Consider the following 56108-nt stretch of genomic DNA (forward strand, 5'->3'; position numbering starts at 1 on the left):
ACGCGGGCGCTGCTGGCGTTGGGCGCGGCGCGCGTCATCTCCATCGAGCGCGACCGGCGCTGCATCGACGCGCTCGCCGAGATCGCGGCGCATTATCCCGGCCGCCTGGAGGTGATCGAGGGCGACGCGCTGAAGGTGGACGTGCGCCCGCTGATCGGCGACGGTCCGGCGCGGGTGGTGGCGAACCTGCCCTACAACATCGCCACCGTGCTGCTGGTGGGCTGGCTCTCGGCCGAGCCCTGGCCGCCGTGGTTCTCCTCGCTCACCCTCATGTTCCAGAAGGAGGTGGCCGAGCGGATCGTCGCCGCGCCGGGCTCCAAGGCCTATGGCCGGCTCGCCGTGCTGGCCGGCTGGCGCGCCGAGGCGCGCATCGCCTTCGACGTCGCGCCTTCCGCCTTCGTGCCGCCGCCGAAGGTGACATCCTCGGTGGTGCACCTCGTGCCGCGGGCGGCGCCTTTGCCCTGCGCGCTCGCGGTGCTGGAGAAGGTGACCGAGGCCGCCTTCGGCCAGCGCCGCAAGATGCTGCGCCAGAGCCTGAGGAGCCTCGGCTGCGATCCCCTGCCCTTGCTGGAGGCGGCCGGCGTCGCCGAGACCGCGCGGGCGGAGGAGATCGGCGTCGAAGGCTTCGTCGCCCTCGCCAACGCGTTCGCCGCGGCGCGGGCCGCCAAGGCACCCGCCGTCCCGGCCGGCGCCTGAGGCGGCCGGCGCAGACGACGCCGGCGCGAGCGGCGAAGCCGCCCCACGATCATGTCCCGGCTCGATCGCCGTGGCCCGCACGGGGCCCGTCGCAGCTTACCCCGCGCCGCAGGCGCCCGCATTGCCAAGCCCCTGTCGGCATGCAAGCCTCTGCGCCGAAACTGAGGCGATTGCCCTTAGAATCAGAAAGTTAGCCGGAGAAACCCCATGCGCTACCTGCCCCTCGCGGCGCACGCCTTGGCGGCGGCGCTGCTCCTCGCCACCCCCGCTCTTGCGCAAGCGCCGTCGGCGCCGAAGATCCAGGATCGCCGGGACGCGACACCCGCGCTGCTGCCGCAGCCCATCACCGCCGCCTGCTCGCAGGCGCGGCTGTGCGCGCTCAAGAAATTCTACGAGGTGCCGAACTTCCGCATCGGCGGCACATACGACCTTGCCGCCCCGCAGGCCTGGGAGAATGGCGGCGCGGGCGGCACGACGCTGGAATCCCTCGGCGCCGGCCCGCTGCGCACCGCCTATATCGCGCTCGGCACGCCGAAGCGCAACGCCGCCGGCGAGATCACCAACGCGGTGATCATCAACGCCTTCTATTCCGGCGACGCCACCGACATGTACGCCCAGTGGGTGGAGGGCACGGGCCTGTCCGGCGGACCGGCGATCGGGGCGAACCGCGCCATCGACACCAACGAATATTATGTGGTCATCCTCGACGCCCTGGGTCTGTGGGGCACCTCCAAGCCCTCGGAGGGGCTCGGCCAGAAGTTCCCGCAATACAGCTATCAGGACCTCGTCCAGTCCAACTACCGCATGCTGCGCGACCACCTGAAGGTGGCGCGCGCGGCGCTGGTGACCGGCGTCTCCATGGGCGCCACCCAGACCTATGTCTGGGGCGTGATGCACCCCGACTTCATGAACGGGCTCATGCCGGTGGGCGGCACCACCCAGTCGGACGGCGGCGACCCGGTGGGCAACTGGACCTTCCAGCTCATGTCCGCGGCCATCGAGAGCGACCCGCAATGGCGCGCCACCGGCGGCAATTACTATAGCCTGCCCAAGGACAAGCACCCGAACCAGGGGGTCGCCTTCGGCTGGTCGGTGCTGCTGCTCACCGGCTTCGACTTCGACTTCCGCTCGCAGCAGGACTGGGCGAAGGTGCAGCCGGACATCTTCTATTGGAAGCCGCCGACGCCGCAGGCCGGCGCCTCGGTGAACGCCCGCGCGCTGCTGTTCGACGCGGTGGACCTGCTGTGGCGCAACCGCGCCGGCGAGCAGTACAACATCAACAAGGACCTCGGGCGCATCAAGGCGCGCACCATGGTCATGCACATCGAGAACGACCAGTGGCTCACCTTCGACCGCGCCAAGCGCGCGGTGGAGAAGGTGCCCGGCGCCGACTTCGTGCACGAGACCAGCCCGGTCGCCCATTACGGCGTGTTCTCGATCCTCAAGAACAAGCAGTTCGATCCCGTTGTGGCGAACTTCCTCGGCGACGTGGCGCGCCTCACCCGCAACCAGGGCCTGGTCGCGAAGACCTACCGCACGCCCTCGGTCGCCGCCGACATCACCCCCGACAAGTCGTTCTGGAACACCTTCGTCACCTATCCCTTCCCGGTGAAGAAGACCAAGGTGAAGGACAGCCGCGGCGTGGAGTGGGACATCGGCTACATGGACGAATATGCCGGCACCGATCCGAACCCGGATGTGCTGGTGATCGTCCACGGCAAGGGCGCCTTCGGCGGCCATTACGGCAACGTCATGCGCATCGCGCTGGAGCGCGGGCTCAGGGTGATCGTGCCCGACCTGCCGCATTACGGCATGTCCGGCCCCGGCAATCTCGACAAGAGCCCGGCCCGCACCATGCAGGAGATGCGCGAGGTGGTGCACGGCCTCGTGGTGGACCAGCTCAAGGTGGGCAAGGCCGCCTATCTGGGCCACTCCATGGGCGGGCAACTGGTGCTCGGCTATGCCCTCACCTGGCCGGATGCGGTCTCCAAGCTCATCCTCGAAGCTCCCGCGGGCCTTGAGGAATATCCCCGCGAGATCACGGTCGCTCCGGGCAAGAAGCTGGACCTCTTCAATCCCGAATTCGCCCATGACTTCGACAAGTGGAAGGCCACCTGGGACCAGACCGGCCTTCGGGAGCGGGAGAAGAACCAGACCGCCCAGCAGATCGACGACTTCTTCCACTTCCGCCGGCGCGATCCGGTCACCGGCGCGGTCACGCCCTCGAAGTCCGGCTATTTCCTGCGCGACAGCGAATATGCCCGGCTCCACACCGCCCAGCGCATCGGCATGATCAAGGGCGATCCGCGCGAATTGCAGCAGTGGGTCGACCTCTTCATCTTCGACATCTACACCATGGCCATCGAGCTGCAGGAGAAGGACCCGAACAGCCTCTACAAGCGGCTCACCGACATCAAGGTGCCGATCTTCCTCGCCTTCGGCGCCAGGGAGCCGTTCATCCCCGGCTATGCCTTCAACGGGCTGAACGACCTCTCGCGCCAGGCCATCATGCCCTTCATGCGGCGCATGAGCGCGGCCGGGCGCGAGGTGGCGGTGAAGGTCTATCCCGACACCGCGCACTTCATCCACACCGACGATCCGGTCGCGTTCGCCGAGGATGCGGTGGACTTCGTGAAGACCGGCCGGGTGGAGACCACGACGCCCGCCATGGTCGATCTCATCATCAACGGGGCGGCCAGCACGCCCAAGGCCGCCGCTCCGGCGGCGGCGGCAACCCCCCAGGGGCTGAACAAATAGGAGGGTCGGCGCCGGGGGGCAGAGGGAATGGCCGCCGCCCGCCCCGCGGGCGAGATTGCCTGCTGTGCAGGATTTTCCCCTGGACCCCGGCTCGGCGCCCCGGTCGCATGGAGCGCGAGCGGAATGCGAGCCGGGGCCCACCGCAAGGCTGCGCCGCCGGCGGCAATATGCTGCAATGTCCGGAAGGCGCTGCCGATGCGGTGCCTCGTCCCCAGCCCGACCCGCAACGGAACGCCACCATGCAGACGCTCGACGTGAACGGCATCCACCTCGCCTTCCGCGAATGGGGCGAAGGCGCGGTGACCGTGCTGTTCGTCCACGGCAACCTCGCCAGCAAGGACTGGATCGAACTCGCCGCGCCCCACTTCCCGCGCGGCGTGCGCACCATCGCCGTGGACTGGCGCGGCTGCGGGGACAGCGACAAGCCGGCCCCGCGCGCCGATTTCTCCAATTATTCGGTGCGCCAGCACGCGGACGACATGCTCGCCGCCCTCGACGCGCTGAAGGTGGACTTCTGCCACCTCGCCACCCATTCCACCGGCGGCATCATCTCGACGCGGATGATCCTCGAGCAGCCGGACCGGTTCGGGCGCGTGCTCTCGCTCTCGCCGGTGGGGCCGCAGGGCATCGACTTCCCGCCGGAAAAGTCCGCCTTCTTCGGCCAGATGAAGGCGGACAAGGCGCTGGCCCGCCAGGTCATGGCGGCCACCGCGCCGAGCCTGTTCGTGCCCGAGACCCTGCCGCCGGCACCGGGCCCGGCGGTGTTCCTGCCCGAGGTGACGGCGGGCGCGGGGGCCCGCGCCGCATTGTTCGAGCGCATCGTCGACCAGGTGCTCCAGGTGTCGGACGGCATCTGGTTCGGCACGCCGGACACCCTCACCAAGGAGGCGCGGAGCGGCGAGCTGAGGGGCCTGATGGACAAGATCACCCATCCCCATCTGGTGGTGTGGGGCATGCGCGACAGCGTCATCGCCGAGGCGGACATGAGGGAGATGGCGGCGGTGATGCCCAGCTGCCGCTTCGTCGCGGTGCCGGGCATCGGCCATTCCATGAACATCGAGGCGCCGGAGCTCTATGCCGGCTATTTCGGCGCCTGGTTCGGCGGGCTGGAAGTATAAGGGCCGCACGCCCCCGACCACCCCAGCCGGCGGAGCCGGGGGGCGGAGGCGGTGCAAGAAGAGGCGGCGGCGCGCCGGCGCCTCAGGCTTCCTTGAAGCCGTAGTCGGGGATCCCCTGCTCGTTGCCGTAATATTTGTAGGGCAGGAACTTGCCGGACATGGTGATCCGCACCCGGTCGCCCTTGGGGTTGGGCTCGCGCACCATGTCCATGTTGAAGTCGATGGCCGACATGATGCCGTCGCCGAACTCCTCCTCGATCAGCGCCTTCCAGGCCGGCCCGTTCACCATCACCAGCTCGTAGAAGCGATAGATCAGGGGGTCCGTGGGCGGCATGGGCGTGCCGGCGCCGCGCATGGGCACCTCGTTCAGCATCCTCTCCTCGGCCTCGGAGAGGCCGAACAGCTCTGCGGCCTTCTTCGCCAGCGGCTTCACCAGCTTCATCTGGCCGAGCAGCGCCCCCACCACGAGCACCTCGGACATGCCGCCGATCTCCGAGCAGATGTACTTCCAGGTCCAGCCCTTCTCGCGCTTGATGTCGAGGATCTTCTCGGTGAGCTGTTCGCGCTTCATCGTCGTCACTCCACGTTTTTCGTTGGATCACCTTGGACGGGGTGCGGGGGGTCCCGGCGGCTAGTCGCGACCGCCGGCGAGGGAAGGGAACGGGATGGTGTTGGCCGGCGCCGCAGCCGCGCCCGGCCCCTTGCCCGCCGGCCGCTCGGGAGCGGCCGGGTCGAGCGCGACCGCCGGGCGCACCAGCGGCGGGCGCTTCCGGTCGTAGCCCGCCGGCATCTCGGCTCGGAAGGTCTTGGAACGCGCCACCAGGAAGTCCACCAGGTGGTTGCGCACCGCGTAATAGCCCTTCTCGCGGTGGATGGTGTCGCGGGCGCGCACCGCCGGCAGCGGATTGTCCACCACCTCGGCGATCATCGCCTCCGGCCCGTTGGTCATGAGCACGATCTTGTCGGCGAGGTAGATCGCCTCGTCCACGTCGTGGGTGATCATGAACACGGTCTGGCCGGTGGACTTGCAGATGCGCCGCACCTCATCCTGCAGCGTGCCCCGCGTCAGCGCGTCGAGCGCGGAGAAGGGCTCGTCCATGAGCAGGATCTTCGGCTCGATGGAGAGCGCGCGGGCGATGCCCACGCGCTGGCGCATGCCGCCGGACAGCTCCGCCGGCTTCTTCAGCTCGTTGCCCTTGAGGCCCACGAGGTCGATGAAGCGCTTGGCGCGGGCCTCGATCTCCGCGCGCGAGGCCTTGCGCCAGCGCGAGGAGACGGCATAGGCCACATTGCCGATCACGCTGCGCCAGGGCAGAAGCGCGTGGCCCTGGAAGATCACGGCGCGGTCGAGGCTCGGCCCCTCGATGGCCTGCCCGTCCACCACCACCACGCCGTCGGAGGGCTGCTCCAGCCCGGCGAGAATGTTGAGAACGCTCGTCTTGCCGCAGCCGGAATGGCCGATGACGCAGACGAACTCGCCGCGCGCCACGTGGAGCCAGAGGTCCTCGAAAATGGTGGTGGCCCCGCCCCCCGGCGCCGGGTAGCGCCGGGCGATGCCCTCGATGGAGATGAACTTCTCGTTCATGCGGTCCTGCGTGGTTTCCATGGCGCTCACTCCGGGAACGTCACGCGCCGCTGCAGGCGCGCGAGGACCAGGTCCAGCACCATGCCGACCACGCCGATAAGCAGGATGCCCACGATCACGTTCGCGATGGACAGGTTGTTCCACTCGTTCCAGACGAAGTAGCCGATGCCGGTGCCGCCCACGAGCATCTCCGCCGCGACGATCACCAGCCAGGCGATGCCGATGGAGATGCGCATGCCGGTGAGGATGGTGGGCGCCGCCGCCGGCAGGATCACCGTGAAGGCGCGCCGCCACGGCCCCACCTCCAAAGTGCGGGCGACGTTGAGCCATTCCTTGCGCACCGCCCCCACGCCGAAGGCGGTGTTGATCAGCATCGGCCAGACCGAGCAGATGAAGATCACGAAGATCGCCGAGAGCGAGGAATCCTTGATGGTGTAGAGGGCGAGCGGCATCCACGCCAAAGGCGAGATGGGCTTGAGCACCTGGATGAACGGGTCGAGCGCGCGGTAGGCGAGCGGCGACATGCCGATCAGGAAGCCGATCGGCACCGCCACCGCCACCGCCAGCGCGTAGCCGATCGCCACGCGCCCGATGGAGTAAAGCAGCTGGAGGCCCAGCCCCTTGTCGTTGGGTCCGTTGTCGTAGAACGGGCGCTTTAGGTTGTCCCAGAGCTTTTGCGCCACGTCGAGCGGCCCCGGCATGGCGGACTGGGACCCCGCGGTGGTGATGCCCATGAGCTTGGCATATTCCGGATCGAGCGCCGGCCCGGTGGGTGCGCTCGGGGTGACGGCGATCTGCCAGAGGCCGCAGAAGGCGATGAACAGCACCACCGAAAGGATGCCGGCCCGCAGGCCGAGACTCCTGGTCATGGCTCAGGCCCGCTTGATGGCGAAGGAGGCGACATAATCCTCGGGCTTGGCGGGATCGAACAGCTTGCCCATCACCGAGAAGCTCTTGGAGGTGGTGGCGGGCGCCGTGAGGCCCATCTCCTTCATCACCTTGGCGGCGTCGGTGGCGAGGAACACCTGGTTGGCGATGGTCTTGTAGTCCACGTCGCCCTTGATCTGGCCCCACCGCTTCATCTGGGTGAGCATCCACACCGCGAACGAATCCCACGGGAAGGGGTCGAAATCGACCCGCTTGGGGTCATCCTTGATCTGGCCGAGGCCGTCGGCGTATTTGCCCACCAGCACCTGCTCCAGCACGATCGGCGGGGCATTGAGATAGGCCGCCGGCGCGATCGCCTCGGCGATCGCCTTGCGGTTCTCGGCCTTGGAGGCATAGCCCGTGGCGTCGACGATGGCGCGCAGCAGCGCCGCATAGGTGTTGGGCATGGTGGAGATGAATTCCTTGCTGGCCGCGAACGAGCAGCAGGGATGGCCGTCCCACATGGTCTTCGACAAAGAATGGATGAAGCCGACGCCGTCGAACACGGCGCGCTGGGCGACATTGTCCGGGGCGAGGAAGCCGTCGATGTTCTCGGCTCTGAGGTTCGCCACCATCTCCGGCGGCGGCACCACGCGCAGCTGCACGTCGGTATCGGGATCGATGCCGTTCTCCGCCAGGAGATAGCGCAACAGGTAATTGTGCATGGAGAAGTCGTAGGGGATGGCGAACTTCAGCCCCTTCCACGACTTCACGTCCATCTTGTCCTTGTGCTTGATGCCCAGCGTGAAGGACTGGCCGTTGATGTTCTCGATCGCCGCCGCCACGAACGGGATCGGGTTGGAGCCGAGCCCCTGGGAGATGGCGAGCGGCATGGGCGCCAGCATGTGGGCGGCGTCGTATTCCTTGTTGATGGTCTTGTCGCGCACCACCGCCCAGCCGGCGGTCTTCACCACCTCCACGTTCAGCCCGTGCTTCTTATAGAAGCCCATGGGGTGGGCCATGATGATGGGGGTGGCGCAGGTGATCGGGATGAAGCCCACCTTGAGGTCGGTCTTCTCCGGCGTGCCGGTCTGGGCGAACACCTCGGTGGCGGTGCCGAGCGGGAAGAAGGTGGAAACCGCCGCGGCGGCGGTGGAGGCGCCCACCGCCTTCAGGAAGGCGCGGCGCTGGGCATCCTGGGGAAACAGCGCGCGCATGACGCCGGAGGCGACGATCTCGCGGTAGCGCGTCTCCTCGTCGAGGCCCGCGGCCCGCTCGGCCGCGGCGTGCGCCTCCGGCGTGGCGTGGCGCCCGCACAGGCATCGGCCGAGCTTCGACTTCAGCGAAAACGGGTTCGAGAACATCGACATCAGGGTCTCCTGCGCGGTTTCAAGGTCAGCGGTGGACTTGGGAAGGCAACGCGCGTGCCATTGGGGAAACGGTCATGCGGCGCTCCCCTGCGCGAGCGGGGCGGCGAGCGCGCGGCGCGCCAGCATGTGGCTCTTGGGATCGTTCACCGAGCACACGGCGAGGAGCCGGTCGGCCGCGAAATAGCGCACGCAGAAGCGCCCGGCGGCGACGTCGCCCTCGCATTCGGTGCGGTCGAAGCCGTCCAGAAGACCGGCGATCTGAAGCTTGGTGTCGTACTGGTCGGACCAGAACCAGGGCACCGGATCGTAGACCACCGCGCCGCCGAGCATGGCCTTTGCCGCAGCCTTGGCCTGATCGATGGCGTTCTGCACGGATTCCAGGCGGACCCGCCGCCCGTAGAGCGCGCTCGGAAACGAGCAGACGTCCCCGGCGGCGAAGATGAAGGGGTCGGAGGTGCGGGCGGACGCGTCCACCTTGATGCCGTTTTCGATGGCGAGGCCCGCCTGCGCGGCGAGCTCCGCGTTCGGCACCGCGCCCACCGCCGAGAGCACCAGATCGGCGGGCAGCACCTCGCCCGAGGCGAGTTCGACGCCCTCCACCCGCGCGCGGCCGCGGATGGCCGCGACGCCGGTCGCGGTGCGCACGCGCACGCCGTGCGCCTCCTGCAGATCGGTCGCAAAGCGCGAGATGACGTCGCAGGCGACGCGCGCCAGCACCCGCGGCTGGCCCTCCACCACGCTCACGTCGAGCCCCATCTTGCGCGCCTTGGCCGCGACCTCGAGGCCGATATAGCCGCCGCCGACGATGACCAGCTTCGCCCCCGGCTGCGCCACCGCCCGGAAGCGCGCCACATCGTCGATGGAGCGGATGGAGAACACGCCGGGAAGGTCCGCCCCCGGCACCGGCAGCGCGCGGGCGCGGGTGCCGGTGGCGATCAGCGCCCGCTCATAAGGGATGCGAATGCCGTCATCGGTCTCGACGGCCTTCTCGACGGGCAGCAGGCGCACGGCGCGGGTGCCGAGACGCACGTCGGCGCCGGCGTCGCGATAGAAATTGGGCGCCTTCAGCTCCAGGCGCTCGGCGCTCATCTCGCCGGCGAGGAACGCCTTGGAGAGTGGCGGGCGCTGGTAGGGCAGATGGGCCTCGTCGCCGATCACGACGATCGCGCCGCCATAGCCCTCGGCGCGGAGCGAGACGATGGCCTGGGCGGCCGCCTGGCCGCCACCGACGATGACGAAGGGCGCGCTCATGCCGCGGTCTCCTTCATCGCTTCGAGCTTCGCCTCGACGAAGTGCAGCCGGTCCTGGCCAAAGTACAGGGCGTCGCCGATGACGTAGGTGGGCGAGCCGAACACGCCCTTGCCGATCGCCTCGGCGGTGTAGGCCTCCACCAACGCGGCGGCGTCCGGCGCGGCGGCGCGCTCGGCGAGGGCGGTCGCGTCCAGCCCCGCTGCGGCGGCGAGGTCGAAGAGCACCTGCGGGTCGGCGATCTGGAGGTCGCGCGCCCACACCGCGGACAGGCAGGCGCCGATGAGGTCGGCGGGGTCCTCCCCGGCCGCGATGGCGGCGGCGATCAGCCGGCACGCGGGCAAGGTGTCGGCGGGCCAGAATTTCGGCTCGGTGTTGATGGGCAGGCCGGCGGCCTGCGCCCAGCGCACGATGTCCTGCTTGCGGTAGGCGTTGCGCTGGGCCGACTGCTTCGCCGGGGCGGTGGAGCCGCCGGCGGCGAACACCTTCAGGATGTCCACGGGCCGCCATTGGATGGCGGCGCCGTGGGCGCGGGCGATCCCGCGCGCTCGCGCGTGCCCCAGATAGGCATAGCCGGACTGGGGGCTGAAATAGCAGGTGATCTCGGGCACGGCGCGGCTCCTCCTGTTGCGCTCAGGTCGCCGCCGGATGCCCCTCCTCGATGGGAAGGCGCGGGTCGCGCGACCACTCGTTCCAGGAGCCAAAGTACATCTTCACGTCCTTCACGCCCGCCTCTTTCAAGGCGAGGAAGGTGTTGGAGGCGCGCGCGCCCTTGAAGCAGTAGAGATAGACCGGCGTCTCGGCGGTGATGCCGACGCTCGCGCACTCGGCCATGATCTCCGCCGACGACTTGAAGCGCGGCCCTTCGGCGGTGGGCTTCATCATGCGGTACCACTCGATCCACTTGGCGCCGGGGATGCGGCCCTTGCGCGGGCAGAAGTCCTTGCCGTAGGGCGAGGAGCTCTCGCCGATCCACTCGTCCACGTCGCGCACGTCGAGCTTGGCGATGGCCGGGTCGGAGACCGCCTCCAGCATCGCCCCGGCATCGATGATGACCTCGCCCGCCGCCTCGTCCACCGGGAAGGCGGCAGCGGCCGGGGCGGGCGCCTCGGTGGAGACCGGCAGGCCGGCGGCGGTCCAGGCGGCATAGCCGCCGTGCAGCACCTTCACCTTCGGATAGCCGAGGAAGGTGAGCAGGAAATAGCCGCGGCAGGACTGGCCGAAGCCGGTGTCCATGGACTGCTCGTAGATCACCGCGGTCTCGTCGCCGGACAGGCCGGCCTTGCCGAACGCGTCGGCAAACTTCGCCTTCAGTTCGGCGAAGCCTTCGGGGGTCGAGGTGGCGAGGAAGGTGAAGATCTCGTGCAGGTTCACCGCGCCGGGAATGTGGCCGGCGGCATAGGCGTCGGGCGAACGGGTGTCGATGACCACGGTGGGCGCGGCGGCCATCAGGGTAGAAAGCTCGGGCGGCGAAATGAGAACGGTCATGGTGATCCCCTCTCGGAAGACGGACGCGGCGTGGAAGGCATTGTTTTCCGGGGACTTTGCGTCCCGCTCTTGGCTGTTGGCTCAGGCCGGCAGCTGGTCCAGCATCAGGCGCAATTGCTTGGTGGCGGGCGTGACGATGGCGACGAAATAGGATTCCCGAAGCCGCCGCTGGCAGCGGTGGGCGGCCACGTAGCCGCGCGCGCCGCAATGGAGCATGGCGGCGTTCGCCGCGGCCACGCAGGCATCCCCCGCCGCGAGCCGCGCCGCCACCACGCGGCGGAAATACCCGGTCGAGGGATCTTCAGGGGTCGCGCACAGCTCCATCACTTCGGCTTCCAGGGCCTTGATTTCACCCGCGAGATCGCCGGGCTGCATGGGCAGATAGCGGTTCACGTGGCCGAGCTGGCCCTCCACCTCCCCCATCAGGGCGAGGCAATCGCGCATCAGGCCGAACGCCATGCCGGCCTGCAGCAGGATGAAGCCGGCGCGCATCTTCTTGACGAGCGGCATGGCCTCGTGGGCGAGCACCAGATCGTCGGGGATGAACAGATCGCGCACCTGCACGGCGTAAGTGCCGGTGCCGTCCATGGCCAGGAACGGCTCGCAGGGCTTCAGCGTCACCGCGGGGTCGGCGCAGTCGATGAGCGCCATCACCGGGTTGCCCTCGCGCCCCTCGAGCGCGAACACGGCGCCGAAATAATGGTCCGGGCCGAGGTTCGAGACCCAGGGCAGCAGCCCCTTCACCTTGTAGCCGCCCGCCACGCGGGTGCCGCGCAGCTTCAGCGTCTCGATGCCGAAGAACGCCTTCATGGGGTTGGAGAGGCCGGTGCCGCCGAGCACGTCGCCGGCCACCACCTTGGGCAGCAGGCGCGCGCGCAGCGCAGCGTTGTCGGACATCATGAGGTACCAGGCGAGCGTGTTCTGGCACCAGGCCATGAAGCCGGTGGCGACACAGGTCTGCGAGACCACCGACATGGCTTCGATCGCATCGGTGAGCGCGCCGTCCGCGCGGGCGTGCAGGCCGAACGCGCCGACGCCGGCGAGCTTGCGCAGGATGTCGGCGGGATAGGCGCCCTCGTCGATGGCGCGCGCCGCGGGCGCGAGGTCGGCGGCGCAGATCCGGGCCACCGCGGCGAGCACCTGCGCGGGCGCGGTCTCAGCCAAGGTTGCGGAGGGGGCGAGGGTCGCAGCGAGCATGAGTCTCTCCAGGGAATTCAGGCGGCGCCCGGCATGGGGCCGGGCGCGGGGGCTGCGACGTCCGGCATCGGGCCGGACGGCGGGAGGGCGGGGGCGCCCGGATCGGCCGGGTGCCCGACGCCGTCAGGCCAGGGAGACTTCCAGGTTCACCGGCCGCACGAAGGTGTTGGCCACCGGGGACCACTTGGTGACGTGGGCGATGAGCGCGTCGACCTCCGCCTTCGGCACGCCGTCGCATTCCATGTCCACGGAGACGCGCACGTCGGTGAAGCCGACCGGCTTCTCGCTCACGTCGCCGGTGCCCCACACGGCGGTGATGTTGAGGTCGCCCTCGAGCTGGAGCTCCAGCTTGCGGACGGTCCAGCCGCGGTGCACCGCATTGGCGTGGAGGCCGACCGCGAGGCAGGAGCCGAGCGCGGCGAGCGAGGCCTCGGAGGGGTTCGGCGCGGTGTCGTCGCCGAGCAGGCCCGGGGGCTCGTCGACGATGTAGGGGGCGAGGTTGCGGATGTAGTTGGCGTGCCGGAACCGGCCCTCGGCCACGGTCTTGCACTTCAGCGTCTTGATGACCTTGGGGTCGGCCTTGCCGGCGGCGATGAGCTTCTCAAGCCCGTCCTTGTCGATGGGGGCGAGGCAGCCGGTCGGGGCGGTCGGCTCCGGCGCAAGGCAACCGGTGAGGACGGTCTGGGGTGCTGACATCTCGATCTCCTTGGGAATGTCTAAAGACAGACCGGTCTGTCTTATGCAGAGACCATGCCAAAGGAAAGAGGATGAACCCGCAAATGGCCCATCTGGCGGATTTATCAGGCATGGGCGGGATTTGGGTCTCGCGGAGCCGGCGAAAATCCGGCATGCTCCTCGCCGGAATCAGTCAGACAGGTCTGTCTTCATGCTCAAGGATGAAGCAGAAGATCGACCCCTGGGCAAAAATTGCCGCGCGATCGGGCAGAACGGCGATGGTCTCCCAGGCGAACGGGCGCATCAGATGACGGCGAGCTTCAATCCCCACACGTTGGCCAAGGGCGCGAAGCCCGAGGCGCCCGACGCCTCCGCCCGCGACCGCCTGATCGACGCCGCCACGCGCCTGTTCTGCCGGCACGGCGTGAACGCGGTCGGGGTGGACGCCGTGGTGGCGGAGGCGGGCACCGCCAAGGCCACCCTCTACAAGGCCTTCGGCTCCAAGGAGCGGCTGGTGGAGGCGGTGCTGGAGCGCGAGGGCAAGGCCTGGCGCGACTGGTTCCTGGGCGAGCTGATGACCGGCGAGGCGACGCCGGTGGCGCGGCTCAAGCGCATCTTTCCGGTGCTGCGCCAGTGGTTCTGCGACGACGCCTTCTTCGGCTGCCCGTTCATCAATGCGGTGGCGGAGACCGACAAGCGCGACGACCGCATGCGCCAGATCGCCCTCGCCCACAAGAAGGTGGTGCTGGAGGCCATCGGCAGGCTCGCCGGCGAGGCGGGCGCGCGCGATCCCGGCGGGCTGGCACACCAACTGGGCCTGCTGATCGACGGGGCGATCGTCGCCGCCATGATCACCAAGGACGCCAACGTGGCGCTGCTGGCGGGCGAGACCGCGGACGCGCTGCTGCGCCCGCTCGTCGCCGAGGCCGCCTGAGGGGCTTCGACCAACAGCGCGTTCCGCGCCCCCGGAGCCTGTGCTATCAGCGGGCCACCGGCCCAGGCGCGGCCGGCAGGCACGGATCCGGGAGCTTCATGTCGAGCGCCGAGCGCGGCCAGATCTCGAGGGGTGAGCCCGCCGCGAAGGCGGAGCACAGGACGGAGCACGCCATCAAGGTCGAGCTCACCGCCGTGCTCGTGGCGGTGACGCAGGGGGAGCCCCGGGTGATGACGCTCGACGCGGGCCACGCGCTGCCGTCCGGCCCGTTCGAGGTGGCGCACCGCTCGCTTCAGGCGGGCCTGCGCGACTGGGTGGAGCAGCAGACCCACCACCCGCTCGGCTATGTGGAGCAGCTCTACACCTTCGCCGACAAGGATCGCACCGGCGCGGAGGGCGATGCGCGCACCATCTCCATCTCCTATCTCGGCCTCACCCGCGAGCGCGAGCCCGCCGAAGGGGGATGGCGCAGTTGGTACGATTATTTCCCCTGGGAGGACCACCGGGCGGGCGAGCCTGAAGTGATCGCGCAGGCCATCGCCCCGCGCCTGATGGACTGGGCGGGGAAGGAGACGGCGCCGAAGCGCGCCGAGCGGCTCCAGCGGGCGCGCGTGACCTTCGCCCTCGACGGCCATCCCTGGAACGACGAGCTCACCTTGCAGCGCTACGAATTGCTCTACGAGGCCGGCCTGGTGGCGGAGAGCTGCCGCGGCCGGGGCGAGGCGGCCTCCCGGCTCGGCGGACGCGCCATGTTCTCCGACCACCGGCGCATCCTCGCCACCGGCATCGCCCGGCTGCGGGCCAAGATCAAATACCGCCCGGTGGTGTTCGAGCTGATGCCACCCACCTTCACCCTGCTCCAGCTCCAGCGCTGCGTGGAGGCGCTGGCGGGGCGTGCGGTGCACAAACAAAATTTCCGCCGTCTGGTGGAGCAGCAGGAGCTGGTGGAGGAGACCGGCGCCACCACCTCGGAAGCCGTTGGCCGGCCTGCGAAACTGTTCCGCTTCCGGCACGGCGTCGTGGCCGAGCGGGCGGTGGCCGGAACGAAAATCCCCATCGCGCGCACTTGACACGGCTTATGCTCAGGATAAGCATATACCCGACATATGCTCAATGTGAGTATAGCTACGATGCTCGCGCTTCCCGACAGCTTCGCCCGCACCCAGGCGCTCTATGAGAAGATCCGCCGCGTGGTGCCGCCCGCCGACTGGGCGCTGGTCTGCGACGACGTGGAGGCGATCTGGCGCCTGAAGCGCGAGCGCAACGCCGTCATCCTCGCCCACAATTACCAGACGCCGGAGATCTTCCACGGCGTCGCCGACATCGTCGGCGACAGCCTGGCGCTGGCGCGCGAGGCGATGACCGTGGACGCCGACGTGATCGTGCTCGCCGGGGTCTATTTCATGGCCGAGACGGCCAAGCTCCTGAACCCGGCGAAGACCGTGCTCATCCCCGACACCGGGGCCGGCTGCTCGCTCGCCGAATCCATCACCCCGGCCGACGTGCGCCTGATGCGCCAGGCCCATCCCGGCGTGCCGGTGATCGCCTATGTGAACACCTCCGCCGCGGTGAAGGCGGAGGTGGACATCTGCTGCACCTCGGGCAATGCCCGCAAGGTGGTGGAATCCCTCGGCGTGCCGAAGGTCATCATGCTGCCGGACCAGTATCTGGCGAAGAACGTGGCCGCCGAGACCAAGGTCGAGATCATCGCCTGGGCCGGCCAGTGCGAGGTGCACGAGCGCTTCACCGCCGCCGACGTGCGCGAGCTGCGCACCGGCTATCCGGGCGTCACCGTGCTGGTGCACCCGGAATGCCCGCCGGACGTGGTGGCGGAGGCCGACTTCGCCGGCTCCACCGCCGCCATGGCGGACTATGTGGGCGAGAAGCGGCCGGCCCGCGTGGTGCTGCTCACCGAATGCTCCATGAGCGACAACGTCGCCGTGAAGTATCCCGACCTCGACTTCGTGCGGCCCTGCAATCTCTGCCCGCACATGAAGAAGATCACGCTCGCGAACATCCGCGCGGCGCTGGAGGACAACCTCCACGAGGTCATCATCGCCCCCGAGGTCGCCGCGCGCGCCCGCGCCTCGGTCGCCCGGATGCTGGCGCTGTGAGCACGACCGCGGGCGCGCTCGCCGGCCGGCCCGTGGTGGTCGGCAGCGGGCTGGCGGGCCTTGCCACCGCTTTGTTCCTCGCCCCCGAGCCGGTGGTGCTCGTCACCCGGGCGCCGCTGGGCGATCTCGCCTCCAGCCCCTGGGCCCAAGGCGGCCTCGCCGCGGCGCTCGGCGCCGATGACGACGCCGAGCTCCACCTTCAGGACACGCTCGCCGCCGGCGACGGGCTGGTGGACGCCGAAGCCGCCCGGCGCATCCTCTCCAAGGCCAAGGACGCGGTGGCGGACCTCATGGGCTTCGGCGCGCGCTTCGACCGCGACGGCGCGGGGCGCATCGCGCTCGGCCTTGAGGCCGCCCACGGGCGCCGGCGCATCGCCCATGCGGACGGCGACGGCACCGGGCGCGAGCTGGTGCGCGCGCTCATCGCCGCGGTGCGGCGCACCCCTTCCATCGCCGTGATCGAGCACGCCGAGGCGCGGCGCATCCTCATCGAGGACGGCCGCGTCACAGGGCTGCTCGCGGACCATCCCGACGGTCCCCTCCTCCTTGCGACCGGCCGGGTGGCGCTCGCCACGGGCGGCGTCGGCGGGCTGTTTGCTTACACCACCAATCCGCCCGCCGCCTGCGGCCAGGGCCTGGCGCTGGCGGCGCGCGCCGGCGCGGTGCTGCGCGACCTGGAGATGGTGCAGTTCCACCCCACGGCGCTGGCGGTGGGCCGCGCCGGCTCGGGCGGCATGCCGCTGGTCAGCGAGGCGGTGCGCGGGGAGGGCGCGCTGCTGGTGAACGAGCGCGGCGAGCGCTTCCTCGCCGCCACCCCCGGCGCCGAGCTCGCGCCCCGCGACGTGGTGGCCTGCGCGGTGTGGGCGCAGCTCGCCGCCGGGCGGCAGGTGTTTCTCGATGCCCGCGCGCGCCCCGGCCCGCGCTTTGCGGCGCGCTTTCCCGCCGTCGCCGCGCTGTGCGCCGAAGCCGGCCTCGATCCGGCGCGCGATCTGCTGCCGATCCGTCCGGCCGCGCACTACCACATGGGCGGCATCGCGGTGGACGCCGAAGGCCGCAGCTCGCTCCCCGGCCTGTGGGCGGCGGGCGAGGTGGCCTCCACCGGCCTGCACGGCGCCAACCGCCTCGCCAGCAACTCGCTCTTGGAGGCGGTGGTCTGCGCCCGCGAGGTCGCCGCGAGCATGGCCGGCGCCGCCCACGCCGTCCCGCGCCCGGCCCGCGCGCCGGAAGCCGCGCCACGCCCCAGCGCCGAGGCGGTGCGGCCCCTTGTGTCGCGGCATCTTGGCCTCGCGCGCGACGCCGACGGCCTCGCCTGCGCCGCCGCGCGCCTGCTGCCGCTCGCCCAGAGCACCGGCCCGGAGGGCGATGCCGCCGTGGTCGGCCTGCTCATGGCGGTCGGCGCGATCGAGCGCCGGGAAAGCCGCGGCGCCCACCGCCGCACCGATTTCCCCCGCCACAGCGCGTGCGCGCGCCACACCCGCCTCACCCTCGACGCCGCCTGCGCCCAGGCCCGCGCTGTCGCGGCGCCCGCGCTCTCGCCCTAAGGCTCCCGCCATGAACGCGCACGCCACCGCCTCGCTCGCCGCCCGCGATCTTTCCCCCCTCCCCGCCATCATGGTGGAGCCCGTGGTGCGCATGGCGCTGCTGGAGGATCTCGGGCGCGCCGGCGACCTCACCACCGACGCCGTCGTGCCCCGCGACGCCCGCGCCCGCACCGAGCTGCGCGCGCGCCAGGCGGGCGTGCTCGCCGGCCTCGATGCCGCCCGCCTCGCCTTCACCCTGATGGACAGCGCCGTCGCCTTCACCCCCGCCGCCCAGGACGGCGATCAGCTCGCCGCCGGCGCGCTGGTGGCCACCGTGGAGGGGCCGGCGCGCGCCATCCTCACCGCCGAGCGCACCGCGCTCAATTTGCTCTGCCGCCTCAGCGGCATCGCCAGCGCCACCGCGGCGCTGGTCGCGGCGGTGAAGGGCCACAAGGCCGCCATCGCCTGCACCCGCAAGACCACCCCCGGCCTGCGGGCACTGGAGAAGTATGCGGTGCGCGCCGGCGGCGGCTCCAATCACCGCTTCGGCCTCGACGACGCGGTGCTGGTGAAGGACAACCACATCGCCATCGCCGGCGGCATCCGCCCCGCTTACGAGCGGGTGCGCACCCAGGTGGGCCACATGGTGAAGATCGAGATCGAGGTGGACACGCTCGCCCAGCTCGATGAGCTGCTGGCGCTGAAGGTCGACGCGGTGCTGCTCGACAACATGACGCCGCAGACCCTCGCGCAGGCGGTGGCGATGGTGGACGGGCGCATGCTCACCGAGGCCTCCGGCCGGGTGACCCGCGAGAGCGCCCGCGCCATCGCCGCGAGCGGCGTGGACCTGATCTCGGTGGGCTGGCTCACCCACAGCGCGCCGATCCTCGACCTCGGGCTCGACTTCGCCGGCTGAGCGCGGCGCAAGACCGCCGCGGCGCCCCCCTTCCCTGGCAGGGGCTTTGCATCGGGACGATCCCGTGCGAAGCAGGGGCACGAATTCCGGGCGCCGCCCAGCCCGCCACAGCGCCAGCATGGCGGCCGCCCGAGGGAGACGACCATGGCCGACGTGACCGAAGACCTCGTGCGCAGCGCCCTCGCAAAGGTGCGCACGCCCGACGGCGTTCCGCTTTCCGCCTCCCCGGCGCTCGCCGGCATCGTCGTCACCAGCGGCAAGGTCTATCTGTCCATCAATATCGACGAGGCCCAGGCGCGCGCCTGGGAGAGCGTGCGCGGCGCGGCGGAGGCGGCGGCGCGGGCGGTGCCCGGCGTCACCTCGGCTCTGGTGGCGCTCACCGCCGAGCGCCGGCCGGCCGCCGCCCGGCCCGGCCCGCCGCCGGCCGCGCCCGGCGCCCCGGCCCCCGGCCGCGCCATCGAGGTGCCGGGGGTGAAATCGATCATCGCCGTGGCCTCGGGCAAAGGCGGCGTCGGAAAGTCGACGCTTTCCATCAATCTGGCGCTCGGCCTGCGCGACCTCGGCCTCAAGGTGGGCCTGCTCGATGCCGACATCTACGGCCCTTCGGTGCCGCGCCTGTCGGGGGTCGCCCAGAAGCCCACGCTCGTCGACGGCAAGACCATGCTGCCGCTCGAAAATTTCGGCCTCCAGCTGATGTCCATCGGGTTCCTCGTGGAGGAGGAGACGCCGATGATCTGGCGCGGACCCATGGTCATGTCGGCGATCTCGCAGATGCTGCGCGAGGTCAAATGGGGCCCGCTCGACGTGCTGGTGGTGGACATGCCGCCCGGCACCGGCGACGCCCAGCTCACCATGGCGCAGCAGGTGAACCTTGCCGGCGCGGTCATCGTCTCCACCCCCCAGGACCTCGCTCTGATCGACGCCCGGCGCGGGGTCGCCATGTTCCAGCGCGTCAACGTGCCGATCCTCGGCGTGGTGGAGAACATGGCCTATTTCGTGTGCCCGCATTGCGGCGGGCGCTCGGAGATCTTCGGCCATGGCGGCGCCCGCATGGAGGCCGAGCGGCTCGGCGTGCCGTTCCTCGGCGATATCCCGCTGCACATGCGCATCCGCGAGATGTCCGACGCCGGCCTGCCGGTGCTGGTGGCCGAGCCCGACGGCGCGGAAGCGGGCGCCTACCGCGCCGTGGCGCGCGAAGTGAAGGCGGCGCTGGAGCGCGCGGCCGGTTCGGCGCGCAAAGCTCCGCGCATCGTGATCGAATGAGCCGGGCCGGACCGGTCTACGACTAAGGTCGCACAGGCAAGGATGCTTCCCTATCAAGGGCGGGCGCACTAGAAGGTAGGAATGTCGCCTCGCCCGCGCGTTCCGCGCCCGCGTGGGCGGCCAAAATCGCCTAGGGAGTCCCCCTTCATGAAACGCCGTGATTTCCTCACCGCCGCAACCGCGGGCGTCGCCGCCTCCACCGTCGCCATGCCGGCCATCGCGCAGTCGGCGCCGGAAGTGAAGTGGCGCTGCACGTCCTCCTTCCCGAAGTCGCTGGACACCATCTACGGCGCCGCCGAGCTGATGGCGAAGACGCTCTCCGAAATCACCGACGGCAAGTTTCAGATCCAGGTGTTCGCCGCGGGCGAGATCGTCCCCGGCCTCCAGGCGCTGGACGCGACCCAGAACAAGACCGTCGAGATGTGCCACTCGGCGTCCTATTATTATATCGGCAAGGACCCGACCTTCGGCATGGGCACCGCCATCCCGTTCGCGCTGAACACCCGGCAGATGAACGCCTGGTTCCTGTTCGGCAACGGCCTGACGCTGATGAACGAATTCTACAAGAAGTACGGCGTCTCCATGCTGCCCGGCGGCAATACGGGCGGCCAGATGGGCGGCTGGTTCCGCAAGGAGATCAAGACCATCGCCGATCTCAATGGCCTGAAGATGCGGATCGCCGGCATGGGCGGCCAGGTGATGGCCAAGCTCGGCGTGGTGCCCCAGCAGCTGGCCGGCGGCGACATCTACCCGGCGCTGGAGAAGGGCACCATCGACGCGGCCGAATGGGTCGGCCCCTATGACGACGAGAAGCTCGGCCTCTTCAAGGTCGCGCAGTATTATTATTATCCCGGCTGGTGGGAGGGCTGCGCCGCCCTCAACTTCTTCTTCAACCTCGAGGAGCTGGAGAAGCTGCCGCCGGCCTACCGGACGGCCCTCACCGCGGCCTGCGCGCGCGCCAATGAGAGCATGCTCGCGAGCTACGACGCCAAGAACCCGATCGCCATCCAGAGCCTGGTGAAGGCGGGCACCCAGCTGCGCCGCTACCCCAACGACGTGATGGACGCGGCCTACAAGGCGGCCCACGCCCTCTATGACGACATCTCGGCCAAGAATGCCGACTTCAAGAAGGTCTGGGACGATCTGAAGGCGTTCCGCAACAACGGCTATCTGTGGTGGCAGATCGCCGAATTCAACTATGACGACTACATGGTGCGCGCCCGCTCGCGCGGCTGACACCTGCCGACCGAACGACAAGCGGCCCCGGAACCTTGCGGTCCGGGGCCGCAGTTGTTTGCGGGCCTGGCCGGGCCAGCCGCTCGGGGCCGACCGGCGGCGTCACGGACGGGCCTGATTCTTGCCGCCCTCGATGGCGCCGCCGCTGTGGGCGTCGGGACGCGCCGGAGTGGAGCGGCGCGGGTTCACCGAGCCGGTCTGGTTGACGGTCCCGCTGCCGCTGGCGCCGGGCGTCGCCTGGTTCTTGCCCGCTTCCACCGCGCCGCCGGCATGGCCGCTCGGGCGCTGGGGGGTGTTGGGGATCGGGTTGGCGGGCGCGTTGCTGGGGTCCACCGCGCTGGCGCCCGGGGTCGCCTGGGTGCGGCCGCCCTGCATCGCCGGGCCGCTGGAGGTGTTCGGAGTGCTGCTGGTCTGCGCCACGACGCCGCCGGTGGCGGCGAGAAGGACGGTGCCCGCAAGCAGAAGACGCTTCATTTGTTCGGCTCCCTTATCGAAGCCCCCCTTGCCGTCTCAACACCCGCAGGCGGTTCTGGTTCGCGTGAGCGTGGCTGCCCCCCCCCCGGGGCGCTTGATCGAAGCGGTCCGCGAAACTAGGGTCGCGCCGCGCGAAACCTCGCGCCGGGGCGCAGGCGCCCCGCCCCGCCGCCGGTCCCGCAGGCCGGTGGAGAACCGCCGCGAGCCCGATGATCGACCCCGCTTTGCCGCCGCACATGCGGCCCGACCGCTCCTTCCAGGCCCTGCTGCTGACGCTCCAGCGCTTCTGGGCGGACCAGGGCTGCGTCATCCTCCAGCCCTACGACATGGAGGTGGGCGCGGGCACCTTCCACCCGGCGACCACCTTGCGGGCGCTGGGTCCCAAGCCCTGGAAGGCGGCCTATGTGCAGCCCTCGCGCCGGCCCAAGGACGGGCGCTACGGCGAGAACCCCAACCGGCTGCAGCATTATTACCAGTTCCAGGTGATCCTGAAGCCGTCGCCGGACAACCTCCAGGAGCTCTATCTGAAATCACTGGAGGCGATCGGCATCGACCTCGGGCTCCACGACGTGCGCTTCGTCGAGGACGACTGGGAGAGCCCGACGCTCGGCGCCTGGGGCCTCGGCTGGGAGTGCTGGTGCGACGGCATGGAGGTGTCGCAATTCACCTACTTCCAGCAGGTGGCGGGCTTCGAGTGCGCCCCGGTCTCGGGCGAGCTGACCTATGGGCTCGAGCGCCTCGCCATGTACGTGCAGGGGGTCGAGAACGTTTACGATCTCAATTTCAACGGCCGCGAGGGGTCGGAGAGGACCAGCTATGGCGACGTGTTCCTGCAGGCCGAGCAGGAATATTCAAGGCACAATTTCGAGCATGCGGACACGCAGATGCTGCTCGAGCAGTTCCGCATGGCGGAGGCGGCGTGCCAGAAGTATCTCGCCGCCGGCGACAAGGGCGAGAAGCACGAGATGGTGCTGCCGGCCTACGATCAGTGCATCAAGGCCTCCCATGTCTTCAACCTCTTGGACGCGCGCGGCGTGATCTCGGTCACCGAGCGCCAGAGCTATATCCTGCGGGTGCGCGAGCTGGCGAAGGCCTGCGGCGCGGCGTGGCTGAAGACCGAGGCGGGCGGCCTCGCGGCCTGAGCGCGGGCGGGCGGCGGGCCGATGGCGAACCGCTTCGCTTTCGCTGCCGACGCGGATATTCTTCGCTTAATCCCGGCGGGCCGGGCCGTCGGGGGACGGAAAATGATCTTGATGTCGGAGGCGGTGCCTTCCGGGCCGACGGCGGGAGCGGGCGCGCCACGGGCCAGGGCGCACGGCATGCTGGCGGGTGCCGTCGGCAACCTCCTCGAATGGTACGACTTCGCGATCTACGGCTTCTTCGCGACCGCGTTCGCGGCGAATTTCTTCCCCGAAGCGAGCCCGACCGTCGGCCTGATCTCCGCCTTCGGCGTGTTCGCCGCCTCGTTCCTCATGCGTCCCTTGGGGGCGGCCATGTTCGGCCACGTCGCCGATCGCCGCGGGCGGCGCGAGGCGCTCGTCATCTCGGCCGCCATGATGACGGTCTCGACCGTGGCCGTGGGGCTGCTGCCGACCTATGAGATGGCCGGCCTGCTGGCCCCGCTGCTGCTCCTGCTGCTGCGCCTGTTCCAGGGGCTCGCCATCGGCGGGGAATACATGACCTCCGCCGTGTTCCTGGCCGAGAATGGCCCGCCGCGCTGGCGCGGCACCTTCGCCTCCTTCGCCACGGTGGGCTGCACCGGCGGCATGCTGGCCGGCTCGGCGGTGGGGGCGGCGACCGCGACCCTGCTCACCCAGGACGAGCTGCTCGCCTTCGGCTGGCGCCTGCCCTTTCTCCTCGGCATCGTGCTGGGCGGCTTCGCGCTGGTGCTGCGCCGGGGCCTCGCGGAGACCCCGCCCCGCACGGCGGACACCGTGCGCGCCCCGCTCGAGGTCGCCTTCCGCACCCAATGGCGCGGCATCGCCCGCGCCTCGGCGATGAACTTCTTCCTGGGCGTCTCCTTCTATCTGGTGTTCGTCTACCTTTCCACCTGGCTGCAGCAGGTGGACGACTTCCCGGCCGCTTTGGCGCTGGAGCTCAACACGGCCACCATGGCCGGCGTTCTGGTGCTGGCGGTCGCCTTCGCCGCCCTCTCCGACCTCGTCGGCCGCAAATGGGTGGTGGGGGCGGGCTTCCTCGGCTTCGCGCTGTTCTCCTGGCCGCTGTTCGAGCTGCTGCGCTCGGGCGATGCCGCGCTGGCGCTTCTGGGACAGGCCGGGTTCGCGGTGCTGATTGCCACCGGGGGCGCCATGCCGGCGACCATCGCCGAGATGTTCCCGCGCCATGTCCGCTGCACTGCCGTGGGCATCAGCTGGAACCTCGCCATCGGCATCGGCGGCGGCACCGCGCCCATGGTGGCGGTGATGCTGGTGGCCGCCACCGGCGACGACATGGCCCCGGCGGTCTATCTCATGGCGGCGGCGGCGGTCGCCTTCCTCGCGCTGCTCGGGATGCCGGAGCGCCACGCCGCGCCGCTGGACTGAGCGGGGCGCCTCTCGACGCGGCGGCGGAAACCCACTAGCAACGGCGCCGAACCTTCACCGGCGGCGCGCTTTTGCGCCGCGCCCCCGTCTGGGGAGCGAGCCCGACACGATGCCCGATCTCTTGCTCGAACTGTTCTCCGAGGAAATCCCCGCCCGCATGCAGGCGCAGGCGGCGGACGCTTTGAAGAAGCTCGTCACCGACGCCTTGGTGGAGCGCGGGCTCCTCTATGAGGGCGCCAAAGCCTTCGTGACGCCGCGCCGCCTGGCGCTCTCGGTGCACGGGCTGCCGGGCCGGCAGGCGGACCAGCGGGAAGAGAAGAAGGGCCCGCGCGTCGGCGCGCCGCAGGCCGCGCTCCAGGGCTTCCTGAAGAGCGCGGGGCTTTCCTCCATCGACGAGGCGACGATCCAGAGCGACCCGAAGAAGGGCGACTTCTATGTCGCCGTGGTGGAGAAGAAGGGCCGCCCGGCATCCGAGGTGATCGCCGAGATCGTACCCGAGACGATCCGCAAATTCCCTTGGCCGAAATCCATGCGCTGGGGCGATGGCACGCTGCGATGGGTGCGCCCGCTGCACGCCATCGTCGCGATGTTCGGGGCCGAGGGCGACGAGCCCGAGGTGGTGCATTTCGAGGTCGACGGCATCGCTTCGTCCAACCTCACCCGCGGCCACCGCTTCATGGCGCCCGCGCCCTTCACGGTGAAGCGGCTCGACGACTGGATGGCCAAGCTCGAGGCCGCCAAGGTGGTGGCCGACCGCGACCGCCGCAAGGACATCATCCTCAACGACGCCAAGGATCTGGCGCTCGCCGCCGGGCTCGAGCTGGTGGAGGACGAGGGCCTGCTGGAGGAGGTGTGCGGCCTCGTGGAATGGCCCGTGGTGCTGATGGGCGCGTTCGAGGAGCGCTTCCTCGACATCCCCGACGAGGTGATCCGCGCCACCATCCGCGCCAACCAGAAGTGCTTCGTCCTGAGGAACCCGGCCACGGGCCGGCTCGCCAACCGCTTCCTTCTGGTCTCGAACCTGGTCGCCTCGGACGGCGGGGCGGCCATCGTCGCCGGCAACGAGCGGGTGATCCGGGCGCGGCTGTCGGACGCCAAGTTCTTCTGGGACACGGACCGGGTGAACGGCCTCGAAAGCCGGATGCCCAAGTTCGCGCACATCACCTTCCACGAGAAGCTGGGCTCGCAGCAGGAACGCATCTTGCGCATCGCCCGCCTCGCCAAGGAACTCGCCCCCAAGGTGGGCGCCGCGCCGGCGCTGGCGGAAGAGGCGGCGCTCATCTGCAAGGCGGACCTGCTGACCGAGGTGGTGGGCGAGTTCCCCGAATTGCAGGGCCTCATGGGCCGCTATTATGCGCAGGGCGAGGGCCTTGCGCCCGAGGTCGCGGCCGCCTGCGAGGAGCACTACAAGCCCCAGGGGCCGGGCGACCGGGTGCCCACCGCGCCGGTGTCTGTCGCCGTGGCGCTGGCGGACAAGATCGACACCTTGGTGGGCTTCTGGGCGATCGACGAGAAGCCGACCGGGAGCAAGGACCCCTATGCGCTGCGCCGGGCGGCGCTGGGGGTGATCCGGATTGTGTTGGAGAATGAAATAAGACTGAATTTGCTGGAAGCACTTAGCTTTGCAGCTGGTGGAAAGGCCAGTCTGACGGCCTTGAACAGCGTCCGACTCTCCGAGGGCAAGTATGTTCCCACCGACACTCGGCAAATAGTCGAAGATGTCCTGCAGTCACACCGCGAAGCAGGACTTGATTTCGAGTTAGCAAAGGCTCTAATCGACCTCCTCGCTTTCTTCGCCGACCGCCTCAAGGTCTATCTGCGCGACCGCGGCGCCCGGCACGACCTCGTCGACGCCGTCTTCGCCCTCGAAGGGCAGGACGATCTCCTCCTCGTGGTGCGCCGGGTGGAGGCGCTCGGCCGCTTCCTCGACACCGAGGACGGGAAAAACCTGCTCGCCGGCTACCGCCGGGCGGTGAACATCCTGCGCATCGAGGAGAAGAAGGACGGCCGCGCTTTTGCCGGGCCGACCGACGCCACGCTGCTCAAGGAGCCCGCCGAGGAAAAGCTCGCCGCCGCCATCGACGACGTGAAGCGCCGGGTCGCCGACGCCGTGGCGGCCGAGGACTATGCCGCCGCCATGACCGCGCTCGCCGACCTGCGCGCCCCGGTGGACGCCTTCTTCGACGCCGTCACGGTGAACGACAAGGACGAAGGCTTGCGCGAGAACCGCCTGAAGCTCCTGGACGAGATCCGCGCCGCCACCCGCGGCATCGCCGATTTCGACCGCATCGAGGGCTGAGCCGTCCTTCGGGGCGGAGCGGGCACCACATCGCTTTGCCCACCTGTCCCCACGCGCGCAGGTTTCCCGTCCAGGCCGCTCCCCTCCCCCTTGCGGGGAGGGGCGAGGGGGTGGGGGTCGCGCGCCGCGGGGATGGGGACCGCCCATTCACCGGCCCGCCGCGCAGAGGTCGTGACACCCCCGCCCGCTCGCCGCCCGCCGTCGCCCTCCGGCTTGACCGCAGGGCCCAGGGCAGGGCCGGGCGCCGACCTTCATCGGTTTGCCGGGCGTTGGCGATACCCCAACTTCGCGCCAGCGGAGCGATGGGCGCTCCGGTCAAGCCGGAGGGCGACCGCAGGGAAGTTTCGCAAGGCGCTTGAACCGACCAGCGTCGCGCGCGAACCGCCTGAAGCTCTTCCCTTCACCTGCCCTGATAGCCGATCACCTGCATGCCGCTGATGTCGCCGCTCATGGCGTCCACCACCAGGCGCACCCGCTCGCCGCGCGGCCCCGTGGCCTCGCAGATATAGGCGCCGCCGCGCTGGCGCACCACGCTCACGTCGGTGAAGCCGCGCCGCATCAGGGTGTCGGCCACCTCGTCCGGTGCCACCGGGTGGGCGCCTTCCGGCGGATGCTTCATATAGGGGCGGAACGGCACCGGCGGCGTCAGGTCCACCACATGGTGGAGATCGGCGATGGCCGCCTTTTGGGCGAGCTCGGCGCCGGGCGGCTGGGCAAAAACCGGCATCATCCCGGCGAGGGTCGCCGGGACCACCACGCAGGCGATGAGACGGCCGGCTCGCACCATCTGCTTGCTCCTCGAGACCCGCCGCCCGTCCCCGTGCCCGCGGTTCGCAGCTTGGTCATTGTAAACCACCTGCTTGAACACAACCCGACGCGCCCGTTCAGGTGCCGTTCATTTCGCCCCGCCGGCCCCGCGCACAAGCGGGTTTCGGGGGCCTTGACGGGCGCCGGGACGCTTCCCAGATCAGGAGCGGCGCCGGTCACTGTGACGGCGTTTGAACCGGGCCCGGCTTGATTGCGGGCCCAGCATGTCGCTTCGAAGGAGGATATGCCATGCGTACTTTCGACCTTTCGCCGCTTTATCGCAATACCGTCGGCTTCGATCGCCTGTTCTCGCTGCTGGACGGCGTCGGCGGCGTGGATGCCGCACCCACCTACCCGCCCTACAATATCGAGCGCACCGGCGAGAACGCCTACCGCATCACCGTCGCGGTGGCGGGGTTCACCGAGGCCGACCTCGGCATCGAGGTGAAGGAGAACACCCTCACGCTGCGCGGCGAGAAGAAGGCCGAGCAGAACGGCGAGACCGCCCAGGTGCTCTATCGCGGCATCGCGGCGCGCAGCTTCGAGCGGCGCTTCCAGCTCGCCGACCATGTGGAGGTGAAGGGCGCGGTGCTCGAGAACGGGCTGCTGCACGTGGACCTCGTGCGCAACATTCCCGAGGCCAAGAAGCCGCGTCACATCGCCATCAACACCGTCGGCGGCGCCAAGGCGCTGGAAGGCCAGGCCATCGACGGCCAGGCCGCTCCGGCCGAGCCCGCCAAGGCGGCGTGAGGCAAGCCGGCGTGAGGCAAGCCGGCGGGGCGTAAGTCCCGCTTCGGGGTCCGGCGACGCCCGGACCCCGCTCTCGGCGGTGCCCCTGGTGCCGCCGTTTTCATGTCCGGCGGGCTTGATCTTGGCGCCGGCCGGCGCGAGGAGAGCGCATCCCTCCCCGGAAGCTTGCCTGTGCCCGATCCCCGCCCCAAGGTCCTCGTCACCACCCGCCTGTTCGACGCGGCGGCCGCCCGCTTCCTGGAGGCGCGCGGCTTTGCCGTGGTGCCCTCGGGCCTGCCGCCCGAGGCGCTCGACACCGACATCCCCGACGCCACGCTCGCCGCTCTGCTCCAGGGCGTCGGCGGCTGGATCGTCGGCATGCGCGCGGTGACGCGGGACCTCCTCGCCGCCCATCCCGGCCTCAAGGTGATCGCCCGGCGCGGCGTCGGCTATGACCGGGTGGACGCGGCGGCGGCGCGGGCGCTGGGGCGGGTGGTCGCCATCACCGCCGGCGCCAACGACGCCTCCGTGGCCGATCACACGCTGGCGCTCATGCTGGCGGTGCTGCGGCGGCTGAAGGAGAACAACGCGGCCCTCGCCGCCGGCGACTGGCGCGTCGCCGCGGGCGCCGACCTCACCGGCAAGACCGTGGGCCTGATCGGCTTCGGGCGCACCGCGCGGGGCGTGGCGCGGCGCCTGTCCGGCTTCGAGGCGCGCGTGCTGGTGGCCGCGCCCCGCTTCGAGGGGCCGGCGCCGGGCGTCACCCATGTGCCGCTCGCCCGGCTGCTGGCGGAGAGCGACGTGGTCTCGGTGCACGCGCCGCTCACCGAACAGACGCGCCACCTGATCGACGCGGCGGCGCTCGCCGCCATGAAGCCCGGCGCGATCCTCGTCAATACCGCGCGCGGCGGCCTGGTGGACGACACGGCGCTGCACGCCGCCGTGCTGTCCGGCCACATCGCCGGCGCCGGGCTCGACGTGTTCGAGGCCGAGGAGGATGCGGCGCTGCGTCCGCTGGCGCAGGCCCTGGCGGCGTTGCCGCAGGTGGTGGCGAGCGCCCATGCGGCGGGATCGAGCCGCGAGGCGCTGGCCCGCGGCAACATGATCGCCGCCCAATGCGTGGCGGCGGTGCTCGCCGGCGAGGCCGCGCCCGAGGGCTGCATCGTCGCGGACGGGCGCGCGCCGGCCTGAACACGCTGGGGCAGGTGGCGTCACCGCCTTGTCACCGCATGCCGGTAGCCCTCGCGGAAACAAGGCGCTTCATCCCATGGCGCGCCGCTCGCGCCCGCAGCCGACGCGCCGGGCCGGTGGCGGAGCGTCCTCGGCAGGGCCAGTCACAGCGGGGGCATTCATGGAGCCGCAGCAGTCCACGCCACAAGCCACGCCCATCGTGCGCGTGGAGAACGTGAGGAAGTCATTCGGCGCGACGGTGATCCTCAAGGGGGTGAGCTTCGCCCTCGAGGAGGGCGACCTGGTCTCCATCATCGGCCCCTCCGGCTGCGGCAAGTCCACGCTGCTGCGCTGCCTCAACGGGCTCGAGACCATGGATTCCGGCACCATCGAGGTCTGCGGCGTCGCCATGCGCCAAGCCCCGGGCGCCAGGACCTACCTCGCCCACACCGCCCACCTCCTGCGCAAGAACGTGGGCATGGTGTTCCAGGCCTATAACCTCTTCCCCCACAAGACGCTCATCGAGAACGTCATGATGGCGCCCATGGTGGTGAAGGGCACGTCCAAGGCGGAGGCCGAGGCCAATGCCGAGCGCCTGCTCAAGAAAGTGGGCCTCGGCGACCGGCTCGACCTCTATCCGATCAACCTGTCCGGCGGCCAGCAGCAGCGCGGCGCCATCGCCCGCGCGCTCGCCATGGCGCCGAAGGTGATGCTCTATGACGAGCCCACCTCCGCCCTCGACCCGAGCCTCGTCGACGAGGTGCTCGACGTGATGAAGGAACTCGACCGCGAGGGCATGACGCAGATCGTCGTCACCCACGAGATGCGATTTGCCCGCGACGCCTCCGACTACATCATCTTCATGGAGCAGGGCGAGATCGTCGAGATCTCCGACGAGGACGAGATCTTCAACCATCCGAAGGACCCGCGCACGCGCCAGTTCCTGCGCCGCTTCGCCTGAGCCCTTCCGCCGCCCGAAGCCCTTTCCGCCCAGTCCTTCCGGCCTTCAGCCCTATCCGGGGGTCAGCCATGCGCCCAGCCGCCTTGAAACCTGCCGTCCTGCATCTCGTCGCCGGCCTGCTCGGCCTCGCCCTCGCGCTTTCGCCGGCGCTCGCCCAGGCGCCGGCGGCCCCGCCCGCCGCCGCGCCCGCAATCGCCGCCCCGGACCCGGGCAAGCCGCTGCGCTATGGCGGCGACAGCACGTCGGGCGCGCCCTACACCTTCAAGGACCCGGCGGACCCGGACAGGACCGTGGGCTTCGAGGTGGACATCATGGCGGAGCTGGGCAAGAGGCTCGGCCGGCCGCCGGTGTTCGTCCAGAACGACTGGTCGAACCTCATCCCCGGCCTCGACAACGGGCTCTACGAGGTGGCCATCAACGGCCTCGAGATCACCGCCGCGCACCAGGCGGGGGCCGACTTCTCGATCCCCTACTACACCACCTTCGGCCAGATCGTGATCCGCCGCGGCGACGATCCGGTGCAGACGCTCTCCGACCTCAAGGGCAAGAGCGTCGGCACGCTGAAGTCGAGCCAGATGGAATATGTGCTGCGCCAGGCCGGCGGCATCGACGTGCGCACCTACGACGAGGAGATCGACGCCTACTCCGATCTCAAGCTGAAGCGCATCGACGCCACGGTCATGGACTTCCCGATCGCGGTCTACTACGCCCAGCCTGACCGCGCGCTGCAGTTCACCGGCCAGCCGGTGGGACGCATCGAATACGGCATCGCGCTGAAGAAGGGCGCCCATCCCGAGCTGCTGGCCGCCATCAATGACGGCCTCTCGCAGATGATCCGCGACGGCGCCATGCACAAGATCCTCGACAGCTGGGCGCTGTGGAGCCCGCTGATGTCGCAGGCGACCGGCGACATGCGCCCGATGCAGGCCCAGCCGGTGAACTACGACGCGTTCGTGGCGGCGACCCAGCCCAAGGGCTGGAAGGCGCAGTTGGAGCGCTACGCGCGCTTCCTGCCCCAGCTCGGCTGGGCGGCGCTGATGACCATGCAGATCTCCATCCTCGCCATGGCCATCGCCGTGGGCATGGGCGCGCTGCTCGCCATCTGCCGGGTCTATGGCGGCGCCCTGCTCGACCGCCTGGCGCAGGTCTATATCGAGGTGGTGCGCGGCACGCCGCTGCTGATCCAGGTGCTGTTCATCTATTACGGCCTGCCGAAGGTGGGCATCCAGCTCGATGCCTTCGTGGCCGGCGTGCTGGCGCTGGGCTTCAACTACGCGGCCTACGAGGCGGAGAACTACCGCGCCGGCCTGCTCGCCGTGCCGCGCCACCAGATGGAGGCGGCGGTGGCGCTCAACATGACCGAGACCCAGGCGGTGCGGAACGTCATCATCCCGCAGGCGGCGCGCATCGTCCTGCCGCCGACCACCAACGACTTCATCTCGCTGATCAAGGATTCCTCTCTGGTCTCGGTGATCTCGCTGGTGGAACTCACCAAGACCTACGAGCTCATCTCCACCACCTATTACGATTATTTCGGCACCGGCATCCTGGTGGCCGCGGTCTACCTGCTGCTCGGCCTGCCGTTCGTGCGCCTCGCCCACTGGGCAGAGAAGCACGTGAGCCGCGGCATGACGCGCTCCGCCTGAGCGGCGCGCAGGGGCGGACGGCGGCCGCCCGGCCGCCGGACCCGGCGGCTCACTCGGCGGCGGCGGGCAGAGGCGCGCGCGCGGCCTCCAGCGCCACGGCGGCGGAGGCGATGACGGCGGCGATGCGCACCGCCGCCTGGATCTGGTCCTCGCGGATGCCGGCCTCGCGCAGCACCGTCTCGTGGGCGTCGATGCAGCGCCCGCAGCCGTTCATGGCCGAGACCGCGAGCGACCACAGTTCGAAGTCCGCCTTGTCCACGCCCGGCGCGCCGATGACGCTCATGCGCAGCTTCGCCGGCAGCGTCTCGTAGGCCTTGTTCGAGGCGAGGTGGGTGAAGCGGTAATAGACGTTGTTCATGGCCATGATGGCGGCCGCCGCCTTCGCCGCATCCATGGCGGCGGGCGACAGGCGCGCCGCCGCCTCGGCCTCGAGCGCGCGGGCAACATCGGGGTTGCGGGTGGTCAGGCCGCACGCCACCAGCAGCCCGTAGAGCTGCTGCGGGGTGAGGCTCTCCTCCCGGCTGAGCGCCGAGAGGTTGAGCTTCACGTCCTTGGCGAAGGGCGGGATCTGGTCCTTCAGGGCGTCGATGGACATGGGGGCTTCCAGCCTTCTTGCGCCGCCTCAGGCGACCTTGAGCACGTCGCCGCCGACCTCGCGGTTGCAGGGGCACAGTTCGTCGGTCTGGAGCGCGTCGAGGACCCGGAGCGTGTCCTTGGGATTGCGCCCCACGTTCAGGTTGGTGGCGTAGACGTGCTGGATCACGTTGTCCGGATCGACCACGAAGGTGTAGCGGAACGCCACGCCGTCCGGCGAGCGCACGCCGAGGCCGTCGGTGAGCGAGCCGTTGGTGTCGGCGAACGACCAGATGGGCAGGCGGTTGAGGTCCTTGTGGTCGCGCCGCCAGGCGAGCTTGACGAACTCGTTGTCGGTGGAGCCGCCCAGCACCACCGCGTCGCGGTCCGCGAAGTCGCCGGAAAGGCGCGCGAACTCGGCGATCTCGGTCGGGCACACGAAGGTGAAATCCTTGGGATAGAAGAAGATCACCTTCCACTTTCCGGGGAAGCTCTCTTTCGTGATGGTCTCGAAGGCGGAGACGCCGTTCTCCTCGTGCAGGTTGAAGCCGGGCTTGACGCCGGTGATGGAGAAGTCCGGAAGGGGGCTGCCGATGCCGAGCATGTGTGGTCTCCGATGATTGGGGCCGCGGGCCGGCGCGGAACCCGGCGCGCCCTGCCCGCGGTATCGGCGAGCAGGTCGCAAGCGGCATGCCAGCCGGCATGGGCGCGAAAATGCGTTTCATTCCAAGAAAGCCGGGCCGCAAATCCGGAAGCGTCGCTGTCGCTTTTCCGACGCGCCGTGAAGGAAGCCGCACGCGCCCTGTCGCAAACGGTGCGCGCCGGCCCGGCGCCCCGCTGCCGCGCCGTTGCGTCGCGCCGGGGCAGATCCGGGTTGCCTCCCGCGCTCTATGTCGGCAGGGATATAGCTGCGGCATCCGGCGCGGCCGGCGAGCGGGAGGCGGGCAAATGGCTCCGAAGTGGTGGACCGACGCGCTGGTGGAGCGCCTGCTCCAGGAGGATGCGCCGTTTGGCGACCTGACCACCGAGGCGCTCGGCATCGGCGCCGCGCCGGCGCGGCTCGCCATGGCCATGCGCGCGCCCTCAACGGTCTGCGGCGTCGAGCTCGCGGCCGACATCTTCGCCAAGGCCGGCGCCACCGCGCAGGTGCTGGCCGGCACGGGCACGCGCGTCGCCGCGGGCGGCCCCATCCTGGAGGCGCAGGGCGAGGCCGGGCCCGTGCTGATCGCCTGGAAGGTGGCGCAGACCCTGGTGGAATATCTCTCCGGCATCGCCACGGCGACGGCGGAGATCGTCGACGCGGCGCGCGCGGCCGACCCGCAGGCGGCGGTGGTGACCACGCGCAAGACCTTCCCCGGCACCAAGCCCATGATGATCGCCGCCATCAAGGCGGGCGGCGCGCTGCCCCACCGCCTGGGGCTCTCCGAGACGCTGCTGGTGTTCCCCGAGCACCGCGCCTTCCTCGCCGATCCGGCCGGCGCGGTGGCCGCGCTCGGCCGCACGCTGCCGGAGAAAAAGGTGATCGTGGAGGTGGAAACGCTCGATCAGGCGCGCGCGGCGCTCGCCGGCAGGCCGGACGTGCTCCAGTGCGAGAAGATGGCGCCGGACGGCATCCGCGCGGTGTGCGCGCTGGTGGCCGCGGCGGGTGCGGCGTGCGTGGTGGCGGCGGCGGGCGGGGTCAATGCCGGCAATGCGGCGGACTATGTGATGGCCGGCGCGCACGTGCTCGTGACCTCGGCGCCCTATTGGGCCCGGCCGGCGGACGTGAAGGTCACCATCTCCGCCGCCTGAGGGCGGACGCCGGGCGCGGCCGGCCCGGCATCCGCGCGGGCCGCAGGGCACCGGCGCGCGGCGCCCCGCAGCCGCGCCTTCTGGCGGCAGGCTTTGCCCGAACGCCTATTTGCCGACGAGGATGCTGGAGGCCTTGATGATGGCGACCACCTCGTCCCCCACCGCGAGCGACAGGGACTTCACCGCATCCTCGGTGATGTGGGAGACGAGCACGTTGCCGCCGCCGATGTCGATGGTCACCTGGCCGGAGATCGGCCCGTGCTCCACCGCAACGACCTTGCCCTTGATCTGATTACGCGCGCTGATCTTCATCGCATGAGCCTTGAGCGGACCGGCCCGGCGCCGGCGCCTTTCTTATATCCGATCGGGCACATGATTTGAAAGGCTGCCAAGCCATTGCCGCCTACGGGGTTTTACGGAGGCGCGTCCGCTGGCCGCTGTCGCGAACCCGCCAAGCGGTCGCCGCCGGCACGCGCTGTCGCAAACGCGACATCCACCGCAGCTGAAACAATTCATTGATTTTATAAGATTTTCTCGTCTGGCACACGGCTTGCCAAGTATTCGGCCAGAACCGTATCGCCGTTTTGGGGACGAGACCCATGATCACCCTCACCCACAATGCCGCGACGGCCGTCAAGGCCGCCATCTCCCGGTCGCCTGACACGATGGAAGGCATGCGCATCCGCGTCGAGGAAGGCGGCTGCGCCGGCTTCAAATACACCATGCAGCTCGAGGCCGCGGCGCTCGCGGACGATCTGGTGCTGGAGCAGGAGGGCGTCAAGTTGTTCATCGACGGGCGCTCGCAGCAGATGGTGCAGGGCATGCAGATCGACTTCGTCACGTCGCTGCATGCCTCCGGCTTCGTGTTCGAGAACCCCAACGCTAGCAACCAGTGCGGCTGCGGCAAGTCGTTCAGCTAGGTCGTTCAGCTAGGTCGTTCAGCCAAGGCTCGGTCGTCGCGCCGCCGCAGGGGGTGGCAGGGAGGCATGATGCTCGCGAAGTCACCGTCCAGTTTGCCCACGCGGCCGCCGCGCTCCGCCCCGGCCGTGCCGCGCCTGCCGGTCGGCGCCGCGCGCACGGTGTTCCTCAACGACACCACCCTGCGCGACGGCGAGCAGGCGCCGGGCGTCGCCTTCTCCCGGCGCGAGAAGATCGAGATCGCCGAGGCGCTCGCCGCCGCCGGCGTGCCCGAGATCGAGGCCGGCACCCCCGCCATGGGCGACGAGGAGGTGGAGACCCTGCGCTCCATCGCCTCGCTGAACCTGCCTTTGCGCGTCGTCGCCTGGTGCCGCATGAGCGAGGACGATCTGATGGCGGCGGTGGCGGCCGGCGTCACCGCGGTCAACCTCTCCATCCCGTCCTCCGACCGGCAGCTGAAGGGCAAGCTCGGCCGCGACCGGGACTGGGCGCTCGGCACCCTGCGCCGGGTGGTGGGCCTCGCCCGCCAGCTCGGCTTCACGGTGGCGGTGGGCTGCGAGGATGCCTCCCGCGCCGACCAGGAATTCCTGTGCCGCATCGCCGAGGCGGCGCGCGAGACGGGCGCCTTCCGCCTGCGTCTCGCCGACACGCTGGGCGTGCTCGACCCCTTCACCGCCTATGCGCTGGTGCGGCGCGTGGCCAACGCCACCGACCTCGAGATCGAGTTCCACGCCCATGACGATCTCGGCCTCGCCACCGCCAACACGCTGGCGGCGGTGTCGGGCGGGGCGCGCCACTGCTCGGTCACGGTGACCGGCCTCGGCGAGCGGGCCGGCAACGCCGCCCTTGAGGAGGTGGCGATCGCCCTGCGCCAGACCGCCCGCGCGGAGACCGGCATCGACCCGGTCGCCCTGCGCCCGCTGGCGGAGATCGTGGCGCGCGCCTCCGGCCGGCCGCTCGCGCGCGCCAAGGCGATCGTCGGCGACGACGTGTTCACCCACGAGTCCGGGATCCACGTCTCCGGCCTGCTGAAGGACCGCGCCACCTACGAGGCGCTGAGCCCGCAATTGCTCGGCCGCGACCACCGGGTGGTGCTGGGCAAGCATTCGGGCCTCGCGGCGATCGAAAAGGCGCTCGCCGACGAGGGGCTCGCGGTGGACGAGGCGCGCGGGCGCGCCATCCTCGCCCGGGTGCGCGAGTTCGCCACCCGCACCAAGCAGTGCGTGTCGCCCGAGGTGCTGCGCCGCTTCTACGAGGACAGCTTCACCGAAGAGGTGCTGCGCCGGCGCCACGCCGCCGTGATGGGGGCCTGAGGCATGATCATGGGCCACCCCCGATGGCGCGGCACCAAGGTGCCCCCTCCCGCCGCCGTCGCCGCGACACCGGCGGCCGGCGCCCCGGCTGCTGCGGCGCCCCGCCCCTCCACCTGGCGGCTGATCCGCGAGGACGTGGCGTGCGTCAAGGCGCGCGATCCGGCGGCGCGCGCCACGTTCGAGATCGTGCTCACCTATCCGGGGGTGCACGCCATCATCTGGCACCGCCTTGCCAGCCGGCTGTGGCGCCGCGGCGTGAAGTTCCCGGCCCGCTTCCTGTCCTGGCTCGGCCGGTTCCTGACCAACGTGGACATCCATCCCGGCGCCACCATCGGCCGGCGCTTCTTCATCGACCACGGCGCGGGCGTGGTGATCGGCGAGACCGCCGAGGTGGGGGACGACGTGACGCTCTATCACGGCGTCACCTTGGGCGGCACGTCGTGGACCGCGGGCAAGCGCCACCCGACGCTGAAGGACGGCGTGCTGGTGGGCGCCGGCGCCAAGATCCTCGGCCCCATCACGGTGGGCGCCGGCTGCCGGGTGGGCGCCAATTCCGTGGTGATCGAGGACGTGCCGCCGGGCATGACCGTGGTCGGCATCCCCGGCAAGGTGGTGAAGGCGCTCGCCGAGCGGCGGCGGCTCGGCGACGGCCGCATCGATCTCGAGCACCATCTCATGCCCGATCCGGTGGGCGAGGCCGTGGTCTCGCTGCTGGACCGCATCGAGTTTCTGGAAGCGCGGCTCACCCATCTCCAGGGCGAGCTGCACAGGACGCGCGGCCCGGCCGCCGACGCGGTGGCCTGAGGACGGGGATTGAAGACGCTGCCGAGCGCCGGGCCGACGGGCCATGGCGGTTCGGCGCCCAGGATCGGAGGTGTGAGATGTCGGTGCTCGATCGGTTGCAGACGCTCTCCAGCGCGGAGGAGTTCTTCGACACCCTCGGCGTCGCCTACGAGCCGCAGGTGCTCCAGGTGGCGCGCCTGCACATCCTGCGCCGCATGGGCCAGTATCTGGTCTCGACCGACTTTTCCGGCATGGGCGAGGACGCCGTCTTCGCCGCCGCCAAGACCAATCTCGCGCGCGCCTACGAGGACTTCTGCGCCTCGAGCCCGATCGCCGAGCGCGTGTTCAAGGTGCTGCGCGAGAACGATCCCAATCGCCCGCCGGCGCCCAAGCCGACGCCCGCTTTCGTCCCCCTCTCCTCCCTCACCGGGAGCTAGGCGGACCCCGCGACCCCGCCGCCCCGCCCTCGGCTTCGGTCCGATGGGGCGGCGGACTGCCCTCCCCTCGCATTGCTTGATCCGGCATTGTGAAGGGTTCCCCCCATTGATTGATCGCCCCGCCGTTTTCGGCGGCCGCGAGGGGAGGGCAGAAAAACCGGCCCGGGCGCCTGTCGCGGCGCGCGGGCCACGAGATGCCGCCCCCGCCGCAGCGACGGGCGGCAGCCGCCCTCCCTTCGCATACTTGTTTTGGCATTGCGGAGGTTCCCCCGTTCTTTGCGCGCCGGTCCGCCCGGCGACGCGAAGGGAGGGCGGCCCCCTTCCGCGCCGCGCCGGGCGCTCCGGGCCGAGCGCCGGGACCGTCCCCTGTCGCCGCGCTTGGCCGCGGGCGCGCGGGCGCCATCCGGCGGCGGTCGCCGCCGCGGATCGCTGCCGCAGCGCGTCCGGCGGCCGCGCAAATCGCCCCCTGCGCCGACGGCATCGGCCTGAAACGGCGCGGCATGCCACTATTTGTGCACCGCGGCCGGCTTGAACCCCCTTACGGATCGGAGTAGTCAAGCGCCGGCTCCTGCGACCTCTTGTGCAGGCGTCTCCCCGGGGACAGTTGGATGGCCCGAAGCAAGATCGCCCTCATCGGGGCCGGCCAGATCGGCGGCACGCTCGCCCTTCTCGCCGGGCTCAAGGAATTGGGCGACGTCGTGCTGTTCGACGTGGCGGAGGGCGTGCCCCAGGGCAAGGCGCTGGACCTCGCCGAGCTCGCCCCGGTGGCGGGCTTCGACGCGCGCCTGTGGGGCGCCAACAGCTACGACGCCATCGAGGGCGCCGACGTGGTGATCGTCACCGCCGGCGTGCCGCGCAAGCCGGGCATGAGCCGCGACGACCTGCTCGCCATCAACCTCAGGGTGATGGAGCAGGTGGGCGCCGGCATCGGCAAATACGCGCCCGACGCCTTCGTGATCTGCATCACCAACCCGCTCGACGCCATGGTGTGGGCGCTGCAGCGCTGGAGCGGCCTGCCGCCGCAGAAGGTGGTGGGCATGGCGGGCGTGCTCGACGGCGCGCGGCTGCGCTATTTCCTGGCCGAGGAGTTCGACGTCTCGGTGGAGGACGTCACCGCCTTCGTCATGGGCGGGCACGGCGATGCCATGGTGCCGCTGATCCGCTACTGCACTGTCGGTGGCATTCCGGTGCCCGATTTGGTGCGCATGGGCTGGACCAGCGACGAGCGCATCGCCGCCATGGTGGAGCGCACCCGCGACGGCGGCGCCGAGGTCGTCAATCTCCTGCGCACCGGCTCGGCGTTCTACGCCCCGGCCGCGGCCGGCATCGCCATGGCGGAGAGCTATCTGAAGGACAAGAAGCGCCTCATGCCGGCGGCGGCCTATCTGTCCGGCGAATACGGCCTGAAGGACCTCTATGTGGGCGTGCCGGCGGTGATCGGCGCGCGCGGGGTCGAGCGCGTGGTGGAGGTCGAGCTCGACCGCACCGAGCGCGCGCTGTTCGAGAAGTCGGTCGCCACGGTGGAAACGCTGCTGGAGGCCTGCCTGAAGATCGCGCCCGGCCTCGGGCGCTGATCTTGCCAGGGATCGGCGGCACGCCGAAAGGGGTGCCGCCTTCATGCCGGGGCCGAAAGCCCCGGATAAGGTGAGGAGACGAATGTTCCGCTCCCCGGCGTGCGGCGCGCACGCCCATTGTCGGGATGGTGGCGGCGGGCCATGGCCGATCGGTCCGAACGGGGCCGAACGGCGATCCGCCGCGGGGGGAGGGGGCACTTCGCAACCCTTTAGGGGACGAAGCAGATGAATATTCACGAGTACCAGGCCAAGGCGCTGCTGAAGAAGTACGGTGCCCCCGTCTCGCGCGGGGTGCCGGTGCTGAAGGTCGAGGACGCGGAAGCAGCCGCCAGGGAGCTGGGCGGCCCGCTCTGGGTGGTCAAGTCGCAGATCCACGCCGGCGGGCGCGGCAAGGGCAAGTTCAAGGAGCCCGAGGCCGGCGAGAAGGGCGGCGTGCGGCTCGCGAAATCCATCGACGAGGTGAAGGACTTCGTCGCCCAGATGCTGGGCCGCACGCTCGTCACCATCCAGACCGGCCCGGCCGGCAAGCAGGTCAACCGCCTCTATATCGAGGACGGCTCCGACATCGAGAAGGAATTCTATCTGTCGCTGCTGGTGGACCGCGCCACCTCGCGCGTCGCCTTCGTGGTGTCGACCGAGGGCGGCATGGACATCGAGGAGGTGGCCCATTCGGCGCCGGAGAAGATCCTCACCTTCTCGGTCGACCCGGTGACCGGCGTCCAGGGCTTCCACGGCCGCAAGGTGGCCGACGCGCTCGGCCTCTCCGGCGACCTCGCCAAGCAGGCGGGCAAGCTCGTGGAGGTGCTCTACAAGGCCTTCACCGACACCGACATGGCGATGCTCGAGATCAACCCGCTGATCGTCACCAAGGACGCCCAGCTCAAGGTGCTCGACGCCAAGGTGACCTTCGATTCCAACGCCTTGTTCCGCCATCCCGAGCTCGCCGAGCTGCGCGACCTGACGGAAGAGGACGAAAAAGAGATCGAGGCCTCCAAGTACGACCTCGCTTACATCGCGCTCGAAGGCACCATCGGCTGCATGGTGAACGGCGCCGGCCTCGCCATGGCGACGCTGGACATCATCAAGCTCTACGGCGAGGAGCCGGCGAACTTCCTCGACGTGGGCGGCGGCGCCAGCGAGGAGAAGGTCACCGCGGCGTTCAAGATCATCACCGCGGACCCGAACGTGAAGGGCATCCTGGTCAACATCTTCGGCGGCATCATGAAGTGCGACGTGATCGCGCGCGGCGTGCTGGCGGCGGTGAAGGCGGTGGGCCTGCAGGTGCCCCTGGTGGTGCGCCTCGAAGGCACCAACGTGGAAGAAGGCAAGAAGATCATCCGCGAGAGCGGTCTCAACGTGATCCCGGCCGACGATCTGGACGATGCGGCACAGAAGATCGTGGCCGCGGTGAAGAAGGAAGCTGCGTGATGTCCGTGCTCATCAACAAGGACACCAAGGTCATCACCCAGGGCTTCACCGGCAAGAACGGCACGTTCCACGCCGAGCAGGCCATCATCTACGGCACCAAGATGGTCGGCGGCACCTCGCCCGGCAAGGGCGGCTCCACCCATCTGGGCCTGCCGGTGTTCGACACCGTGATCGAGGCCAAGGAGAAGACCGGCGCCGACGCCTCGGTGATCTATGTTCCCCCGCCCGGCGCCGCCGACGCCATCCTGGAGGCCATCGACGCCGAGATCCCGCTCATCGTCTGCATCACCGAGGGCATCCCGGTGATGGACATGGTGAAGGTCAAGCGCGCGCTCTCCGGCTCCAAATCCCGCCTGATCGGCCCCAACTGCCCCGGCATCGTCACCGCCGGGGAATCGAAGATCGGCATCATGCCGGCCAACATCTTCAAGAAGGGCGCGGTGGGCATCGTCTCGCGCTCGGGCACGCTGACCTATGAGGCGGTGTTCCAGACCTCCCAGGAGGGCCTGGGCCAGACCTCGGCGGTGGGCATCGGCGGCGACCCGGTGAAGGGCACCGAGTTCATCGACGTGCTGGAGATGTTCCTGGCCGATCCCGAGACCAAGGCGATCGTGATGATCGGCGAGATCGGCGGCTCGGCGGAGGAGGAGGCGGCGCAGTTCCTCGCCGACGAAGCTCGACACGGCCGCAAGAAGCCGATGGTGGGCTTCATCGCCGGCCGCACGGCCCCGCCCGGCCGGCGCATGGGCCATGCGGGCGCCATCATCTCCGGCGGCAAAGGCGGCGCCGAGGACAAGATCGCCGCCATGGAGGCGGCGGGCATCCGCGTGTCGCCCTCCCCGGCCCGCCTCGGCAAGACCCTGGTCGAGGTGCTGAAGGGCTGACCACGGACGCGGGAAGGGCTCCACCTTCCCGCGCCCCTCCGCCGACCTGCCGCGCGCGCCGCGGCGCGGTGTGACGGAAGGGAAGCAGCTATGAAGAAAGTGCGGCGGCCGTTGCGTTTCGACGGCCGCGCACCCATTTTTGCCGCAAAGCTCGGCGACGGGCATGGCCCGGAGCGTCCAACGCCGCGCCAGCGCCACCGGGCGCCGGCGCGAGGTTTCAAGGCACCGCTGCCGCAGGCCGCCACGAGCCGTGCAGCGGTGAAAGGGGCGTCCGGCTCCGGCCGGGGGCTCGATTTGTGGCAGATGACGAGGTCTTGGGGCTGTGTTTCCCGGTTGGACCCGCTAAAAAGGGCGGGATCGCTGAAGGAACACGCGGCGCCCACGGCCAGCCGGGAAGAAGCCCATGTCGCGCGCGGATCAGAACGACATTTTCCTCTCCACCTCCTTCCTCTATGGCGCCAACGCCGCCTGGATCGAGGATCTCTACGCCCGCTATGAGACCGACCCGAACGCGGTGACCCCGGAGTGGCAGGCCTTCTTCGCCGCGCTCAAGGACGATCCCGCCCAGGTGATCGAGAATGCCCGCGGCGCCTCCTGGAAGAAGCCGCACTGGCCGGAGCACGCCAATGGCGAACTGGTCTCGGCCATGGACGGGCAGTGGATCGAGGTGGAAAAGGCCATCTCCGACAAGGTGAAGGCCAAGGCGCAGGCGACCGGCGCGGAATTCTCCCCCACCGAGGTGCAGCAGGCCACCCGCGATTCGGTCAAGGCGCTGATGATGATCCGCGCCTACCGCATGCGCGGCCACCTGCACGCCAATCTCGACCCGCTCGGCCTGACCCCGCCGCGCGAGGCGCCCGAGCTCGACCCGGCGTCCTATGGCTTCTACGAGGCCGACCTCGACCGCAAGATCTTCATCGACCACGTGCTGGGGCTCGAATTCGCCACCGTGCGCGAGATGGTGGCGATCCTGCGCCGCACCTACTGCCGCACCATCGGCGTCGAGTTCATGCACATCTCCTCGCCCGAGGAGAAGGCCTGGATCCAGGAGCGCATCGAGGGGCCCGACAAGGAGGTGTCCTTCACCCGCGAGGGCAAGCGCGCCATCCTCAACAAGCTGGTGGAGGCCGAGGGCTTCGAGAAGTTCCTCGACGTGAAGTTCACCGGCACCAAGCGCTTCGGCCTCGACGGCGGCGAGAGCCTGATCCCGGCGCTGGAGCAGATCATCAAGCGCGGCGGCAGCCTCGGCGTGCGGGAGATCGTGTTCGGCATGGCCCATCGCGGCCGCCTGAACGTGCTGACCCAGGTGATGGGCAAGCCGCACCGCGCGCTGTTCCACGAATTCAAGGGCGGCTCCTGGGCCCCCGACGAGGTCGAGGGCTCCGGCGACGTGAAGTACCATCTCGGCGCGTCCTCGGACCGCGAGTTCGACAACAACAAGGTGCATCTCTCGCTGACCGCGAACCCCTCGCATCTGGAGATCGTCGATCCGGTGGTGCTCGGCAAGGCGCGCGCCAAGCAGGACCAGCTCAAGGACAGCGAGCGGGTGAAGGTGCTGCCTTTGCTGCTGCACGGCGATGCCGCCTTCGCCGGCCAGGGCGTGGTGGCCGAGTGCCTCGGCCTTTCCGGCCTCAAGGGCCACCGCACCGGCGGCTCGATCCACTTCATCATCAACAACCAGATCGGCTTCACCACCAATCCGCGCTATTCGCGCTCCTCGCCCTACCCGTCCGACGTGGCGAAGATGATCGAGGCGCCGATCTTCCACTGCAACGGCGACGACCCGGAATCGGTGGTGTTCTGCGCCAAGGTGGCGATCGAGTTCCGCCAGCGCTTCCACAAGCCGGTGGTGGTGGACATGTTCTGCTACCGCCGCTTCGGCCACAACGAGGGCGACGAGCCCTCCTTCACCCAGCCGAAGATGTACAAGGTGATCCGCCAGCACGCGAGCGTGCTGGAGCTGTACACCAAGAAGCTGGAGGCGGAAGGCGTGGTCACCGCCGGCGAGGTGGAGACCATGCGCAACGCATGGCGCGACCGGCTGGAGGCCGAGCACGAGGCGGGCCAGGCCTACAAGCCCAACAAGGCCGACTGGCTCGACGGCCGCTGGGCCGGCTTCAAGCCCACCCACGAGGATGATGACCCGCGCCGCGGCAATACCGGCGTGGAGATCGATACCCTCAAGGCCATCGGCGAGAAGATCACCACCGTGCCGGAGGGCTTCCAGGTCCACCGCACGATCCAGCGCTTCCTCGACAACCGCAAGAAGGCCATCGAGGACGGTTCCGGCATCGACTGGGCCACCGGCGAGGCGCTCGCCTTCTCCACCCTGCTGCTGGAAGGCAACCCGGTGCGCCTCTCCGGCCAGGACGTGGAGCGCGGCACCTTCTCCCAACGCCACTCGGTGCTGACCGACCAGGAGACCGAGGCGCGCTACAAGCCGTTCAACCATCTCTCCGAGACCCAGGCCAAGTACGAGGTCATCAATTCGATGCTCTCGGAGGAGGCGGTGCTCGGCTTCGAATATGGCTACACCCTGTCCGAGCCCAACACGCTGGTGCTCTGGGAGGCGCAGTTCGGCGACTTCGCCAACGGCGCCCAGGTGGTGTTCGACCAGTTCATCTCCTCGGGCGAGCGCAAGTGGCTGCGCATGTCCGGCCTCGTGTGCCTGCTGCCGCACGGCTATGAGGGCCAGGGGCCGGAGCATTCCTCCGCCCGCCTCGAGCGATTCCTGCAGATGTGCGGCGAAGACAACATGCAGGTGGCGAACGTCACCACCCCCGCCAACTACTTCCACATCCTGCGCCGCCAGCTGAAGCGCGAGTTCAGGAAGCCGCTCATCCTGATGACGCCGAAGTCGCTGCTGCGCCACAAGCGGGCGGCCTCCAGCCTGTCGGAGATGGAGGCGGGCACCTCGTTCCACCGGGTGCTGTGGGACGATGCCCAGTCCCATCCGGCGGCCGACGGCATCAAGCTCGTCCCCGACGACAAGGTGCGGCGCGTCGTGCTGTCCGCCGGCAAGGTCTATTATGATCTGTTCGAGGAGCGCGAGAAGCGCGGCGTGAACGACGTCTATCTTCTGCGCGTCGAGCAGCTCTATCCGTTCCCGCTGAAGACCCTGGTGCAGGAGCTCTCGCGCTTCAAGAACGCCGAGGTCGTGTGGTGCCAGGAGGAGCCGAAGAACCAGGGCTCCTGGGCGTTCGTGCAGCCCTACCTGGAATGGGTGCTGGAGCAGGTGGGCGGCGCCGCCAGGCGGCCGCGCTATGCCGGGCGGCCCGCGGCGGCGGCCACCGCCACCGGCCTCATGTCCAAGCATCTGGCGCAGCTCCGGGCGTTCCTTGACGAAGCCCTGAGCTGAGCCCAGCGGCGGCGCGCGAACGGAGGCATCCCTTGGACCATTTCCTCCTCAGGCTCCGGCCGCCGCGGGCGAGCTTCCCGCAGGACGCGAGCGGCGCCGAAATGGAGGCGATGGGCGCGCACGGGGCCTATTGGCAGGGCCTCGCCGAGGACGGACCCGCGCTGGCGGTGGGTCCGGTGGCCGATCCCGCGGGCATCTGGGGGATGGCCCTGGTGGAGGTTGACGACGCGGGTCATGCGAAGGCGCTCGCCGACGCCGACCCGATCATCACGGCGGGACTGGGCTTTGCCTATGAGGTGATGCCGGTCCCGTCACTCATCCTGCGGCGGGGCGCGGCTCCGGCGCACGGCGAACGTTGAGGGAGGTCCCCAGAGGGGACGAACAGAATGGCGACCGAGATCCGCGTGCCCACTCTGGGCGAGTCCGTTACCGAGGCCACCATCGGCAAGTGGTTCAAGAAGCCGGGTGAAGCCGTCAAGGCCGACGAGCCGCTGGTGGAGCTCGAGACCGACAAGGTCACGGTCGAGGTGCCCGCCCCCGCCGCCGGCGTGCTGGCGGAGATCGTCGCCAAGGACGGCGAGACGGTGGGCGTCGGCGCGCTGCTCGGCTCCATCGGCGAAGGCACCGGCGCCGCCGCGGCGCCCGCGCCGAAGGCCGAGGCCCCCAAGGCCGAAGCGCCCAAGGCCGAGGCCCCCAAGGCTCCGGCCGCGGCGCCCGCCGCCGCGGCGGCCGCCGGCGCCAATGGACCGGCCGTGGGCCGCATCGCCGCCGAGAGCGGCGTGAACCCGGCGGACGTGTCGGGCTCCGGCAAGGACGGCCGCGTGACCAAGGGCGACATGCTCGCGGCCATCGCCGCCGGCGTTCCCTCAGCCCCGGCCCCGGTTCCCGCCGTCGCCCGCGCGCCGGCGAGCGCCGAGGATGCCGCCCGCGAAGAGCGGGTGAAGATGACCAAGCTGCGCCAGACCATCGCCCGGCGCCTGAAGGACGCGCAGAACACCGCGGCCATGCTCACCACGTTCAACGACGTGGACATGAGCGCCGTGATGGCCCTGCGGGCCCAGTTCAAGGATGCGTTCGAGAAGAAGCACGGCGTGAAGCTCGGCTTCATGGGCTTCTTCACCAAGGCGGTGATCGCGGCCCTCAAGGACATCCCGGCGGTGAACGCCGAGATCGACGGGCAGGACCTGGTCTACAAGAACTACTACAATATCGGCATCGCGGTCGGCACCGAGAAGGGCCTCGTGGTGCCGGTGGTGCGCGACGCCGACCTGATGTCCGTCGCCGAGATCGAGAAGGCCATCGCCGGCTACGGCCGCAAGGCCCGCGACGGCAAGCTCGGCATCGAGGACATGCAGGGCGGCACCTTCACCATCACCAATGGCGGCATCTACGGCTCGCTGATGTCCACGCCGATCCTCAACGCGCCGCAGTCGGGCATCCTCGGCATGCACCGCATCGAGGAGCGCCCGGTGGCGATCAAGGGTCAGGTGGTGATCCGGCCCATGATGTATCTCGCTCTGTCCTACGACCACCGCATCGTCGACGGCCGCGAGGCCGTGACCTTCCTGGTGCGCGTGAAGGAGACCCTGGAGGACCCGGCGCGGCTCGTGCTGGATCTGTGAGGGCTTGAGGTCCGATGCCGACGGTCGCGGTGGTCGATGGGGTCAAGATCCGGTTTTATCCCAACGATCACCCGCCGCCGCATTTCCACGCCGAGGTTGGTGGCCATCGCGCCAGCATCCATATTCAGACCTTGAAGGTGCTGCGCGGCAGCTTGCCCGAGAATAAGCGCCGCGCGGTCGTGGAGTGGGCCTCCGAACGAAAGGACCTTCTGACCGAGACTTTCGTGCGTGCGATCGAAAAACTACCGTTGGAGCCCCCTGCGATGAGTGAGCTACCCAGGATTGTCTCGGCATCGCCGGTCATCTATGGCGTTCTGAAGCTCGTCTTCACCGATGGCTACGAAGGCGTTGTCGACGTGCGCCCGATCCTCGCCGAAGGGGAGGTCTTCGAGTATCTGCGACGCGACCCGAAGCATTTCGACCAGGTCGCCGTTTCTGAATACGGGCATTCCATCTTCTGGCTCGACGACAGCGGCTATGAAATCGACTTCGGCGCCGACAGCCTGCGTCGAGATTGCGAAAAGCAGGCCGAAGTGCACCGGCTGATGGCAAGCTGAACCGCCAAGGAAATTTCCTGACATGTCCTACGATCTCATCGTCATCGGCACCGGCCCCGGCGGCTATGTGTGCGCCATCCGCGCGGCCCAGCTCGGCCTGAAGGTCGCCGTGGTGGAGAAGCGCGCCACCCACGGCGGCACCTGCCTCAACGTGGGCTGCATCCCCTCCAAGGCGATGCTCTACGCCTCCGAGCTGTTCGAGGAGGCGGGCCACAAGTTCGCCGACATGGGCATCGGCGTGTCGTCGCCCAAGCTCGACCTCAAGGCCATGCTCTCCTTCAAGGACAAGGGCGTGGACGGCAACGTGAAGGGCGTCGAGTTCCTGCTGAAGAAGAACAAGGTCGACGTCTATTTCGGCGCCGGCAGGATCGCCGCGCCCGGCAAGGTGGAGGTCACCCTCAACGCCGACGGCAAGGTGGAGACGCTGGAGACCAAGGCCATCGTCGTCGCCACCGGCTCGGACGTGGCGCCGCTGCCGGGCGTCGCCATCGACGAGGAGCGCATCGTCTCGTCCACCGGCGCGCTGTCGCTCAAGAAGGTGCCGGCGAAGATGGTGGTGGTGGGCGCGGGCGTCATCGGCCTGGAGCTCGGCTCGGTGTGGCGCCGGCTCGGCGCCGAGGTGACCGTGGTGGAATTCCTCGACCGCATCCTGCCCGGCATGGATGGCGAGGTGGCGAAATCCTTCCAGCGCATCCTCGACAAGCAGGGCTTCGCCTTCAAGCTCGGCACCAAGGTCACCGGCGTCGACACCAAGGGCAAGACGCTGAAGGTCACGGTGGAGCCCGCCGCCGGCGGCGCCGCCGAGACGCTCGAGGCGGACGTGGTTCTGGTGGCAATCGGCCGCATCCCCTACACCGCTGGCCTCGGTTTGGAGGAGGTGGGCGTCGCCAAGGACGCCAAGGGGCGGATCGTCACCGATCCCCACTTCGCCACCAGCGTGCCCGGCATCTACGCCATCGGCGACGTGATCGCCGGCCCGATGCTGGCCCACAAGGCCGAGGACGAGGGCGTCGCCTGCGCCGAGATCCTCGCCGGCAAAGCGGGGCACGTGAATTACGACGTGATCCCCGGCGTGGTCTACACCTTCCCGGAGGTCGCCTCGGTGGGCAAGACCGAGGAGGAGCTGAAGGCCGCGGGCATCGCCTACAAGGTCGGCAAGTTCCCGTTCACCGCCAACGGCCGCGCCAAGGTGAACCAGACCACGGACGGGTTCGTGAAGATCCTCGCCGACGCCGCGACCGACCGGGTGCTCGGCGCCCACATCATCGGCCCCGAGGCCGGCGAGATGATCCACGAATGCGCGGTGCTGATGGAGTTCGCCGGCTCGTCCGAGGACCTCGCCCGCACCTGCCATGCCCACCCCACCCGCTCGGAGGCGGTCAAGGAAGCGGCCATGGCGGTGGAAAAGCGCGCGATCCACATGTGACGCCGGCCGGCGGGACGCGCGCTCCTGCGGGAGGGCGCGTCCTTTCGGCAAAAAAGAACCCCCCAGCCGAGGCCGGAGGGTGTGGAGGTCAGATGAACGCGCGCTCCCGCCCCGGGGCTTGACCTTTAGGGCTTGACCTTCGGGACGAAGGCGCAACGTGAGGCTTAAACGCCGGAGCGCGCCGGCGGTTCCCGCCGGCGCGGGCGCGGCGCGCGGGCGCGATCAGCTGCCCTTGTGGGTGGTTTCGGTCTGGGCGCTCTTGTCCTGGGCGCCGGCGCAGCCCGAGCCGCCGGCGAAAGCGGGAGCGGTGGCGGAGACGACGGCGAGGGCGCAAAGGGCGAAGGCAAGGCGCTTCATCGGCTGGTCCTCCTGTGAACGAAGGGCGAGCCTAGCCCGGCCCGAAGGGCCTTGCGAAGCCGCCGGCCGGGGTCCGACCGCCTCAATTGCGGGCAATCGGCGCCATCTCACGCGCACGTGTAGCGGCGCCGGCGCGGGCTTGGCCGTGGGACGCGCGGCGCCCGCCGCTCAGGCGCCGAAACAGACGGCCTCGATGCGCCAGCCGTCCGGGTCCATCAGGAAGGCGGCATAATAGCCCGGCCCGTAATGGGGCCTGGGGCCCGGCGCGCCGTAATCGGTGCCGCCGCGCGCCAGCCCCGCCGCGTGGAAGGCGTGGACCGCCGCGCGGTCGGGCGCGCAGAAGCACACATGGGTGCCCGGCGGCGGCGTGAAGGCGGCGGCGCGATACTGCACCCAGAACGGCGCCGCCCCCGGCGCGCCCTCCGGCGCCGGCAGGGTGCCCGGCGGCCCCCAGCAGGCCGAGGCGCCCTCCTCCTCGTCATAGTCCGCCACCCGCATCAGGCCGAGCGGCGCCAGAACCGCATCGTAGAAACGCACCGCGCGGGCAAGGTCGGCGGTGGTGACGGACATGTGGTCGATGACCGGGCGGATGGGTGTCATGGGTGGCATGGGGCGATCCGCAGTGAACGAGACGCCACTCTCGCCGCCGCCGCCGTGCGCGACAAGCCGGCGCCGCCCTTCACGCGGCCATCGCGGCGGCTGGCCGGAACGCCACCTGCGCCCTCCCCCTTGCGGGGGAGGGTCCGCCACCTCACGCCCTTGGATGGGCCGCCTTGTAGGCCGCCATGAGCGCGGCCTGGTCCACCTGGGTGTAGATCTGGGTGGTGGAGAGCGAGGCGTGCCCCAGCAGTTCCTGGATCGAGCGCAGGTCGCCGCCGCGCGCCAGCAGATGGGTGGCGAAGGAGTGGCGCAGCGCATGGGGCGTGGCGCTCGCCGGCAGGCCGAGCGCGCCGCGCATGCGCTCCACCGCCGCCTGGACGATGCGCGGCGAGAGCTTCGCCCCCTTGGCGCCGCGGAACAGCGGCCCGTCCTGGCCGAGCGCGTAGGGGCACAGCGCCGCGTAATCGGCGATCGCCGCGCGCACCGGGGCGATGAGCGGCACCATGCGCGCCTTGCTGCCCTTGCCCAGGACGGTGATCTGGTCCGGCCCGCCCTCCACCATCGCGGGGGTGAGCGACAGCGCCTCGGAGATGCGCAGGCCCGCCCCGTAGAGCAGAGCGAGGACCGCCGCGTCGCGGGCGAGGATCCAGGGCGCGCGGTCCTCCCCGGCGCGGGTTGCGGGATCGGCGAACGCGCGGGCGGCGTCCACGCTCACCGGCTTCGGCAGGGTCTGACCCACCTTGGGCGCGCGCACGGCGGCGAGCGCCCCGACCTTGCCCTCCCCTTCCCGCTCCAGATGGCGCGCGAAGGAACGAGCGGCGGCGAGCAGGCGCACCAGGGTGCGGGCGGCGACGCCGTCGGCGCGCCGGGCGGCCAGCACCGCGCGCACGTCGGCGGGGCGCAGCGCCGCGAGGTCGGCAAGGCGCGGCGCGGCGCCGAGATGGTCTTTCAGGCGCGCCAGCACCAGAGCGAGGTCGCGCGCATAGGCCTCGCGCGTCTTGGGGGAGAGGCGCCGCTCGTAAGCGAGCCGGTCAAGCCAGGCACGGGCCGCCACCGCCACGTCCGGCGCGGCGGCGGCAAGCAGCGCGCCCTGCGCGCGCGTCGCCTTCTCCTGGTCGCTCATGGCCATGGCCTGCCCCCCCGGCGTTGCAACTCGTTGCAATCGGATACGTGTCTTGGCCGCTTTCTTCCATTAGCAACCAAAGCCCTTCACATTCCCTGAAGGGGGATGCGGCCGAACTCCTCCATTGCGCCAGCGCAAGGACAGGGGCGAGGCTCGCACCGCCTTCTGGACGTTGAGCAAGGTCCCCATGCGGAGCATCGCCTTCTGATGAAAGCCCGGAGCTGGCTGCGCGCGCTTCTCCTCCTGCTGGTCGCCGCGGCGGGCGTGGCGGCGTGGCGCTTCACCCATCTGCCCGAGGTGAAGGCGGTGGAGGTGCGCCGCGGCACGGCGGCGGAGATCGTCTATGCCACCGGCGTGGTGGAGCCGCGCCGCTGGGCGCGGGTGTCGACGCTGCAGCGCCAGCGCATCGTCGCGATCTGCGACTGCGAGGGCCAGCGCGTGAAGCAGGGCGACGTGCTGGCCCAGCTGGACGACAGCGTGGAGCGCGCGACCCTGGCCGAGATGGAGGCGCGCCGCGCCCGCCTCGAGGGCGACGTGGCCCGCGCCAAGAGCCTCATGGACCGGCAGGTGACCAGCCAGACCACGTACGAGCAGGTGCTGACCCAATTGCGCGAGTACGAGGCGCGGGTGGAGGCCCAGAAGCAGCGCATCGAGGAGCTGAAGCTGCGCGCGCCCATGGACGGCGTGATCTTGCGCAAGGACGGCGAGGTGGGCGAGGTGCTCACCACCACCGGCGACACCACCTTGTTCTGGATCGGCGAGCCGAAGCCCCTGCGCATCGTCGCCGACGTGAACGAGGACGACATCCCGCGCGTGCAGGTCGGCCAGAAGGCGCTGCTGCGCAATGACGGCCACAAGGACACCATCCTCGACGCCACGGTCGCCGAGATCACCCCCAAGGGCGACCCGGTCAACAAGACCTTCCGCGTCTACCTCTCGCTGCCCGACGATACCCCGCTCGCCATCGGCATGAGCGTCGAGGCCAACATCGTCGTCGCCGAGCACGCCGGCGTACTGCTGATCCCGGGCGAGGCGCTGATCGACGGCGCCGCCTTCCGGATCGAGGGCCGCCGCCTGGTGCGCGTGCCGCTCGTGCTCGGCCTGCGCGGCACGCGCATGGTGGAGGTGCTCTCCGGCCTCAAAGACGGCGAGCTGGTGGCGAGCCCCGCCACCGGCGCCATGCGCGACGGCCAGCGGGTGCGCGTCGTCGGCGGCACGCTCCTCGACCGCGGCGCCGCCACCGGCTCCGAAGGCGCGCCGGCGGGAGCCGCGCCGTGAGCGCCCGCTTCAACCTCGCGTTCTCCATCGCCCTCACCCATGTGCGCAGCCGGGTGCGGCAGACCCTGGTGGGCGTGCTCGGGGTCGCCACCGGGGTGGGCTTCTCGGTGATGATGGCGGCGCTGATGGAAGGCTCCCAGCGCGACTTCATCACCCAGCTGGTGGACGCGCTGCCCCACATCCTGGTCAGCGACGAGCACCGCGCGCCCTCGCCCCAGCCGGCCGAGGAGCGCTACGACGCCGCCGTGATCCAGGGCCTGACCACCAAGGCGATCCGCCCCGGCATCAAGAACCCCTACGCCATCATGGCCGCCATATCGGGATGGGTGGACGGCGCGGTGGCGCCCTCGGTGCAGGCCAAGGCGGTGGTGCGCTTTGCCGGCCGCGACCGCACGGCGAGCGTCATCGGCGTCGACCCGAAACGCGAGGGCCAGGTCTCCAAGCTGCCGACCCAGATCCGGCACGGCACGCTCGAAGACCTCTACCGCGCCTCGAACGCCATCATCCTCGGCGACGGCCTCGCCGGAAAGCTCGGCGCGCGGACCGGCAACGTGGTGGCGGTCACGGGCGGCACCGGGCAGGTGCTGCTGTGCACCGTGGTCGCCTTCTCCCACACCGGCGTCGCCTCCGCCGACGACAGCCAGGCCTACATGCTGGTGAAGACGGCGCAGATCCTCGCCGGCCAGACCGGGCTCGTGAACGAGATCCGCGTGAAGGCGCAGGACGTGATGTCGGCGCGCGAGATCGCCGCGCGCATCGAGGCCGAGACCGGCTACAAGTCGGTGTCCTGGCAGGAGGCACACGAGGACCTCCTGTCCGCCTTCGAGATCCGCAACCTGATCATGTACATGGTGGTGGGCGCGATCCTGCTGGTGGCCTCGTTCGGCACCTACAACATCATCTCCACCATCACCCACGAGAAGACGCGCGACATCGCCATCCTGAAGTCGCTCGGGCTCCCCGAGGCCCTGGTGCGCACCATCTTTGTGCTGGAGGGGCTGGTGATCGGCCTCACCGGCACGCTGCTCGGCTTCGCCCTCGGCTACACCCTCTCCCTCGCCATGGGCCAGGTGGAGATCAAGAGCCCGTTCATGGACGCCACCCATCTGCCGATCTTCTATTCGCCGACCCACTACGCGCTCGCCGCGGCGGTGGCGCTCACGGCCTCGCTGGTGGCGGCCTATCTGCCGGCGCGCAAGGCCGCCTCGCTCCAGCCGGTGGACATCATCCGGGGCGCCTCGTGAGCGCGGCGCCCGCGCCTGGCGCGACCTCCGCCGGGGCGCCCTTGGCCGGGGCGCCGCTGATCCGCGCCGAGAATCTCAGCCGCGTGATCTCGGGCGAGGTGCCGGCGACGCTGATCACCGGCGCCAACCTCTCGGTGGATGCCGGCGCCTTCATCGCCATCACCGGCCCGTCCGGCTCGGGCAAGTCGTCGCTGCTCTATCTGCTGGGGCTTCTCGATCTGCCCACCACCGGCGAGGTGTATGTGGAAGGTCGCGCCACCAGCCGCCTGAGCGAGGATGCGCGCGCGGCGCTGCGGCTCGAAAAGCTCGGCTTCGTGTTCCAGTTCCACTTTCTGCTGCCCGAGTTCACCGCGCTCGATAACGTGCTGCTGCCCATGCGCGCGCGCGGCCGCCTGAAGCCGCAGGCGATGGACGAGCGCGCCCACGCGCTCCTGGCGGCGCTCGGCCTCGAGGACCATGGCAGGAAACGCCCGGACCAGCTCTCCGGCGGCCAGCGCCAGCGCGTCGCCATCGCCCGCGCGCTCGCCAACGACCCGGCCGTGCTGCTGGCGGACGAGCCGACCGGCAATCTCGACACCCATTCCACCGAGCAGGTGTTCGCCATCCTGCGCCGGCTGGTGGACGAGGAACGCCGCGCGGTGGTGATCGTCACCCACGACCTCGCCTTGGCGGCGCGGGCGGACCGGCAGGTGCGGGTGGTCGACGGGCGCATCGTCGAGGGCGTGGACGAGGGCGTTCCCTGATCTCCATCTCCGGACGAAGCGCCACCTTGCGGCACGGCACACCCATGCCATAGTCAGGAAGGCTTCCAGAGTGCGGCCCCGGCCCGGCCGGAACCGCGGCGGGGGTGGGCGGTTGCGGCCCGCCCCCCGCCCCGGGGGAGCGGGGGGCGGCCGGATGCCGCAGGGCGACGGATGAGGGCATGACGAGCCAGGACGATCGAGAGCAGGAACGGGACCTCAGGGCGCTTCTGGAGCGCCTGCGTCAGGAGCATCGCGATCTCGACGCGGCGATCGAGGCGCTGACCGGGGTCGCCGGCTCCGACGTGCTGCAGCTGCAGCGGCTGAAGAAGCGCAAGCTGCAGCTCAAGGACCGCATCAGCCATATCGAGGACGAGCTGTTCCCCGACATCATCGCCTGAAGGTCGGCGCACCCGGCGCGCCGTCATCCCCCGGCTTGTCCGGGCGATGACGGTGGTGCGGGACGACGGTGGCGGGGAAGGGCGCGGTGCTGAAGGCCGCGGCGCGGACTCCCGCTCCAAGATCGATAACCCGTTGTCCGAGCGGTCCGCCTCAGAGCTGGCCGAGCATGGCGGCGGCGCTGGAGACGTCCGCCTTGGAGGGCACGTCCTCCACGTTCAGCGCCTTCACGACCCCGTCCTCCACCAACATGGAGAAGCGCTTGGAGCGCAGACCGAGGCCGGCGGCCGAGCCGTCGAAGGTGAGGTCGAGCGCCTTGGCGAAGGCGGCGTCCGCATCGGAGAGGAACACGATCTTGCCGTCGGCGCCGGTGGCCTTCTCCCAGGCGCCCATGACGAAGGGATCGTTCACCGACACCACGGCGATGGTGTCGACGCCCTTGGCCTTGATCGCCTCCGCCTCGGCCAGATAGCCCGGCAGATGGTTCTTGTGGCAGGTGGGCGTGAAGGCGCCGGGCACCGCGAACAGCACCACCTTCTTGCCCTTGAAGATCTCCTCGCCGCTCTTGGGCACGGGGCCGTCGGCGGTCATCAGGCGAAAGGTGGCGGAAGGAAGGGTGTCACCGACCGAAATGGGCATGGGGCGCTCCGATGGCTTGCGGCCCGGGTTCGGCCGCTGCGCGACAATACGTAGTTTTCCGGAGGAGGAAAGCGCCCTCGTCGCGCCGCAGCGCGCGGCCTGCCGCGCGGCTCAGGGTGCCTCGATCGTATGGGCGACCGCCACCGCGCGCGGCGCGTCGACCAGCGTCAAGGTGAGGCGCGCGCCATCGATGGCGGTGTCCGGGGGCAGGCCCTCGAAGGCCAGCACGAAGCGCGCCTTGCCGTCGGGCAGCGCGGTCTTCTGGGGCAGCGGCAGGGCCCAGCGGGCGTCCGGTCCTTCCACGAACAGGTCCGCCGTGGGGTTCTGGACGCGCGCCTCCACCACCAGCTCGGGGGGCGTCTTGGAGCGGTCCACGCGCACCTGCGTCACCGCCGGCGGCTCCGCCGCGCCGAGCATCGCCGGCTTCGGCACCAGGGCGCGCGCCTGGGCGATGCGGGCGTCGGCGCCGGCGGCGTCCTTGCCGTCGATCACCAGGGCGATCTCCGCCAAAGCGGGCAGGCACAGCGCCTCGCAGACCGCGAAGTCGAGCTTGAGGTTCAGCCGCGCCGGCGCCTTGGGGTCGGCGAGCGTCACCGCGAGCGGGAACAGCACGTTGCCCTTGTAGCCGATGGAATAGACGCCCGCCCCGTCGGCGAAGCGCCGCGGCGCCGGCCAGGCCATCTCCACGCCCAGCACGTTGTGCGAGCCGGCCCAGCCGATCTGCGGCGGCACGCCGGCATCGCCCGGATAGCGCCAATAGGTCTTCCAGTGCGGCGCGAGGCGGATCTCGAGGCCCGCTTGGGCCACGGCGCCGGCGATCGAGCCGGCGATCAGGCGCACCTCGGCGCCCTGGACCACCACCGGCGCGCTCTCCTCGGCCGAGGCGGGCGGCGCGCCAAAGAACGCCGCCGCCAGCACGGCGCCGAGCGCGGCGGCCGCGGAGCGGGGGGGACGAAGTCCTGCGCGTGTCATGGACTGCGGGGTACCCTCTTCCAGCCGCGGGCGCAAAGGGACCGTGTGCACAAGGCCGTGACGGCGCCGGTCCGAACGCCGGCGGGCGCAGGGCCGGGACGCGCGCGATGCGCGCAGCGCGGTCCTGGCGCATTCCCAAATCGGCCGCATCGCGGTAGCCTTCGCAGATGATCGATTTCAGCAGGCCCGGATCGGCGGACGACGCCTCCGACTTCCTCGACGGCCAGATGCTCATCGCCATGCCGGCCATGCGCGACGAGCAGTTCGCCCGCACGCTCATCTATCTGTGTGCCCATTCGGCGGAGGGCGCCATGGGCATCGTCGTGAACCAGCCGGCGAGCCACATCGACTTCGCCGAGCTCCTGGTGCAGCTGGACGTGGTGCCGGCGTCCGAGCGCATCCTGCTGCCGAAGCGGGCGGAAGGCATCATGGTGCTGCGCGGCGGGCCGGTGGAGACCGGGCGCGGCTTCGTGCTGCAC

At 70.2% G+C, this 56108-nt stretch carries 55 protein-coding genes (2 of these 55 only partly in view); 36 read left to right on the forward strand and 19 right to left on the reverse strand.

What is annotated here, in order from left to right; genetic code table 11:
* The 3 genes from rsmA to ABLE88_RS08080 form a co-directional block, all read left to right on the forward strand.
* Positions 1-696, forward strand: the 3' portion of a protein-coding gene (rsmA, locus tag ABLE88_RS08070) for a 16S rRNA (adenine(1518)-N(6)/adenine(1519)-N(6))-dimethyltransferase RsmA (RefSeq protein WP_348830925.1). 183 nt of this gene lie to the left of the window's left edge; 696 of the gene's 879 nt are visible here — the last part of the coding sequence; its start codon lies beyond the left edge, outside the window; the stop codon is at positions 694-696.
* Positions 697-903: 207 nt separating this feature from the next.
* Entirely contained in the window at positions 904-3453 is a 2550-nt protein-coding gene (locus ABLE88_RS08075) for an alpha/beta hydrolase (RefSeq protein ID WP_348830926.1), read from the forward strand.
* Between the two features lie 239 nt (positions 3454-3692).
* Positions 3693-4571 carry an alpha/beta fold hydrolase gene (locus tag ABLE88_RS08080; RefSeq protein ID WP_348830927.1) on the forward strand — a complete coding sequence of 293 codons (879 nt, stop codon included), beginning with the start codon at positions 3693-3695 and terminating at the stop codon, positions 4569-4571.
* 82 nt (positions 4572-4653) lie between these two features.
* Here ABLE88_RS08080 and cynS read toward each other — a convergent pair whose 3' ends face one another.
* The 9 genes from cynS to ABLE88_RS08125 all read right to left on the reverse strand — a co-directional run bounded on the left by cynS (position 4654) and on the right by ABLE88_RS08125 (position 13022).
* On the reverse strand, positions 4654-5142 hold the full coding sequence (cynS, locus tag ABLE88_RS08085; protein ID WP_348830928.1) for a cyanase: 489 nt from the start codon (positions 5140-5142) through the stop codon (positions 4654-4656).
* Between the two features lie 60 nt (positions 5143-5202).
* Positions 5203-6156 (reverse strand): ABC transporter ATP-binding protein, encoded by a 954-nt coding sequence (locus tag ABLE88_RS08090; RefSeq protein ID WP_348831116.1) that lies wholly within the window; start codon positions 6154-6156, stop codon positions 5203-5205.
* A 26-nt stretch (positions 6157-6182) separates the two neighbouring features.
* Positions 6183-7025 (reverse strand): nitrate ABC transporter permease, encoded by an 843-nt coding sequence (gene ntrB / locus ABLE88_RS08095; RefSeq protein WP_348830929.1) that lies wholly within the window; start codon positions 7023-7025, stop codon positions 6183-6185.
* 3 nt (positions 7026-7028) lie between these two features.
* Positions 7029-8393, reverse strand: a complete 1365-nt coding sequence (locus ABLE88_RS08100; protein ID WP_348830930.1) for a CmpA/NrtA family ABC transporter substrate-binding protein — start codon at positions 8391-8393, stop codon at positions 7029-7031.
* A 72-nt stretch (positions 8394-8465) separates the two neighbouring features.
* Complete coding sequence (locus ABLE88_RS08105; RefSeq protein ID WP_348830931.1) at positions 8466-9644, reverse strand: NAD(P)/FAD-dependent oxidoreductase; 1179 nt, start codon at positions 9642-9644, stop codon at positions 8466-8468.
* Positions 9641-10252 (reverse strand): 2-hydroxychromene-2-carboxylate isomerase, encoded by a 612-nt coding sequence (locus ABLE88_RS08110; RefSeq protein ID WP_348830932.1) that lies wholly within the window; start codon positions 10250-10252, stop codon positions 9641-9643. Before ABLE88_RS08110 ends, ABLE88_RS08105 begins: the two co-directional genes overlap by 4 nt.
* 22 nt (positions 10253-10274) lie before the next feature.
* Entirely contained in the window at positions 10275-11129 is an 855-nt protein-coding gene (locus ABLE88_RS08115; RefSeq protein WP_348830933.1) for a sulfurtransferase, read from the reverse strand.
* Between the two features lie 81 nt (positions 11130-11210).
* Positions 11211-12326, reverse strand: a complete 1116-nt coding sequence (locus tag ABLE88_RS08120; protein ID WP_348830934.1) for an acyl-CoA dehydrogenase family protein — start codon at positions 12324-12326, stop codon at positions 11211-11213.
* Between the two features lie 123 nt (positions 12327-12449).
* A complete protein-coding gene (locus tag ABLE88_RS08125) occupies positions 12450-13022 on the reverse strand; it encodes an OsmC family protein (RefSeq protein WP_348830935.1) in 573 nt (190 codons plus the stop codon).
* A 71-nt stretch (positions 13023-13093) separates the two neighbouring features.
* On the opposite strand from ABLE88_RS08125, the gene ABLE88_RS08130 reads away from it, so the two are divergent.
* The 8 genes from ABLE88_RS08130 (at position 13094) to ABLE88_RS08165 (ending at position 20984) form a co-directional block, all read left to right on the forward strand.
* A complete protein-coding gene (locus tag ABLE88_RS08130; RefSeq protein ID WP_348830936.1) occupies positions 13094-13312 on the forward strand; it encodes a hypothetical protein in 219 nt (72 codons plus the stop codon).
* Entirely contained in the window at positions 13309-13935 is a 627-nt protein-coding gene (locus ABLE88_RS08135) for a TetR/AcrR family transcriptional regulator (RefSeq protein ID WP_348830937.1), read from the forward strand. The genes ABLE88_RS08130 and ABLE88_RS08135 overlap by 4 nt, the downstream gene beginning before the upstream one ends.
* Before the next feature lie 98 nt (positions 13936-14033).
* Complete coding sequence (locus ABLE88_RS08140; protein ID WP_348830938.1) at positions 14034-15005, forward strand: NUDIX hydrolase; 972 nt, start codon at positions 14034-14036, stop codon at positions 15003-15005.
* Between the two features lie 60 nt (positions 15006-15065).
* Positions 15066-16049 carry a quinolinate synthase NadA gene (gene nadA / locus ABLE88_RS08145; protein ID WP_348830939.1) on the forward strand — a complete coding sequence of 328 codons (984 nt, stop codon included), beginning with the start codon at positions 15066-15068 and terminating at the stop codon, positions 16047-16049.
* Complete coding sequence (locus tag ABLE88_RS08150) at positions 16046-17590, forward strand: L-aspartate oxidase (RefSeq protein ID WP_348830940.1); 1545 nt, start codon at positions 16046-16048, stop codon at positions 17588-17590. Before nadA ends, ABLE88_RS08150 begins: the two co-directional genes overlap by 4 nt.
* 10 nt (positions 17591-17600) lie before the next feature.
* Positions 17601-18485 (forward strand): carboxylating nicotinate-nucleotide diphosphorylase, encoded by an 885-nt coding sequence (gene nadC / locus ABLE88_RS08155; RefSeq protein ID WP_348830941.1) that lies wholly within the window; start codon positions 17601-17603, stop codon positions 18483-18485.
* A gap of 144 nt (positions 18486-18629) precedes the next feature.
* Positions 18630-19748: an Mrp/NBP35 family ATP-binding protein gene (locus tag ABLE88_RS08160; protein ID WP_348830942.1), complete on the forward strand. Its 1119-nt coding sequence runs from the start codon at positions 18630-18632 to the stop codon at positions 19746-19748.
* 147 nt (positions 19749-19895) lie between these two features.
* Positions 19896-20984 carry a TRAP transporter substrate-binding protein gene (locus ABLE88_RS08165; RefSeq protein ID WP_348830943.1) on the forward strand — a complete coding sequence of 363 codons (1089 nt, stop codon included), beginning with the start codon at positions 19896-19898 and terminating at the stop codon, positions 20982-20984.
* Positions 20985-21086: 102 nt separating this feature from the next.
* Here the strand turns inward: ABLE88_RS08165 and ABLE88_RS08170 are convergent, their stop codons facing one another.
* On the reverse strand, positions 21087-21458 hold the full coding sequence (locus ABLE88_RS08170) for a hypothetical protein (RefSeq protein WP_348830944.1): 372 nt from the start codon (positions 21456-21458) through the stop codon (positions 21087-21089).
* A gap of 209 nt (positions 21459-21667) precedes the next feature.
* Between ABLE88_RS08170 and ABLE88_RS08175 the strand changes: the two genes are divergently transcribed.
* The 3 genes from ABLE88_RS08175 (at position 21668) to glyS (ending at position 26300) form a co-directional block, all read left to right on the forward strand.
* The gene (locus ABLE88_RS08175) at positions 21668-22600 is read left to right on the forward strand and encodes a glycine--tRNA ligase subunit alpha (RefSeq protein WP_348830945.1); all 933 of its coding nucleotides are present in this window, start codon (positions 21668-21670) and stop codon (positions 22598-22600) included.
* A 177-nt stretch (positions 22601-22777) separates the two neighbouring features.
* Positions 22778-24001 (forward strand): MFS transporter, encoded by a 1224-nt coding sequence (locus tag ABLE88_RS08180; RefSeq protein WP_348830946.1) that lies wholly within the window; start codon positions 22778-22780, stop codon positions 23999-24001.
* Positions 24002-24110: 109 nt separating this feature from the next.
* Positions 24111-26300, forward strand: a complete 2190-nt coding sequence (gene glyS, locus ABLE88_RS08185) for a glycine--tRNA ligase subunit beta (RefSeq protein WP_348830947.1) — start codon at positions 24111-24113, stop codon at positions 26298-26300.
* A gap of 400 nt (positions 26301-26700) precedes the next feature.
* Here the strand turns inward: glyS and ABLE88_RS08190 are convergent, their stop codons facing one another.
* Positions 26701-27087 carry a hypothetical protein gene (locus ABLE88_RS08190; RefSeq protein WP_348830948.1) on the reverse strand — a complete coding sequence of 129 codons (387 nt, stop codon included), beginning with the start codon at positions 27085-27087 and terminating at the stop codon, positions 26701-26703.
* A 269-nt stretch (positions 27088-27356) separates the two neighbouring features.
* Between ABLE88_RS08190 and ABLE88_RS08195 the strand changes: the two genes are divergently transcribed.
* From ABLE88_RS08195 to ABLE88_RS08210, 4 genes are all read left to right on the forward strand, one after another.
* Positions 27357-27857, forward strand: a complete 501-nt coding sequence (locus ABLE88_RS08195; protein ID WP_348830949.1) for an Hsp20 family protein — start codon at positions 27357-27359, stop codon at positions 27855-27857.
* Between the two features lie 171 nt (positions 27858-28028).
* Positions 28029-29027 (forward strand): phosphoglycerate dehydrogenase, encoded by a 999-nt coding sequence (locus ABLE88_RS08200; protein ID WP_348830950.1) that lies wholly within the window; start codon positions 28029-28031, stop codon positions 29025-29027.
* 160 nt (positions 29028-29187) lie between these two features.
* Positions 29188-29967: an amino acid ABC transporter ATP-binding protein gene (locus tag ABLE88_RS08205; protein ID WP_348830951.1), complete on the forward strand. Its 780-nt coding sequence runs from the start codon at positions 29188-29190 to the stop codon at positions 29965-29967.
* Positions 29968-30050: 83 nt separating this feature from the next.
* Entirely contained in the window at positions 30051-31613 is a 1563-nt protein-coding gene (locus ABLE88_RS08210; RefSeq protein ID WP_348830952.1) for an ABC transporter substrate-binding protein/permease, read from the forward strand.
* Positions 31614-31662: 49 nt separating this feature from the next.
* On the opposite strand, the gene ahpD is transcribed toward ABLE88_RS08210, so the two are convergent.
* Together ahpD and ABLE88_RS08220 are read right to left on the reverse strand one after the other, a co-directional pair.
* On the reverse strand, positions 31663-32208 hold the full coding sequence (gene ahpD, locus ABLE88_RS08215) for an alkylhydroperoxidase, AhpD family (protein WP_348830953.1): 546 nt from the start codon (positions 32206-32208) through the stop codon (positions 31663-31665).
* 27 nt (positions 32209-32235) lie between these two features.
* Positions 32236-32790 (reverse strand): peroxiredoxin, encoded by a 555-nt coding sequence (locus ABLE88_RS08220; RefSeq protein WP_348830954.1) that lies wholly within the window; start codon positions 32788-32790, stop codon positions 32236-32238.
* 344 nt (positions 32791-33134) lie between these two features.
* On the opposite strand from ABLE88_RS08220, the gene modD reads away from it, so the two are divergent.
* Positions 33135-33977: a ModD protein gene (gene modD / locus ABLE88_RS08225; RefSeq protein ID WP_348830955.1), complete on the forward strand. Its 843-nt coding sequence runs from the start codon at positions 33135-33137 to the stop codon at positions 33975-33977.
* A gap of 105 nt (positions 33978-34082) precedes the next feature.
* Here the strand turns inward: modD and ABLE88_RS08230 are convergent, their stop codons facing one another.
* Positions 34083-34289, reverse strand: a complete 207-nt coding sequence (locus tag ABLE88_RS08230; RefSeq protein WP_348830956.1) for a TOBE domain-containing protein — start codon at positions 34287-34289, stop codon at positions 34083-34085.
* A gap of 287 nt (positions 34290-34576) precedes the next feature.
* Here ABLE88_RS08230 and ABLE88_RS08235 point away from each other — a divergent pair, with 287 nt between their 5' ends.
* The 12 genes from ABLE88_RS08235 (at position 34577) to lpdA (ending at position 48277) form a co-directional block, all read left to right on the forward strand.
* Complete coding sequence (locus ABLE88_RS08235; RefSeq protein ID WP_348830957.1) at positions 34577-34897, forward strand: HesB/IscA family protein; 321 nt, start codon at positions 34577-34579, stop codon at positions 34895-34897.
* 69 nt (positions 34898-34966) lie between these two features.
* Positions 34967-36208, forward strand: a complete 1242-nt coding sequence (nifV, locus tag ABLE88_RS08240) for a homocitrate synthase (protein ID WP_348830958.1) — start codon at positions 34967-34969, stop codon at positions 36206-36208.
* 9 nt (positions 36209-36217) lie between these two features.
* Complete coding sequence (gene cysE, locus ABLE88_RS08245) at positions 36218-37012, forward strand: serine O-acetyltransferase (protein ID WP_510182862.1); 795 nt, start codon at positions 36218-36220, stop codon at positions 37010-37012.
* A 77-nt stretch (positions 37013-37089) separates the two neighbouring features.
* Positions 37090-37428, forward strand: coding sequence for a nitrogenase stabilizing/protective protein NifW (gene nifW, locus ABLE88_RS08250; RefSeq protein WP_348830960.1), 339 nt, complete (start codon positions 37090-37092; stop codon positions 37426-37428).
* 608 nt (positions 37429-38036) lie between these two features.
* Positions 38037-39002: a malate dehydrogenase gene (gene mdh, locus ABLE88_RS08255; RefSeq protein ID WP_348830961.1), complete on the forward strand. Its 966-nt coding sequence runs from the start codon at positions 38037-38039 to the stop codon at positions 39000-39002.
* A gap of 225 nt (positions 39003-39227) precedes the next feature.
* A complete protein-coding gene (gene sucC, locus ABLE88_RS08260) occupies positions 39228-40430 on the forward strand; it encodes an ADP-forming succinate--CoA ligase subunit beta (RefSeq protein ID WP_348830962.1) in 1203 nt (400 codons plus the stop codon).
* Positions 40430-41314: a succinate--CoA ligase subunit alpha gene (sucD, locus tag ABLE88_RS08265; RefSeq protein ID WP_348830963.1), complete on the forward strand. Its 885-nt coding sequence runs from the start codon at positions 40430-40432 to the stop codon at positions 41312-41314. The genes sucC and sucD overlap by 1 nt, the downstream gene beginning before the upstream one ends.
* Before the next feature lie 403 nt (positions 41315-41717).
* A complete protein-coding gene (locus tag ABLE88_RS08270; RefSeq protein WP_348830964.1) occupies positions 41718-44672 on the forward strand; it encodes a 2-oxoglutarate dehydrogenase E1 component in 2955 nt (984 codons plus the stop codon).
* A gap of 32 nt (positions 44673-44704) precedes the next feature.
* Positions 44705-45031 carry a YciI family protein gene (locus ABLE88_RS08275; RefSeq protein WP_348830965.1) on the forward strand — a complete coding sequence of 109 codons (327 nt, stop codon included), beginning with the start codon at positions 44705-44707 and terminating at the stop codon, positions 45029-45031.
* A gap of 27 nt (positions 45032-45058) precedes the next feature.
* Positions 45059-46294, forward strand: a complete 1236-nt coding sequence (gene odhB, locus ABLE88_RS08280) for a 2-oxoglutarate dehydrogenase complex dihydrolipoyllysine-residue succinyltransferase (protein ID WP_348830966.1) — start codon at positions 45059-45061, stop codon at positions 46292-46294.
* Positions 46295-46308: 14 nt separating this feature from the next.
* Entirely contained in the window at positions 46309-46851 is a 543-nt protein-coding gene (locus tag ABLE88_RS08285) for a DUF4160 domain-containing protein (RefSeq protein WP_348830967.1), read from the forward strand.
* Positions 46852-46873: 22 nt separating this feature from the next.
* Positions 46874-48277: a dihydrolipoyl dehydrogenase gene (gene lpdA, locus ABLE88_RS08290; protein WP_348830968.1), complete on the forward strand. Its 1404-nt coding sequence runs from the start codon at positions 46874-46876 to the stop codon at positions 48275-48277.
* Between the two features lie 222 nt (positions 48278-48499).
* Here the strand turns inward: lpdA and ABLE88_RS08295 are convergent, their stop codons facing one another.
* From ABLE88_RS08295 to ABLE88_RS08305, 3 genes are all read right to left on the reverse strand, one after another.
* Positions 48500-48634, reverse strand: coding sequence for a hypothetical protein (locus tag ABLE88_RS08295; protein WP_348830969.1), 135 nt, complete (start codon positions 48632-48634; stop codon positions 48500-48502).
* Between the two features lie 168 nt (positions 48635-48802).
* Positions 48803-49234, reverse strand: coding sequence for a VOC family protein (locus ABLE88_RS08300; protein ID WP_348831118.1), 432 nt, complete (start codon positions 49232-49234; stop codon positions 48803-48805).
* A gap of 151 nt (positions 49235-49385) precedes the next feature.
* Positions 49386-50363, reverse strand: coding sequence for a tyrosine recombinase XerC (locus ABLE88_RS08305; RefSeq protein WP_348830970.1), 978 nt, complete (start codon positions 50361-50363; stop codon positions 49386-49388).
* 201 nt (positions 50364-50564) lie between these two features.
* Here ABLE88_RS08305 and ABLE88_RS08310 point away from each other — a divergent pair, with 201 nt between their 5' ends.
* The 4 genes from ABLE88_RS08310 to ABLE88_RS08325 all read left to right on the forward strand — a co-directional run bounded on the left by ABLE88_RS08310 (position 50565) and on the right by ABLE88_RS08325 (position 54020).
* Positions 50565-51635, forward strand: a complete 1071-nt coding sequence (locus ABLE88_RS08310) for an efflux RND transporter periplasmic adaptor subunit (RefSeq protein WP_348830971.1) — start codon at positions 50565-50567, stop codon at positions 51633-51635.
* Positions 51632-52879 carry an ABC transporter permease gene (locus tag ABLE88_RS08315; RefSeq protein WP_348830972.1) on the forward strand — a complete coding sequence of 416 codons (1248 nt, stop codon included), beginning with the start codon at positions 51632-51634 and terminating at the stop codon, positions 52877-52879. The genes ABLE88_RS08310 and ABLE88_RS08315 overlap by 4 nt, the downstream gene beginning before the upstream one ends.
* The gene (locus ABLE88_RS08320; protein WP_348830973.1) at positions 52876-53622 is read left to right on the forward strand and encodes an ABC transporter ATP-binding protein; all 747 of its coding nucleotides are present in this window, start codon (positions 52876-52878) and stop codon (positions 53620-53622) included. The genes ABLE88_RS08315 and ABLE88_RS08320 overlap by 4 nt, the downstream gene beginning before the upstream one ends.
* 179 nt (positions 53623-53801) lie before the next feature.
* A complete protein-coding gene (locus ABLE88_RS08325) occupies positions 53802-54020 on the forward strand; it encodes a YdcH family protein (protein ID WP_348830974.1) in 219 nt (72 codons plus the stop codon).
* Positions 54021-54171: 151 nt separating this feature from the next.
* On the opposite strand, the gene ABLE88_RS08330 is transcribed toward ABLE88_RS08325, so the two are convergent.
* Both ABLE88_RS08330 and ABLE88_RS08335 read right to left on the reverse strand, forming a co-directional pair.
* Entirely contained in the window at positions 54172-54657 is a 486-nt protein-coding gene (locus tag ABLE88_RS08330) for a peroxiredoxin (protein ID WP_348830975.1), read from the reverse strand.
* A gap of 111 nt (positions 54658-54768) precedes the next feature.
* Positions 54769-55629: a protein-disulfide reductase DsbD domain-containing protein gene (locus ABLE88_RS08335; RefSeq protein WP_348830976.1), complete on the reverse strand. Its 861-nt coding sequence runs from the start codon at positions 55627-55629 to the stop codon at positions 54769-54771.
* 167 nt (positions 55630-55796) lie between these two features.
* On the opposite strand from ABLE88_RS08335, the gene ABLE88_RS08340 reads away from it, so the two are divergent.
* Positions 55797-56108, forward strand: the 5' portion of a protein-coding gene (locus ABLE88_RS08340) for a YqgE/AlgH family protein (protein ID WP_348830977.1). It continues 306 nt past the right edge of the window; only the first 312 of its 618 coding nucleotides appear in the window; its start codon is at positions 55797-55799; its stop codon lies beyond the right edge, outside the window.

Origin of the sequence: Xanthobacter luteus (assembly GCF_040049235.1) — a bacterium.
Taxonomy (GTDB): domain Bacteria; phylum Pseudomonadota; class Alphaproteobacteria; order Rhizobiales; family Xanthobacteraceae; genus Xanthobacter.

Coding starts and splice junctions, on each gene's coding strand:
- nadA (WP_348830939.1), top strand. CDS start 15,066: ATGCTCGCGCTTCCCGACAGCTTCGCCCGCACCCAGGCGCTCTATGAG.
- ABLE88_RS08220 (WP_348830954.1), bottom strand. CDS start 32,790: ATGCTCGGCATCGGCAGCCCCCTTCCGGACTTCTCCATCACCGGCGTC.
- ABLE88_RS08310 (WP_348830971.1), top strand. CDS start 50,565: ATGAAAGCCCGGAGCTGGCTGCGCGCGCTTCTCCTCCTGCTGGTCGCC.
- ABLE88_RS08235 (WP_348830957.1), top strand. CDS start 34,577: ATGATCACCCTCACCCACAATGCCGCGACGGCCGTCAAGGCCGCCATC.
- nadC (WP_348830941.1), top strand. CDS start 17,601: ATGAACGCGCACGCCACCGCCTCGCTCGCCGCCCGCGATCTTTCCCCC.
- nifV (WP_348830958.1), top strand. CDS start 34,967: ATGCTCGCGAAGTCACCGTCCAGTTTGCCCACGCGGCCGCCGCGCTCC.
- ABLE88_RS08300 (WP_348831118.1), bottom strand. CDS start 49,234: ATGACACCCATCCGCCCGGTCATCGACCACATGTCCGTCACCACCGCC.
- ABLE88_RS08330 (WP_348830975.1), bottom strand. CDS start 54,657: ATGCCCATTTCGGTCGGTGACACCCTTCCTTCCGCCACCTTTCGCCTG.
- odhB (WP_348830966.1), top strand. CDS start 45,059: ATGGCGACCGAGATCCGCGTGCCCACTCTGGGCGAGTCCGTTACCGAG.
- ABLE88_RS08230 (WP_348830956.1), bottom strand. CDS start 34,289: ATGAAGATCAGCGCGCGTAATCAGATCAAGGGCAAGGTCGTTGCGGTG.
- lpdA (WP_348830968.1), top strand. CDS start 46,874: ATGTCCTACGATCTCATCGTCATCGGCACCGGCCCCGGCGGCTATGTG.
- ABLE88_RS08075 (WP_348830926.1), top strand. CDS start 904: ATGCGCTACCTGCCCCTCGCGGCGCACGCCTTGGCGGCGGCGCTGCTC.
- cynS (WP_348830928.1), bottom strand. CDS start 5,142: ATGAAGCGCGAACAGCTCACCGAGAAGATCCTCGACATCAAGCGCGAG.
- ABLE88_RS08325 (WP_348830974.1), top strand. CDS start 53,802: ATGACGAGCCAGGACGATCGAGAGCAGGAACGGGACCTCAGGGCGCTT.
- ABLE88_RS08305 (WP_348830970.1), bottom strand. CDS start 50,363: ATGGCCATGAGCGACCAGGAGAAGGCGACGCGCGCGCAGGGCGCGCTG.
- ahpD (WP_348830953.1), bottom strand. CDS start 32,208: ATGTCCATCGACGCCCTGAAGGACCAGATCCCGCCCTTCGCCAAGGAC.
- ABLE88_RS08120 (WP_348830934.1), bottom strand. CDS start 12,326: ATGCTCGCTGCGACCCTCGCCCCCTCCGCAACCTTGGCTGAGACCGCG.
- ABLE88_RS08090 (WP_348831116.1), bottom strand. CDS start 6,156: ATGAACGAGAAGTTCATCTCCATCGAGGGCATCGCCCGGCGCTACCCG.
- ABLE88_RS08105 (WP_348830931.1), bottom strand. CDS start 9,644: ATGAGCGCGCCCTTCGTCATCGTCGGTGGCGGCCAGGCGGCCGCCCAG.
- ABLE88_RS08295 (WP_348830969.1), bottom strand. CDS start 48,634: ATGAAGCGCCTTGCCTTCGCCCTTTGCGCCCTCGCCGTCGTCTCCGCC.
- modD (WP_348830955.1), top strand. CDS start 33,135: ATGGCTCCGAAGTGGTGGACCGACGCGCTGGTGGAGCGCCTGCTCCAG.
- ABLE88_RS08080 (WP_348830927.1), top strand. CDS start 3,693: ATGCAGACGCTCGACGTGAACGGCATCCACCTCGCCTTCCGCGAATGG.
- ABLE88_RS08115 (WP_348830933.1), bottom strand. CDS start 11,129: ATGACCGTTCTCATTTCGCCGCCCGAGCTTTCTACCCTGATGGCCGCC.
- ntrB (WP_348830929.1), bottom strand. CDS start 7,025: ATGACCAGGAGTCTCGGCCTGCGGGCCGGCATCCTTTCGGTGGTGCTG.
- sucC (WP_348830962.1), top strand. CDS start 39,228: ATGAATATTCACGAGTACCAGGCCAAGGCGCTGCTGAAGAAGTACGGT.
- ABLE88_RS08100 (WP_348830930.1), bottom strand. CDS start 8,393: ATGTCGATGTTCTCGAACCCGTTTTCGCTGAAGTCGAAGCTCGGCCGA.
- ABLE88_RS08125 (WP_348830935.1), bottom strand. CDS start 13,022: ATGTCAGCACCCCAGACCGTCCTCACCGGTTGCCTTGCGCCGGAGCCG.
- ABLE88_RS08195 (WP_348830949.1), top strand. CDS start 27,357: ATGCGTACTTTCGACCTTTCGCCGCTTTATCGCAATACCGTCGGCTTC.
- ABLE88_RS08135 (WP_348830937.1), top strand. CDS start 13,309: ATGACGGCGAGCTTCAATCCCCACACGTTGGCCAAGGGCGCGAAGCCC.
- ABLE88_RS08205 (WP_348830951.1), top strand. CDS start 29,188: ATGGAGCCGCAGCAGTCCACGCCACAAGCCACGCCCATCGTGCGCGTG.
- ABLE88_RS08130 (WP_348830936.1), top strand. CDS start 13,094: ATGAACCCGCAAATGGCCCATCTGGCGGATTTATCAGGCATGGGCGGG.
- ABLE88_RS08335 (WP_348830976.1), bottom strand. CDS start 55,629: ATGACACGCGCAGGACTTCGTCCCCCCCGCTCCGCGGCCGCCGCGCTC.
- cysE (WP_510182862.1), top strand. CDS start 36,218: ATGGGCCACCCCCGATGGCGCGGCACCAAGGTGCCCCCTCCCGCCGCC.
- ABLE88_RS08190 (WP_348830948.1), bottom strand. CDS start 27,087: ATGGTGCGAGCCGGCCGTCTCATCGCCTGCGTGGTGGTCCCGGCGACC.
- ABLE88_RS08165 (WP_348830943.1), top strand. CDS start 19,896: ATGAAACGCCGTGATTTCCTCACCGCCGCAACCGCGGGCGTCGCCGCC.
- ABLE88_RS08175 (WP_348830945.1), top strand. CDS start 21,668: ATGATCGACCCCGCTTTGCCGCCGCACATGCGGCCCGACCGCTCCTTC.
- ABLE88_RS08140 (WP_348830938.1), top strand. CDS start 14,034: ATGTCGAGCGCCGAGCGCGGCCAGATCTCGAGGGGTGAGCCCGCCGCG.
- ABLE88_RS08170 (WP_348830944.1), bottom strand. CDS start 21,458: ATGAAGCGTCTTCTGCTTGCGGGCACCGTCCTTCTCGCCGCCACCGGC.
- mdh (WP_348830961.1), top strand. CDS start 38,037: ATGGCCCGAAGCAAGATCGCCCTCATCGGGGCCGGCCAGATCGGCGGC.
- ABLE88_RS08270 (WP_348830964.1), top strand. CDS start 41,718: ATGTCGCGCGCGGATCAGAACGACATTTTCCTCTCCACCTCCTTCCTC.
- ABLE88_RS08160 (WP_348830942.1), top strand. CDS start 18,630: ATGGCCGACGTGACCGAAGACCTCGTGCGCAGCGCCCTCGCAAAGGTG.
- glyS (WP_348830947.1), top strand. CDS start 24,111: ATGCCCGATCTCTTGCTCGAACTGTTCTCCGAGGAAATCCCCGCCCGC.
- nifW (WP_348830960.1), top strand. CDS start 37,090: ATGTCGGTGCTCGATCGGTTGCAGACGCTCTCCAGCGCGGAGGAGTTC.
- ABLE88_RS08285 (WP_348830967.1), top strand. CDS start 46,309: ATGCCGACGGTCGCGGTGGTCGATGGGGTCAAGATCCGGTTTTATCCC.
- ABLE88_RS08180 (WP_348830946.1), top strand. CDS start 22,778: ATGCTGGCGGGTGCCGTCGGCAACCTCCTCGAATGGTACGACTTCGCG.
- sucD (WP_348830963.1), top strand. CDS start 40,430: ATGTCCGTGCTCATCAACAAGGACACCAAGGTCATCACCCAGGGCTTC.